Raw genomic sequence first — 57,671 nt, 5'->3', positions numbered from 1 at the left:
GTTCTCCACGATCTGGTAATCCTCGAGGGTTACCAACCTGCCCACGTCGCAGAATTCGGTCCATTCAGAGGGATGGGAGGACAGGTACCCCTCCGGCGTGTACTGCCAGTATTTTGTAATGCGCCAGGAATGAACGAGTTCCACTCAGTGCTCCATTGTCACCGGCCGCAACCAGGACTGCGGACTCCAGCCGAGCAGTACCTGCGCCGGCTGCCCGCCCTGGGACGCCACCACCAGGCCGTCCATCGCGGGCGCGAAACGCCGCTGGAAACCGGAGGGTTGTGCGGCGAACAGTGACCTCAGCGTCGCCATGGATTGCGCCAGGCCAGCGTCATCGAGGCGCGAGAGGAAGAACACCATCTGCCGCCACGCATAGGCACCACGCTTGCGGGCCGTCAGCCATGCATGCCAATGCGGAGCAACCTGCTGCAGGTCGGTACAGACCGCAGAAAAACCACGCTGGATCATGTCCGGCAGTTCCTCGGCCAGCACCGCGTCGAGCTGGAAACGGTCGAATAGGACCGCCAGGTTGTGGGTGGTCAGGATCTGCACCTGTTCGATCACTGCACCATTCGCAGCGGGCCCTGCCTGGCCCGGCGCAAGGTCTGCCCGAGCCAGGCACAGGCCCGCCAGATCGTCTACCCGATGCTGCGACCGTCGGCCCGTTCGGGGCCTCGGTTCGCCAAGCCGCTCGAGCATCATGCTGTCGATACCGTAGTAACGGGCGTACAGACTGCCTGCGGTGAACCGTCCGGCATGCCGTGCCGCTGTCGCGAACCCGGGGGCGAACGCGCCCATGAAGATATCTGCGGCCAGCTCTTCCACCAGGGGCAGATCAGCACCAGCACTGTCCGCCAGGCTCCGCAGCTGCCGCAGCAGGGGGTTTGGCAAGGGGGTTTCCGGGTAGTGGCGCAAGGCAAGCGCCACGACGTCGCCCAGCATCCGCTGGGCGGCAGGCGTCCCGCGCTGCCGTTCGCTTTCCAGTCCAGCAGCCCATGGCAACTCCGCCATGCGCACCTGCGACTGCAGGTTCAACAGCAACAGTGAACGACGTGCATCGAAAGCGGTCCGGCAGGCGGCATAGAGACGACCATGCGCCGGATCGGTGAAGCCGCGCTCGGCAACCCGCGCACCCAGCTGCGGAAGCAGCAGCGCGAGCGACTCGAGCGAAGGAACCAGGCCGGCTTCGATAAGCTGTTCAACGGTGCCCTGCTGGCACCGGGCCACATGCTGTCGCAGCGTGCGGGGCAGAACGCTACCCGCCGCAACCAGGGAAGTCGCTTCATCCGGCTGCACGTCCCGCTGCAGGGAAGCAACATCCACGACACCGGCATCGGCAGGGAACAGGCGCAGACGATTGGCGGCGATGCGTGCGAGCGCAGCATGCGGAGGTGCAGCAACACTCTCCTGCTCGAAGCGCATGCGTGCCGCGTAGGTGTCCGAGTCAGGCACACCATGCTTGCCTGCGTGATCGTTCACGATCTGGCCCACGCGTGACCTCTGGTGTGGCGTCAGCACCACACCATCTACGCACAACGCCAGGTACTCCAGCAGTTCAACATCACGATGCCGGCTCGCCTTGCGCGCGGGTGATTGCCTGCGCAACGTGCGGAACGTGGCCACGGCCTGCTTCGCATCCGGCAACCAGTCCTGCGGGAACTGCATGCAGGGCTGGCCATCGCGCCAGGTCTGCAGGAGCAACCCGACAGCGGTCGCGTACAACGGGCGCCATTGCATCAGCACGTGATGCTGCGTCTTCACCCGTGCCGAACTCGTACGCCGCTGCAACTGCGCAACGACGGCGCCGGCGGTCTCCACGAAGAGGGTGAAGTCTCCCCCGGCCGGCAGCTTTTCAGTCCCGGCCGCCAACGGTACCGGCTCCGGATAGAAGCGAAGGCTCGGGAACCAGCCGACGATGGCGGCCAGAATAGCTTCCACCTGCGCATGCGCCCCCTGCTGCAGGAGCCAGGCCACGGTGAGCAGCGCCGACTCTTCCGGTACGCCGACGCGATAGTCGCCCTGCTGCAACCGCGCGTGCAGCCAGGCCATGCCCTCATCGCCCAGGCACCATGCGTTCAGGCGCTGCCGCTCATTGCCGGTGCCCGTGTCCAGCACCTGGGCCGCAAGGTGCCTTTCCCAATCCAGCAGGGGCCCACCGGCCAACAGCGCACCGGTGGCGAAGCCGCCGGTAACCACTTCCGGCGTTGCCCATGCGGGCGCCCCCTCGATGGGCGTTCGTGAGCCGTGCTGCAGCAGGTCAAGCGCCTTGCCGTCGAGCAGCCGGCTCCAGCGATCGACACGTGCCTGTGCGGACTGGCGCTGCTCTCGATTGGCAGCCTCCTGCAACGCGCGCAAAGCCCGCGTCATCTGGGCGCCAATGTAGCCGCTCCCTATCGTAGGCGGAGCATCGCGTTCGTCGTCCTTGGCCATCGCTGCTGGAATCCGTGTGGTCCGGGGGCTGGAATCGAACCAGCGCCCACCCGGTTAAGAGCCAGGTGTTCTACCACTGAACTACCCCGGAGTAGAGCCCGCATGCTGCCCAATCGTAGACCGCAGGGCAAGCGATGAAGGGCAGACGGGGATTCCTCTCCCCAGGAAAGTGGATCACCCCGTGTTCTGCACACCCTGCGAAACACCGTTCACGCACGCCACCAGCGCGCGCAGCAGGTCGTCATCCTCACGCCCGCTGGCCCGCCAGCGCTGCAGCAGGTCCACCTGCAGCACGCTGATCGGATCGACGTAGGGATTGCGCAGGCGGATCGACAGCGCCAACCGCGCATCGTGGTCGAGCAACGTCCGCTGGTCCATCAACGCCAGCAGCCAGTGCCGGGTGAGTTCCAGTTCGCGTTGCACCTGCGGGAAGAAACGGCCGTGCAGCTCACCGGACAGCTTCGAGAACTGCTCGGCGATGGTGATATCGCCCTTGGACAGCACCATCGCGATGTCATCCAGGAAGGTGCGGAAGAACGGCCAGTCGCGAGCCATCGCGCGCAGGGTCTGCTCGTGGCCGGCATCGACCGCGGCCTGCAGGCCGCTACCCACGCCGTACCAGCCAGGAATGACCGCACGCGCCTGGCTCCAGGCGAACACCCACGGAATCGCACGCAGGTTGCCCAGCGCGGCGTCCTGGCCCAACCGGCGCGATGGCCGCGAGCCCAGCGTCATGCGCTCGATCACATCGATCGGCGTGGCGGTGCGGAAGTAGTCCATGAAGCCGGATTGGCCGACGAAGGCGCGATACACCCCGCTGCTGGCTGCAGATACCGCGTCCATCACCGGCCGCCAGTCGTCCTCGCGCGGCTCAGGTGCGCGTGGCCGCAGGCTGGCACGCAATACCGCGCCGGTGGCCTGTTCCAGCGAACGCAGGGCCAGCGCACGGATGCCGTACTTGCGGTGGATCACCTCGCCCTGCTCGGTCACCCGCAGGCGACCATCGATGCTGCCACGCGGCGAGGCATCCACCGCGTGCGTGGTTTTGCCGCCACCGCGGCTGATCGAGCCACCACGCCCATGGAAGAAGGTCAGGCGGATGCCGGCCTCGGACGCCACCTCCAGCAGTTCCACCTGCGCACGTTGCAGGCCCCAGCGCGAGGCGGCGATGCCACCGTCCTTGCTGCTGTCCGAATAGCCCAGCATCACCATCTGCACGTCGTCGCGTGCTTGCAGGTGTGCGCGATAGATCGGGTCGGCCAGCAGGTCGCGCAGGGTCGCGGTGCCGCGCTTGAGGTCATCCACGGTCTCGAACAGGGGGGCGATGTCCAGCGGCACCGAACCGCCCTCTTCCACCAGGCCGCCACGGCGTGCCAATGCGAGCACCGCCAGTACGTCACTGCGGTCATGCGCCATCGAGATGATGTAGCTGCCCAGCGCATCGCCGCCATGGCGCGCGCGTGCATCGGCCAGTGCGGCGAATACCGCATCCAGGCGCTGGTTGCCCTCGTCGTCACTCTTCGGCAGCGCGGCTTCACCACTGGCATGCGGCGCCAGCAGGCGCGCGCGGCCCACTGCGTCCAGGCCGTCCCAAGCAGTTTCCCCGCCCAGCACCGCCGCCAGCGCGCGCGCATGCACGCTCGACTCCTGGCGCACGTCCAGCCGTGCCAGATGGAAGCCGAAGGTCTTGACCCGCCACAGCAGGCGCTGCACGGCAAAGCCACCGGCATGCTCGCCGCGGTTGGCGCGCAGGCTGTCGAGGATCAGCTGCAGGTCGTCGATCAGTTCGTCGGGGCCGGCATAGGCGCCCTCGCCGTCGTCCAGCGTTGCCTGCAGGCGCGCGCGCATGCGGTCGTTGAGCAGGCGGTACGGCATGTCGGCATGGCGCGGCCGTGACTGTACCTGCGGCAGCAGCTGCTGGTAGTGCGCCACGCGTGCATGCAATGCATCGCTGACCCCCACCCGCTCGGTGGACTGGCTGAGCAGGCTGGCCAGCTGCAACAGTTCCTTCTGGTAGCGCCCCAGTACCGCCTGGCGCTGCGCATCCAGCGTGTTGCGGATGGTGCTGGCATCCACGTTCGGATTGCCATCCATGTCGCCGCCCACCCAGGTGCCGAAGCGCAGCAGGCGCGGCAGCGGCAGTTCTTCGCCGTAGGTATCACGCAGCGCCTGCTGCAGCGATTCGTACAGCACCGGGATGACCCGGTACAGCACCTGCACCAGGTAGAAGCCGACGTGCTCGCGCTCGTCATCGACAGTGGGCCGCACCGGCGAGGAATCGGTGGTCTGCCACGACGCGGTCAGCGCCATGCGGAAGCGCGCGGCATCGGCCGCCGCTTCGCCCGGCGTGCGCTGGCCGTCGAGATTGTCGACCAGGCTGGCCACCATCAGCTGCTCTTTCTCCAGCAGCGCGCGGCGCACGGCTTCGGTCGGGTGTGCGGTGAACACCGGTTCGATATCGATGCGTGGCAGCCACTGCGCCAGCTCGTCCAGGCCCACCCCCTGTGCCTTCAGATGCTGCAGGGCATCCTGCAGGCCATCGGGCTGCGGCGCGGCAGTACCCGCGCGCTGGTAATCGCGGCGACGGCGGATGCGATGCACGCGCTCGGCGATGTTGACCACCTGGAAGTAGGTGCTGAAGGCCCGCACCATGGTCTCGGCCTGCTGCGGCGTGCGCCCGGCCAGGCCATCGGCCAGCTCCGACAGCGGCGCCTGGTTCTCGCGGCGGGCAATGGCGCGGGTGCGCACGTCTTCCACATCGTCGAGGAAAGCGGCGGACACCTGTTCCACCAGCAGGTCGCCGACCAGCGCACCCAGCCGGCGCACGTCATCGCGAAGCGGAAGATCGGGAGAAGCGAACTCGATGCTGCTGCGGTACTCGTTCATCGGCGACGCACAGGCCTCGGTCAACGGATCCAGACCCCAAGCCTAAACCAGAACGGGCATCGTGCTGCGATGCAAAAATGGTTTCATCTGCATGCATCGCCTGATGTGACCGGAGGGGAAACACCGGCTGGAACCACCGTGCGGGAAACACCGACTGGGTAGAGTCGACTGTTAGTCGACTGCTCTCCTGTCAGGTCTTCGAAAGCCCGCGCTGCGCGCGATAGTCGACTAACAGTCGACTCTACCCAGTCGGCTCTACCCCGTCGCGTCACAGCGGCCCCCGTTGCGGGGGCCGCCGTCATGCGCGTCAGCGCTTCTTCTTCGCCTTGCCCTGCTCGGCCGGGCCGATGGTCTGCTCCAGCCAGCGCTCGCTTTCAGCCAGCATGGTCATGATCGATTCGCGTGCGCGGTAGGCATGCGATTCGTTCGGCAGCATCACCAGCCGCGCGCTGCCACCCAGGCCCTTCACCGCGGCGAACATGCGCTCGCTCTGGATCGGGAACGTGCCGGAGTTGTTGTCGTCCACGCCGTGGATGAAGAGGATCGGATCCTTGATCCTGTCGGCGTAGTTGAACGGCGCCATCTTCTGGTACACGTCCTGCGCCTGCCAGTAGTTGCGCTCCTCGGCCTGGAAGCCGAACGGCGTCAGCGTGCGGTTGTAGGCACCGCTGCGCGCGATGCCGGCCTTGAACAGGCGGGTGTGCGCCAGCAGGTTGGCGGTCATGAACGCGCCGTAGGAATGGCCACCGATGGCGATGTGATCGCGGTCGGTCACGCCACGCCGCACCACTTCATCCACCGCGGCCTGCGCATTGGCCACCAGCTGTTCGATGTAGGTGTCGTTGGGTTCCTTGTCGCCCTCGCCGATGATCGGCATCGACGGGCTGGCCAGCACCACGTAGCCCTTGGCCAGGAACGCCTGCGGGCCCCAGTAGCTGATCGCGTTGAAACGGTACGGCGAATCGGTCACCTGGCTGGCCGCGGCCGCGCTCTTGAACTCACCCGGGTAGGCCCACATCAGCAGCGGGCGCGGGCCGTCACGCTTCGGGTCGTAGCCCGGCGGCAGCAGCAGGGTCGCGGTCAGATCCACGCCGTCCTTGCGCTTGTAGCGGATCTGCTCCTTCTGCACGCCCTTCAGCTGCGGCAGCGGGTGGGCAAAGTGGGTCAGTGCGCGCGGCACGGCGCTGGCATCGGCCAGCGACTGCACGTAGAAGTTGGCCGGCTCGTCCGGGCTTTCACGGCTCAGCAGCAGCGAACTGCCCTGTTCGTCCAGCAGCGCAACCGGCAACGAATAGCTCGGTGCCTGCGAGTGGAACAGGCGCGTCGCCTTGCCCGTGGCGATGTCGAAGCGATCAACGAACGGGCGGTCGCCTTCCGGCGAGGCACCGGCACCGGCCAGGTACAGGCTGCTGCCATCGGTGCTGGTCTGCAGCAGCGAGCGGCCGCGGTCGTCGCTGGACATCAGCGGCCGGCCCGGATCGGCGTAGCGGTCCTGCGCGTCGCGATCCCACAGCAGGCGCGGCTCGGCACCGGCGTTGTCCGGGGCGATCAGCCAGGTCTTGGTTTTGCGGGTCTTCCACCACGATTCGGTCAGCAGGGCCAGGTCGCCACGGCCCCAGCTGATGCCGGCCAGGCGGCTGCCGAGCTGGGCCAGGGTCACCGGCGGTTTGTCGAACGGTGCGGCCTGCATCAGCACCGCATCGCGCACCTTGGCCTCCCTGTTCGGGTCGCCGCCGTCCTGCGCCTCCGCCCACACCAGGGTGGCATCGGCATCACCGCGCCAGCGGATGTCACGCACGCCGGTCACCTCTGCATCGTTGCCGGTCGGCAGGCCTTCCACCAGCGGGCGCACCGCCACGGTGTGCACCAGCTTGCCGCTGGCACGGTCGATCACTTCGATGCGGCGCGGGAAGCTGTCCACCGGCACCACGTACGAGTACGGGCGCTGCACCGGCTGGCGCAGCACGTAGCGGCCATCCGGCGAAACCGAGAAGCCCATGAAGATGCCGGCCGCGCCGATCGGGCGGGTGTTGCCGTCGAGGCTGACTTCCACCGGCTGGGTGGTGGCGTAGTAGTCGAACTGGCGCGCGTCGGCTTCGTTCTTCAGCAGGTCCTGGTAGGTACGGATCGAGACGACGCCGCCGCCCTGGCTGGTCTGCTGCACGGCCGGGCCGGTCGGGATGCCGTCGGCGGCGGGGGCGGCGCCCAGGTTGGCCGGGCGGGTGAACACCACCAGCCCACGGCTGTCCGGCAGCCACTGGTAGCCACTGCCCATCACCGTGTTCAGGCCGGCGACCAGGCGGCGGGCGCTGCCGCCGGCCACATCCACCAGCCACAGTTCATTGGCGCCGCTGGCGGCGTCCACCTGGTTGAAAGCCAGCCACTTCTGGTCCGGCGACCACATCAGACTGGCGATCGACAGCGTGCCCGGCAGGCCGCTGATCGGCCGTTCCTTGCCGTCGGCCACGTTCATCAGCCACAGTTTCTGGCCAAAGCTGAAGCGGCTGTCGGAGAACGTGCGCGGGTTGATACGCTGGCCGGCCAGCTTCAGTTCCGGCTGCGCCACCACCTGGATCGAGGGCAGCGAAGGCATCTGCATCAGTGCGGCCACGTCGCGGCGCGGCGACAGGAACAGCGAGGGCGCGCGCGGCGCGTCGACCACCGCCTGCAGCGCGGCCGAGGGCAGTTCGTACGCCGTGACGCCCTGCGCCTGCGCCTGCGCCGCAGCCGGCTGCGGGGTGGCCGAGAAGGCCAGCGGGGCCACTGCCAGCAGTCCCATCGACAGGACCAGGCCGGTCCAGCGCCGTGCGCGGCGCGTGTGCATGCTCATCGTTCCACCTGTGTGATGCGTGAAAACACCGACCTTAACAGGCCGTGCATGCCTGCCCATCTGCCGATGGTTGGGTCATCCCTGTGTCATGACGGGGCCGCGATATAATGGGGGTTCTCCCCTGCCGAGGGGCGCTGCGACCGGATCCCACGAGGCCCGGCCAGGCTCGGTAAGGTGGCTATGCAACAACGGCGCCCGGCCAGATGCGAGCACCCGCTCGCCCACAACCGGAGCACACGAATGAACGCTGTTGCCAAGACCTTCTCCACCGAAGGTGATTACAAGATCCGCGACATCACGCTGGCCGACTGGGGCCGCAAGGAACTGGACATCGCCGAGCACGAGATGCCGGGCCTGATGTCGATCCGCCGCAAGTACCAGGCCGAGCTGCCGCTGAAGGGCGTGCGCGTGACCGGCTCGCTGCACATGACCATCCAGACCGCGGTGCTGATCGAGACCCTGAAGGACATCGGCGCCGACGTGCGCTGGGCCTCGTGCAACATCTTCTCGACCCAGGACCACGCCGCTGCCGCCATCGCCGCCACCGGCACCCCGGTGTTCGCCTGGAAGGGCGAAACCCTGGAAGAGTACTGGGACTGCACCCTGGACGCGCTGACCTTCACCCTGGCCGACGGCACCCTGACCGGCCCGGAGCTGGTGGTCGACGACGGCGGTGACGTGACCCTGCTGATCCACAAGGGCTACGAGCTGGAAAACGGCAGCGACTGGGTCAACACCGCGTCCTCCTCGCACGAAGAACAGGTCATCAAGAACCTGCTCAAGCGCGTGGCCAAGGAGCGCCCGGGTTACTGGGGTCGCGTGGTCAAGGACTGGAAGGGCGTCTCCGAAGAGACCACCACCGGCGTGCATCGCCTGTACCAGCTGGCCCAGGCCGGCACCCTGCTGATCCCGGCGATCAACGTCAACGACTCGGTCACCAAGAGCAAGTTCGACAACCTGTACGGCTGCCGCGAGTCGCTGGCCGATGGCCTGAAGCGCGCGATGGATGTGATGCTGGCCGGCAAGGTCGCCGTGGTCTGCGGCTACGGCGACGTCGGCAAGGGCTGCGCCGCGTCGCTGCGTGCCTATGGCGCGCGCGTGATCGTCACCGAGATCGACCCGATCTGCGCCCTGCAGGCGGCGATGGAAGGCTATGAAGTCAACACCATCGAATCGACCCTGGGCCGTGCCGACCTGTACGTCACCACCACCGGCAACAAGGACATCATCCGCATCGAGCACCTGAGCGCGATGAAGGACCAGGCCATCGTCTGCAACATCGGCCACTTCGACAACGAGATCCAGGTCGATGCGCTGGTGTCGTTCGCCGGCATCAAGCACGTCAACATCAAGCCGCAGGTGGACAAGTACATCTTCCCGAACGGCAACGCGATCTTCCTGCTGGCCGAAGGCCGCCTGGTGAACCTGGGTTGCGCCACCGGCCACCCGAGCTTCGTGATGTCCAACAGCTTCGCCAACCAGACCCTGGCACAGATCGACCTGTGGGCGAACAAGGACAGCTACGAGAAGAAGGTCTACCTGCTGCCGAAGAAGCTGGACGAGGAAGTGGCGCGCCTGCACCTGGAAAAGATCGGCGTGAAGCTGACCACCCTGAGCCAGGAACAGGCCGACTACATCGGCGTGCCGGTGGAAGGCCCGTTCAAGCCGGACCACTACCGCTACTGATGCCTGTGGTGTGCCGGCCCACGGCCGGCGCACCCGGTGCATGCAACACACGGAACGGGCGCCTTCGGGCGCCCGTTCTGCGTTTGCCCCTCAGAAGTCGAAGTTGACCGGAATCCTGGCCAGGCTGATGTCGGGCGGGTCGCCTCGCTTGCTGGTAAACGTCCAGGCCGATGCCGCGTCGACGGCTGCCGCATCCAGCGTGGGATGGCCACTGGACTCGGCGATGATCCTGCCGGTGACCCGGCCTTCGCGGTTGATCACCACCAGCACCACGGTCGTGCCTTTCAGACCCTGCTTGTACGCCTCCTGCGGATACCTTGGGGCAGGCGATGACAGCGGCCACCATCCCACCGGCGGCGCATCCGGCGGGTCGGTATCGACCAGGCAGCGCTCGGGTATGCGGATGCCCATGCGGGTGTCCTGCTTCGGATCCACTTCCATGGCAATGCCGCGACAGTTGCCCGCCAGCGCGGCGAGGAACAGCGCCTGCCGCCACGTTGCGTGGATATCCGACCCGACCCCGGTGAAACGGCATTGGTCGCCCTTTCGATGCGATGCCATCGACACCATGCCCGCATCGATCAAGTCCCGCACGGCCTGCCCGCGTGTACAGCGGTCCTCACTGGCCAGGGCCGGACCAGCGACCACCATCATTCCGGCAAGCAGACCCGCCGCAATCATCCGCTGATAGGCCACTCCACTCCCCTGTGCTGCGTTCTGTTGACCCGAGTCTGCCACGCCATGCATGGATGCTCCACCCGCAATAGCCTCGGTCAAGGCAACGCCTCCGCCCCGCGCTACGATGCCTCCATGACCCCGGCCATCAACCTGCTCAAGCGCGAGAAGATCGCCCACACCGTGCGCAGCTATGTGCACGACGCCCACGCCGAATCGTATGGCGGCGAAGCCGTCGACAAGCTCGGCCTCGACCCGGCCCAGGTGTTCAAGACCCTGCTGGCCAGCACTGAAACCCACGAACTGCTGGTAGCAATCGTGCCCGTGGCCGGCCAGCTGGACCTGAAGGCGCTGGCCGAAGCGGCCGGCTGCAAGAGGTGCGAGATGGCCGCCGCCGATTCCGCACAGCGCGCGACCGGCTACCTGGTCGGTGGCATCAGCCCGCTCGGGCAGAAGAAGCGCCTGCGCACCTTCCTGGATGCCAGCGCCGAAGTGCTGCCCATGCTGCATGTCAGCGCCGGGCGGCGTGGCCTGGAAGTGGAACTGGCGCCCGGCGACCTGCTGCGCCTGACCGCCGGCCACTACGCGGCGATCGGCAAGGCACGCTGATGCGCTGGCCGTGGTCCGCCGCACCATCACCCCGGCTTGAAGATCCACAGGCCGATGTACTGCTGCAGGACCTGCTGTCACGCGACGGTGCACGCATCACCGACGCGGCACGCACGGTCGCACGGCTGTTCAGCGCGTCGTCGCTGGAGGCGCTGGCGGTGCACACGGACCTGATTGAAAAATGCTGCCAGGGCATCGCACTGGGCGGCATGCTGATCAGCAACCAGGCGCACCTGAAGGCGGCCCTGCAGCGGCTGCGCTACTGGCAGGCACGCCAGGGCTGCCTGTGCGCGCTCAATCCCGGCTACCCGTTCTTCGATCCGCGCCGCCTGCTTGAACAGGGGCAGATGCAGCTGCTCTCGGTGCAGGACGCCGAGGATGGATGGGGCGACTGCCACACCGTTGCCTGCGTGCAGTGCGGCCAGCACTGGCAGGCGATCCACCGCGAATACCATTACCCCTGGTGGGAGTGGAAAGCCATCTGACAGCGACGCAGCCCAGTAGATCCACGCCATGCGTGGATGGCGGTCACTCCACCAGCTCGTACCGCATCGGCACACGCGCGATGGTCAACTCCGGCACGGTGCTCTCCGCTTCGGCACGGACGAAAGGCCAGCCACGCAGGTCATCCACCGCTGCTTCATCCAGCAGCGCATGGCCACTGGATGTCTCCACGATCACGGCGACAACCGCCCCGTGCGCATCAATCAAGGCCTTCAGCAGGCTGCGCCCGGACAGCCCCTGCTGCATGGCTTCCGGCGGATAACGCGGCGACACACCACGCGCCGGCTTCCACGCAATCCCCTCGCCCGCGAACAGGTCCCGGCTGCTGCGCGCCGCACAATGCTTGGGCAGGCGCAACTGCAGGGATAGACGTGCGTCATCCACGCTCACTTCCGAAGGCGTCGCGCAGGCATGCCGCGCGAGCACCTCCAGCATCTGCTGCTGCCGACGCAGCGCCTTGCCGTTGGCGGCCGTCACCTCCACCACGCAACGCGCATCCTTGGGCTGCATCGACAACGCGGTCACCCCCGCATCGCGCAGCGCGGGAACGGCCGCCAACGGCGAGCACGCCGTCTCCGCCGCCGGTCCTTCCGCCAGAGCTGCTGTGGCGGGCAGCAGGCCCGCCAGCACCATTGGAATCATCCCTGCCCAGCTCCGCATGCCCCGCCCTCCGTGCGTTCGTCTGGCCCGATCATACCTGGCGCATGGCAGCGGGTGATCGGGTCAGCGCCCCGCGGTTCGAGGATCTGACCCGCGACGGCTACGGCCGCCAGTTGGCGTTGCTCTCCCAGAACGCCACCGAGCGCTGGTAGGCCTCCCGGTCCAGCGGCACGCCGGAACCGCCCTCCTCCACGCCCAGCGCATTGCGCATCATGGTGATCGGCGCCATCGGCACCTCTTCCGGCTCGGCGGTGTAGATGCAGCCGACGATGCCCCAGTCGGCCTCGATCGGCGAACCTTCCTTGGCCAGCTGCTCGGCGCTGTACAGGATCACTACCAGATAGTTCGCGCGCGGCGACTCCACGCCTTCGAACCAACGCACCAGCACCGGCAGCTCATCACGGTTGCGCGCTTCGTAGCCGCTGCGCAGCTGGTGGCGGTTGGCCTCGGTCACCGGCACCGTCAGGCAACGCGTGCTGGTCCAGTTCTCGTAGACAAACAGCTTGCAGAACGGCGCATAACCGTCGAGCACCTTCAGCGGTGCGTGCGCATTGAGGTGCGCCTCGAACTGCTCGGCGGTGCAATCCTGGATGGTGTTGCCGCGCGGCACACGCGGGAACAGGCGGGGACGGGCAAATTCGGTGAGGACGATGGACATGGCGCGATGTGATCAGGAGTTCTGCCGCACAGGGTAACCGCCCTGCAGGCGGCAGGGGCGGATGCCGATGCTCACTGGCATCCGATGCAGGTTTGCCGCACCCTGCGCAGGACCCACCGCAAGGATCGCAGGCTCATGGAAGCAGCACGCGTATTGCCCCGTTCCGCCCCCCGTCGTCGCTGGCTGAAGGTGCTGGCCGCATTCCTGCTGGCGCCGCCGTTGCTGTTCGCCGCCGCCCTGTTCTGGCCGCTGCCGGCACCGCCGCTGCCCGAGCCTGGCAACAGCCGCCTGATCGTCAATGCCCGTGTGGTAGACGTCGTGCGCGGCCAGGTCAGCGAACCGACCACGGTGACGCTGCACAACGGCACGATCACCGCCATCGGCGAAAGCGTTGCCGATGCAGCGTTGCCGGTCTTCGACGCCGGTGGCCGCTGGCTGCTGCCGGGCTTCTGGGACATGCACACCCATGCACTGCAGTTGTCGCCGCAACTACAGTTCCCGCTGATGCTGGCCAACGGCATCACCGGTACCCGCGACATGATGGACTGCCCGCAGGCCACCGATCCGCTGATCGCCTGCGTGGCCGACAAGCGCCACTGGACCACACAGGCCATCGCCGGGCAGCAGGTTGCGCCGCGTTTCGTGCAGGTCGCCAGCTTCTACTTCGAAGATCCGTTACTCGCGCCGGAAGCCGCCGCTGAGCGTGCCCGCACGTACAGCGCGCGTGGTGTCGACGCGTTGAAGGTCTACAACCGGCTGCGTGCCGATACCTACCAGCGGCTGGCCACCGAGGCGCAGCAGCTGCGTCGCCCGCTGGTCGGCCACCTGCCCAAGGCCGTGCTACTGGAAAGCGCATTGCAGGCCGGCCAGCGCAGCTTCGAGCACGCCCATCTGTTCGTACGCCACTGCTTCGACAACGCGGCGGCGTGGCGCGGTGGCACGCTCGACGGCGAAGACCCGACCGCGCTGGCCGAACGGATGGTCAGCGGCTACCAGCCGGCCCTCTGCAGCGAAGCGTTCGGATTGATGCAGGCCAGCGCTGCAGCATTCGTGCCGACCCACGTCACCCGCGAGGAAGACGCGCGCGCACGCGATCCGGCCTTCATCAACGATCCGCGCCTGGCCTATCTGGATCCACTCTCCCGCTGGGCGTGGCGCGACGATCTGCAGGCCACGGTGGAGCACTACCCAGGCCTGCGCGGCGAAGACGTGCTGAAAGCCTACTTCGCGCATGGACTGGCGCTGACCGGTGCCGCGCATCGTGCGGGCGTCACCGTGCTGGTCGGCACCGATACCGGGCTGGGCGGTTTCCGCTACCACGATGAACTGCAGTGGCTGCGACGGGCGGGACTGAGCCAGGCCGACGTACTGCGTGCCGCCACGCTGCAGGCCGCGCGTCATCTGGAGCTGCAGGCATCGCACGGCAGCATCGAGGTCGGCAAGGCCGCCGACCTGGTCCTGCTCGATGGCAACCCGCTGCACGACACCGCCAACACCCGCCGTGTGCACGCCGTGCTGCTGGCCGGCCACCTCTACGACCGCCCGCGACTGGATGCCCTGCTGGCCTACGCCCGTGCGCAGGCACGATCGCCCGCGGTGATGGCGCGCCTGCTGTGGGGCTTCGCCACCAGCCCGGTCAGTGCCGAACTGTAGCGGCGGCTACAACGCCATCCGCTCGCGCAGCTCGCGTGCCTGCCGCCGAGATACTTCCACTTCGCTGCCGTCGTCCAGCGCCAGGTCGTAGCCATCGCCGATGCTCGGCGTCACCGCGCGGATACGGCGCAGATTGACCAGCGTGTTGCGGTTGGCGCGGAAGAACAGCTCCTGCGGCAGGCGTGCTTCCAATGCGCTCAGGCTGCGGGTCAGCAGCGCGTTCTGGTCGCGGAACCACAGCCGCGTGTAGTTGCCGTCCACCACCAGCCGCCGGATCTCGGAGACCGCCACGAACCAGCAGCGCTCGCCCTCGCGCACGAACACCTGGTCATGCGCGCCCAGCGTGCCACGCAGCGCGGGCGCTTCAGTCGTCTCCACCTCGCGCTGGCGCGCCCGCTGCAGCGCTTCCAACAGCCGCGGCGCCTCCACCGGCTTGACCAGATAGTCCAGCGCATTGGCCTGGAAGGCACGTACCGCATAGCCGTCGAAGGCCGTGACGAACACCACCGCCGGCACGGATTCCAGCCCCTCCAGCACGTCGAAGCCACTGCCGGAGGGCATCTGCACATCCAACAGCACCAGGTCTGGTGCCAGCGTTGCAATCGCCTCGCGCGCAGCGGGCACATCGTCGGCCTCGCCCACGCACTGCACCCAGGGCAACGCCGACAACAGCGTGCGCAGCTCCTGCCGCGCCAGCCGTGCATCATCAACGATCAACACACGCAGCACGCCACTCATTGCGGAATCTCCAGCAGGGCCTGCATGCGCTCGCCGACCGGCTGCAGGGTGAAACGACCTTGCGTACCGAGCTGCGCACGCAGATAGGCCAGGCCGACACCATGCCCGTGAGTGGGTTCGATCGCGCTGCCCAATGGATTGTCCACCTGCAGGCGCAGCACATCGTTGTCCAACGTGGCACGGATCTGCACTTCGCCACCGCCGGGGCGGCTGGCGATGCCGTGCTTGATCGCGTTTTCCACCAGCAGCTGCAGCGCCATCGCCGGCAACTGTGCCTGCGTGGCATCGGCATCAATCTGCTGCCGCACCTGCAGGCGCTGTTCGAAGTGGATCGCCTCGATGGCCAGGTAGTCATCGACCACCGCCAGTTCCTCGGCCAGCGTGACCTGCTCGCTGCGGTTGTGTGCCAGCGCCTGGCGCAGGGTGCGCGACAGGCGGGTGACCATGTCGCGCGCGCGCTCGGGATCTTCCAGGATCAACGCACGCAGGTTGTTCAGCGCATTGAACATGAAATGCGGATTGAGCCGCGCGCGCAGTGCATCGCGCTCCAGCGCGCTGCGTTCGGCTTCCGCGCGCAGCCGGGCCAGCTCCGCACCCCGTATCCGGCGCAGGCTGTGCAGGCCTGCCCAGAGCGCGGTCCACAGCGCCAGCATCACCGCCGTGGTGTACCAGTAGAGCAGCAGTGCCTTGGGGCTGAAGTCGGCCACCTGGCGGCCGGCATCCACCCATCCCAGAGCCAGTGCCGTGTGCAAGGCCATGTTCACCAGTGCCTGCGCCAGCGCCGCGCCGAGCGCCACCGACACGGCCAGCCGCAACAACAGCCCGGCCGTACCGCGCGACCACCAGCCGGCGCGCAGGGCCAGCGCACGAATGCCACCGCTGCAGCCGAACAGGCTGACCGCCAGGCCGACCGTGATCAGCACGCCCGCGCTTCCGGCGTCGGCCAGATAGGCATGCCGCAGCCCGAGGCCGGCGACCGCGTAGAGTGCCCACACCAGCGCATTGAGCAGCCAGAAGCGTACCGACGAAGAGGAGTCCGGCATGTCCATTCCGAGGCGTGTTGAAACTCAGGGGTGACGGTCGAGGAAGGCCTGCACCTGCCCGCGCAGCCAGCTCGGATCATCCCACATCAGGAAGTGGAAACCCTGCGCGCTCATCGCGATCTGCACATCGTGCAGCGTCGCGTACTGGGCCTGGAACACCGCCCGGGTGCTCGCTTCGGTGCCTCCCATCGGCTGGTAGCCGGCCCAGCTGCCCAGCACCAGTGTCGGCGCGCTGATCGAGGCGATGCTGTCACGCAGGTCGGTGGTCATCACCGCGTGCATCGCATCGGCCGTGGTCTGGCGGTCACTGCTTTCGCCCCAGCGGCCCAGTTCGGCCTGCCGCTGCGGGTCACGGGTCATGCCCGGCAGGCCGGCCTTCAGCTGCGCCTGCCATTGCGCGGCGTCGGCGGCGAGCATGCCCTTGCGCAGCTGCTCGGCCATCGGCCGCACGCTGTCCGCGGTGGCATTCGGGTCGCGTGCCGCCGGCAGGAACGGCAGCGCGTCCACCACCACCAGCGCGCTGACCGCCTTCGGCTCGGCCTGCGCCATCTGCAGGCCCAGCAGGCCGCCGAGACTGTGGCCAACCACCACTACCGGCCCCAGATGCTGGTCATGCAGGTAGGCCAGCAGCTGCGCGCGCATCGCCGGCAGGAACCCGGCCGGGCGCGGATCGGCCGGTGCGGCGCCGGCAAATCCCGGCAGCTGCACCAGATGGCATTGCACATCCTTCAAGGCCAGGCAGGTCTCGCGCCAGACCTCGGCGCTGCTGTTCAGGCCGGGGATCATCAACAGCGGGCGGCCCTTGCCGACCACCTCGACCTGCACCTTGCCGGGGGCCGGGCCGCGGGTTGGGGCCGCATGCGCCGATCCGGAACCCAGCACGGCCATCGCCATGCCGATCATCGCCAGCCGTGCCAGCGCCTTCATCGCGTACCAGAGTGCCAGGAAGATCTTCATCGTCTGCTCCTTCATCGGGTGGGTGTTGCCGGGTTGGGCTCAGCGTGCCGCCAGCCACAGCGCCCCTGTTGCGAATCCGGAGCAACGGCCGGACACCCGGGCGAACGGTCGCCGGCGGGGGACGGTGCCCATCACATCGCACGTACACATCCATCTTGATGAAGCGATATACTTACCCGCACCTGCCGCCGCCGCCCGCGCCATGACCGCCATCAGCTTCGAGTTCTATCCACCCAAGACCGACGAACAGCGCAGCCAGCTCGACCGCGCCGCGGACAAGCTGAAGGACTACGGGCCCGAATACGTGTCATGCACCTTCGGCGCCGGTGGATCGACCCTGAGCTACACCTCCGAAACCGTGCGCCACCTCAACCAGCACCATGGCTTCGAAGCAGCCCCCCACCTGTCCTGCGTTGGCGGCACCTGCCAGGAAATCCGCGAACTGCTCAAGCTGTACCGCGCCATCGGCTGCGACCGCCTGGTCGCGTTGCGCGGCGACCTGCCCTCCGGCATGGGTTTCCCCGGCGACATGCGCTATGCCGCCGAACTGATCGCCTTCATCCGCGCCGAGCACGGCGACGCCTTCCGCATCGAGGTCGGCGCCTACCCGGAAACCCATCCGCAGGCCTCCGATGCATTGACCGACCTGAAGCACTTCAAGGCCAAGATCGATGCCGGTGCCGATGCGGCGATCACCCAGTATTTCTACAATCCGGATGCGTACTTCCATTTCGTCGACGCGGTGCAGCGGCTCGGCGTGCAGGTACCGATCACCCCCGGCATCATGCCGATCGCCAACTTCAGCCAGCTGCGCCGCTTTTCCGAGCAGTGCGGCGCGGAGATCCCACGCTGGATCAGCCGCAGGATGCAGGCCTATGGCGATGACGTGGATTCGGTGCGTGCATTCGGCACCGAAGTGGTGGCCAAGCTGTGCCAGCGCCTGATCGAGGGCGGCGCACCCGGCCTGCACTTCTACACCTTGAACCTGGCCAAGCCGACCACGTCGGTGCTGAAACTGCTGCAGCTGTGAAAGCACGCCGCGCGTAGCGGAACGGCGTTACCCTGCGCGGATGATCCGGCTCTCCTTCCTGCTGTTGCTGCTGCCGCTGTGGTCTGCCACCAGCGTCGCCCACGCGCAATCCACGCGCCTGAACCGCTGCACCGATGCACAGGGCCAGAGCGTGTATACCGACCGCCCCTGCGACAGCCTGGGTGCACAGTCACGGCTGCCGCCGCCTGCGCCCACCGGCAGCACCCTGCAGCGCGACACCCTGGGTGCACGCTGCCCACGGCGGCTGAGCGAGCTGGTGGAAGCGCTGCGTACCGGCATCCTCAGCAACGACGTGAACCGGCTGTCCTCGCTGTACCTGTGGGGCGCGGTCTCCGACGCCGGCGCGCAGCGCATCCTCGGCCAGCTGGAATCATTGGCGCGGCGGCCGCTGGTGGACGTTGTGCCGGTGTATCCGCGGCAGGAACAGGACACCTCGCAGGCGCTGGAGCAGGGTGATCCGGTGCCAGGCTCCGAGCCCGAACCGGCTGCCGCGCGGCATCCGGTCGGCCTGCGCCTGGAGCAGACGTTCCCGGGCAGCGTTGCACGTGCCTCCACCGTGCTGGGATTGCGGCGGCAGTACGGGTGTTTCTGGATCACGTTGTGATCGCAGGGGGTCATCCACGCATGGCGTGGATCTACTGCATCCGGTGAGGGGTCAGCGCCGCACGTTGCGGGAAACCGACCCTGCTCGCATCACGCCGGCCACAGCCCGCGGATGGCGGCAATGCCCTGCCCGCCATGGCGGCGCGCTTCGGTGATGTGGCCGCTGCCCATGCCCCCCAGCGCATAGATCGGCAGTGACACCTGCGCACGCAGCTCGGCGAAAGCATCCCAACCCAGCGGTGCGGCGTCGGGGTGGCTGGCAGTGGCCTGCACCGGGCCCAGCACCGCGAAGTCGCAGCCCAGCTGTTGTGCCGCCTGCAACTGCTGCAGGTCGTGGCAGGACGCCGCCACCAGCTGCCCCTCGGGCAACGGGCGCTGCGACAGCTGCTGCAGCTGTTCGCTGCCCAGATGCACGCCCACGCTCAACGCGCGTGCCAGCTCGATATCGCGGTTGAGCAGCCACTGCACACCGCTGCGACGATGTGCACGCACCACTTGCTCGACCATTGCCTGCCGCTGCGGGTGCGCCGGTGGCAGGCGCAGCTGGATGCGCTGCTGGCCCGCCGCCACCGCGCGCTGCAGCTGCTCATGCCACTGCTGCACGCTGTCGGCATCGTCGGCCGGGGCCGGGGTGATCAGGTAGCTGTCGGGCTGGCGCAGGGCCGCCACCACCGGCAGGTCGGCCGGCGGCATCGAATAGCGGCCCAGCTTGTCCGGCGCCACCCAGGTGATCGCCTGGCCTTCGCGCCCGCGTGGCGTGCCCTTCCAGCTGCGCACATGGCGCACTTCCAGGGTCAGGTGCTTGTCCGGATAGCGCTGCGGAACATCCATCAGCCACTCACCGACATCGGCCTCGATGCCCAGTTCCTCGCGCAGCTCGCGTACCAGCGCCTGTTCGGAGGTCTCGCCGGATTCGCGCTTGCCGCCGGGGAATTCCCACAGGCCGGCCATGTCGCGGTTCTCGGTACGACGGTTGAGCAGCACGCGGCCACGGGCGTCGGTGATGACGGCGGCCACGACGTGGATCGATCGGGTGGGAGGAGCCATGCGCAGAGCATGCCCAGAACAGGGGGACCGGCGCAATCGCGGATCCACCCTGGATCACCTGCCGGAAATGAAAAGCCCCGCTTTCGCGGGGCTCTCCGGAGGTCAGCTCAGCTGGCCGTGGCAGTGCTTGTACTTCTTGCCACTGCCGCAGGGGCACGGGTCGTTGCGGCCGATCTTCGGTTCATCGCGCTGCAGCTGCGCGACGCCCTGGCGTTCGGCCTCCACCTGCGCCGCTTCCTCGTCGGCGCTGTAGCCGCCCGCGTCCTGGTGCTGGAACTGCGACTGGCTCAGGCGTGCCTGGGCCTGCTGGCGTTCTGCCGCTTCCAGCGCCTGCACTTCCTCGTCGCTGCGGATGCGCACGCGCGACAGCAGGGTCACCACTTCGCGCTTCACGTTTTCCAGCATGTCGGAGAACAGTTCGAAGGCTTCCTTCTTGTACTCCTGCTTCGGCTGCTTCTGCGCATAACCACGCAGGTAGATGCCCTGGCGCAGGTAATCCATGCGTGCCAGGTGCTCCTTCCAGCTCTGGTCCAGCACGGTCAGCATCACGTGCTTCTCCAGCGCGCGCATGGTCTCTTCGCCCACGCCGGCTTCCTTCTCGGCGAAGTGCTGGTTGACGCGCTCCTGCACCTTGGCGGCGATGGCCTCGGCGTCCAGTTCCTCGTGGTCCTTGACCAGGTCGGTCAGCGACATCTGCAGGCCGAAGTCCGACTCCAGGGTCGCTTCCAGGCCACGCAGGTCCCACTGCTCGTCGATCGAGTTCGGCGGCACGAAGCGGGCCACCACGTCGAAGATCACGTCGTCGCGGATGCCGTCGACGTTGGCCTTCACCGACTCGGCGTCCAGCAGCTCGTCGCGCTGGGCGTAGATCACCTTGCGCTGGTCGTTGTTGACGTCGTCGAAGTCCAGCAGGTTCTTGCGGATGTCGAAGTTGTGGGCCTCGACCTTGCGCTGCGCCTTCTCGATCTGGCGGCTGACCAGGCGGTCCTCGATGACGTCGTCTTCCTTCATGCCCATCATGCGCATGGCCTTCTGCACCCAGTCGGAGGCGAAGATGCGCATCAGGTTGTCTTCCAGCGACAGGTAGAAGCGGGATGAACCCGGGTCACCCTGTCGGCCCGAACGGCCACGCAGCTGGTTGTCGATACGGCGCGACTCATGGCGCTCGGTGCCGACGATGTGCAGGCCGCCGGCCGCCTTGACCGCCTCGTGGCGCTTCTGCCATTCGGCCTTGACCGCGGCCTTCTGTGCGTCGGTCGCGTCCTCGCCCAGCTCGTGGATTTCCGCTTCCAGCGAACCGCCCAGCACGATGTCGGTACCACGGCCGGCCATGTTGGTGGCGATGGTCACCGCCGCCGGACGACCGGCGTTGGCGACGATGGTCGCTTCGCGGTCATGCTGCTTGGCATTGAGCACTTCGTGCTGCACGCCGGCCTTGCGCAGGTGCTCGGACAGCATTTCCGAGGTTTCGATCGAGGTGGTACCCACCAGCACCGGCTGGCCGCGCTTGGCGCACTCTTCGATGTCGGCCAGCACCGCGTTGAACTTGCCCTTGCGGTTGAGGAACACCTGGTCCGGGCTGTCCTTGCGGATGGTCGGGCGGTTGGTCGGGATCACCACCACTTCCAGGCCATAGATGCTCTGGAACTCGAACGCCTCGGTATCGGCCGTACCGGTCATGCCGGACAGCTTCTTGTACATGCGGAACAGGTTCTGGAAGGTGATGCTGGCCAGCGTCTGGTTCTCGCGCTGGACCGGCACGCCTTCCTTCGCTTCCACCGCCTGGTGCAGGCCATCGGACCAGCGACGGCCGGACAGGGTACGCCCGGTGAATTCGTCGACGATGACCACTTCGCCATCGCGCACGATGTAGTCCACGTCACGCTGGTAGATCGCGTGCGCGCGCAGCGCGGCGTTGAGGTGGTGGACCACGGTCAGGTTCTGCGGGGCGTACAGGCCTTCGGTCTCGGCATTGAGGATGCCGGCGTCGACCAGCAGCTGCTCGGCGTGCTCCATGCCCGCTTCGGACAGGTGCACCTGCTTGCCCTTCTCGTCGACCCAGAAGTCGCCTTCGCCGTCTTCCACTTCCTGCTTGACCAGGTTCGGCACGACGCGGTTGACGCGGATGTACAGCTCCGGGGAATCGTCGGCCGGGCCGGAGATGATCAGCGGGGTACGTGCTTCGTCGATCAGGATCGAGTCGACTTCGTCGACGATGGCGTAGTGCAGGCCGCGCTGGTAGCGGTCGGCCTTGGACAGCGCCATGTTGTCGCGCAGGTAGTCGAAACCGAATTCGTTGTTGGTGCCGTAGGTGATGTCCGAGGCATAGGCTTCGCGCTTGTCGCTGTGCGGCATGCCCGGGTACACCACGCCCACGCTCAGGCCCAGCCAGTTGTACAGCTTGCCCATCTGCGCGGCATCGCGGCGGGCCAGGTAGTCGTTCACGGTGACCACGTGCACGCCCTTGCCTTCCAGCGCGTTGAGGTACACCGGCAGGGTCGCCACCAGGGTCTTGCCTTCACCGGTGCGCATTTCTGCGATCTTGCCCAGGTGAAGCACCATGCCGCCGATCAGCTGCACGTCGTAGTGGCGCATGCCCAGCACGCGGCGGCCCGCTTCGCGGCAGACCGCGAACGCTTCCGGCAGCACCTTGTCCAGGGCTTCGCCGCCAGCGATGCGCTGCTTGAACTCCGGCGTCTTGGCCTGAAGCTGCTCGTCGGAAAGCTTCTCGATCTCCGGCTCCAGCGCATTGATCTTGGCGACGATGCGGTTGAGCTGGCGCAGCTGTCGTTCGTTACGACTGCCAAATACGCGGGTAAGCAGGCTGTTGATCATTGAAGGAACCGGGTTGGATGGACACGACGCCCGGCCTCCCCCTTGGGATCCGTCCGCCGCAAACGAAACAGGGCGCCTGGCGCCCTGTCGATGGCAACACCCATTGTAGCTTGGGACGGCCGCAAGGGGTTTCAACCCCGTGGGTAGTGGCGGCCGCTGGCCGGGTACCTCGTTCGGGCCCCTCAAGGAATTGCCGGCCAGCGGCCGGCACTACCAGATCAACCGCATCGGGTCAGAGCCCTTCCGCGGCGCGGAAGGGATCCGACCCGGGATCAGCCGCGGCTGATGCGGCCGACCGGCGTGTTGCCGCCGTCGCCGAGGAACTTGCGCGGGTTGACCACGTTGCCGTTCTCCCACACTTCGAAGTGCACGTGGGCACCGGTCGAACGGCCGGTGGAACCGGCCTTGGCCACTTCCTGGCCGGCACGGACCAGGTCACCGGCCTTCACCACCAGGCGCGAATTGTGCGCGTAGCGGGTGACATAACCGTTGCCGTGATCGACGTCGACCACGTTGCCGTAGCCGCCCTTCACGCCGGCAAAGCTGACCACGCCTTCGGCCACGGCCATCACCGGGTCGCCGACCCTGGCGTGGAAATCCATGCCCTTGTGGGTGGCGGCACCGCGGCCGAACGGGTCGGCGCGGGTGCCGAAGCCGGAGGTCACGTAGCTGTTGCGGATCGGCATGCGCGAGGGCACGGCGTTCTGCTGCAGCTGGTGATCGAACATCAGCGATTCCATCACCGACAACTGGCGGCCTGAAGCAGCGAAGCGCTGCTCCAGCACCTGTAAGTCGGCGTTGACGTCCTTGACCGGGATGTCGCTGGTCGGGCCGCCGGCATCGCCGTCACCGAGACCCGGGGTCTCGTTGAAGTCGAACTCGCCATCTTCCAGCTTGCCCATCTGGGTCAGCCGTTCGCCAAGGGCGTTGAGGCGGGTGGCCTGGGCCTGCAGCTCGCCCAGGCGGGCCGCCAGCGCGTTGACCTGGGTCTGCGCATCGCGCTTGACCTTGGCCAGCTCCGCATCCTGGCGCTCGACCTTGGCCTGCAGCCGGGAATCATTCAGCGCGCTGGCGCCAATGCCGCCGGCAAGGCCGATAATGCAGCCTACCCCGAGCACGCTGCCCAGCAGGGCGCGGGGGCGGTCCTCGAAATAGAACCGCAAACGCGTGATCGGCGACGCCTTGGCCTGTCCTTCACGCGTTTTGATTACGATCTTTTTGAATGCCATCAGTGAGTTTTCATGTCTGAGCCGAAATCCAGCGTTCGCCCCGCGTCAGTGCCGAAACCGGCGCTGGATGCGGTGATGGCGGACAAAAGCGGGAACCCGCTGCGGCGTGCCTTGTGGCTCGACGCGCTGGACCGTCAGTTGCGCCCCCAGTTGCCGCCACCTCTGCGCAGCCGTTGCCGGCTGGCCAATGTGGACGGGGAACACCTCGTTTTTCTCGTCGAGTCCCCGGTCTGGCATGCCAAGGTGCGGCTTGCCGAAGCCCAGTTGCTCGACGCGGCCCGTTCCATCGGGCTGAAGGCCACCAGGGTGACCATCAAGACTGCGTCTCCCACTCCCACGCGCTCCCCAGCGCTCGACAACCGGAATGGACCCCACGCAGTTTCAGCCGCCACGCACAAAGGGCTACGCGACGCCTTGGCGTGCCTGCAGGACGTTCCCTCGAAGCCGAAGAAGCGGTCCTGACGACAACGGAGCATCCAGCTCCGCTCCCCGTCGCACGTGTCACCACGGCGTGAAACATTTCGGGGGCCGGGTCGCATCCTAGCTGCCATCCGGAGGCCTGTCGTTAGATTGGAGTTAAAACTTCGTTAAATTCAGGCTTTCGATCCAACAGGTTCACAAATCCGTGACCTCGAACCGCGCTTGACGCACCTCAAGCACGCTGAATGCGCCGCAGCCGCCACGAACGACAACGCCGCCCTCTCAGGCGGCGTTTTTGTCTTCCAATTCAACAACCTGCGGCAATCAGGCGTAGGCCGGAGTGGCGTATTCCACCGGATCCGGGGTCGCCGGCGAGTCGAAGCTGACCCATTCCCAGGCCGTGGCATCGGCCATCAGCGCGCGCACCAGCTTGTTGTTGAGCGCGTGGCCGGACTTGAAGCCCTCGTAGGCCCCCAGCACCTGGCCGCCGGCCAGATAGAGGTCGCCGATCGCATCGAGGATCTTGTGGCGCACGAACTCGTCGGCGTAGCGCAGGCCGTCTTCGTTGAGCACGCGGAACTCGTCCAGCACGATGGCGTTGTCCATCGAACCGCCCAGGCCCAGGTTGCGCTCGCGCATGTACTCCAGGTCGCGCATGAAGCCGAAAGTGCGCGCGCGGGAGATTTCCTTGGTGTAGGCCAGCGTCGAGAACTCGATTTCCTGGCGCGACTGCTTGGCCGGGATCATCGGGTGGTCGAACTGGATGGTGAAGCCCAGCTTGTACCCCTCGTACGGGGTGAAGCGGGCCACCTTGTCGCCCTCGGTCACTTCCACGGTCTTCAGCACGCGGATGAAGCGCTTGGGCGCATCCTGTTCCACGATGCCCGCCGACTGCAGCAGGAACACGAACGGGCCGGCCGAACCGTCCATGATCGGCAGCTCGGCCGAGGACAGTTCGACGATGATGTTGTCCACACCCAGGCCGGCCAATGCCGACATCAGGTGTTCGACGGTCTGGATCTTGGCGTCGTTGCAGGTCAGGCCGGTGCACAGGGTCACTTCGGTGACCAGTTCGGCCTTGGCCGGCACTTCCACCACCGGGTCCAGGTCCACGCGGCGGAACACGATGCCATGGTTGACCGGTGCCGGGCGCAGGGTCATGTAGACCTTGTCACCGCTGTGCAGGCCAACGCCGGTGGCGCGGATCGTGTTCTTGAGGGTGCGTTGCTGGATCATGGGGGATGGACCGGAAGTGACACATTAGATTAACACGCACGCTCCCCTACCCTGGCTGAAAGGCCGGCAAGACACACCGGCACGCCAGTAGGACGGGCGTGAAGCAGGGCGGCCGGGCCCATCCTGGCCCGGCGCCCGCGTTTTCAGGACATGGTGGCGCAACCCGGGGAGGACAAGCCCCGGGCTACCCCGCTCAGTCCGCCTGGCGGCGCAGGAAGGCCGGGATGTCCAGGTAGTCGTTCGGCAGTTCCGCCGCTGCCGGGGCCGAAGCGGCCGGCGCCGACGGGGTGGAGGCCGCCGCGGTATCGCTGCTGGCACGACGCAGGCCCAGGCCCATGCCGCCGACGGCCTTGGACACGGCGTCGCCGCCGTTGTCGAAGTCGCCGAACTCCGGCTGGCCGGTGGTCGCATTGCGCACCAGCTTGATCGGTGCACGCTCGCCCGGGCGCTGGGTCTTGCTGGCCGAGACGCGGTTCAGGCCGGTGGCCACCACGGTCACGCGCACTTCGTCCTGCATGTCCGGATCGAGCACGGTGCCGACCACCACGGTGGCGTCTTCGGAAGCGAAGCCATCGATGGTGCGGCCGATCTCGTCGAACTCGGCCATGGTGAAGTCGGCGCCGGCGGTGATGTTGACCAGGATGCCGTTGGCACCGGCCAGGTTCACGTCGTCCAGCAGCGGGTTCTGGATCGCCGATTCGGCGGCGGCCTGCGCGCGGTCATCGCCGCGGGCGGTGCCGGTACCCATCATCGCCAGGCCCATTTCGGACATGACGGTGCGCACGTCGGCGAAGTCGACATTGATCAGGCCCGGACGCACGATCAGGTCGGCGATGCCCTGCACGGCGCCCTGCAGCACGTCGTTGGCGGCACGGAAGGCCTGGATCATGGTCGCGTTGCGGCCCAGCACGGTGATCAGCTTTTCGTTGGGGATGGTGATCAGCGAGTCGCAGTGCTGGCTCAGTTCCTCGATGCCCTTCAGCGCCACCTGCATGCGGCGACGGCCTTCGAACGGGAACGGCTTGGTGACCACGGCCACGGTCAGGATGCCCATTTCCTTGGCCAGCTGGGCCACCACCGGCGCAGCGCCGGTGCCGGTGCCGCCGCCCATGCCGGCGGTGATGAACACCATGTCCGCACCCTGCAGCGCGTCCATGATGCGCTCACGATCTTCCAGCGCGGCCTGGCGGCCGACTTCCGGGTTCGCGCCTGCGCCCAGGCCCTTGGTCACGTTGGTACCCAGCTGCAGCTGCAGCTTGGCACCGCAATTCTTGATGGCCTGCGAGTCGGTGTTGGCGGTGATGAATTCCACGCCATCCACTGCCGAGTTGACCATGTGCGCCACGGCATTGCCGCCGCCGCCGCCCACGCCAACCACCTTGATCACCGCATTGGGTGCCATCTTTTCGATCAGTTCAAAATGCGCCATGTCCGTGTCCTCGTTGTATCCGCTTTGGCTGGCATGGGCATTCGGGCGTCCTGCCCTCCTGCTGCATGCCGGCGTTGCGGCTGTGTGGGTTGTGTGTTGCCGGTGTTGCGTTGTGATGCGGGTACTGCGGGTGTTGCGCCCGGGCGAGGCCCGGTCTTGCGGATTCCGCGTCAGAACTCGCCGCGGAACCAGGTCTTGAGTTTCTTGAACATGCTTCCGGCGCGGCCGGTCGGCAGCGACGGACGCCGCGGATGCTCGATCTGGCTGCCCATCAGCAGCAGGCCTACGCCGGTGGCATGCACCGGGTTGCCGACCACTTCGCCAAGCCCGGTGACGTGCTGCGGAATGCCCACGCGTACCGGCATCTGCAGCATTTCCTCGGCCAGCTCGACCACGCCTTCCATCTTCGAAGCACCACCGGTCAGCACCATGCCGGCGCGCACCAGTTCCTCGAAGCCGGAGCGGCGCAGTTCGGCCTGCACCATCTCGAAGATTTCCTCGTAGCGGCCCTGCACCGCCTGCGCCAGCGAATGGCGCGGCATGCGGCGCGGCGGGCGGTCGCCCACCGACGGCACCTGGATGCTTTCCTCGGCGGTGGCCAGCTGGGCCAGCGCGCAGGCGTAGCGCACCTTGATCTGCTCGGCTTCCGGGGTCGGCGTGCGCAGCATGTGCGCGATGTCGTTGGTCACGTGGTCGCCGGCGATCGGCAGCGAGGCGGTGTGGCAGATCGCGCCCTGCACGAACACCGCGATGTCGGTGGTACCGGCGCCCATGTCGACCAGCACCACGCCCAGCTCGCGCTCATCGGCAGTCAGCACCGCCACGCTGGAGGCCAGCGAGGACAGCACCAGGTCGTCCACCTGCAGGCCGCAGCGCTGCACGCACTTGCTGATGTTGGCCGCGGCCGACTGCGCGCACACCACCAGGTGGGCGTGCACTTCCAGGCGTACGCCGGTCATGCCGACCGGGTTGCGGATGCCTTCCTGCGAATCGTCCAGCACGTACTCGCGCGGAATCGCATGCAGGATCTTCTGGTCGGCCGGGATCGCCACCGCCTTGGCCGCGTCCAGCACGCGATCCAGGTCGCCCCAGGTCACTTCGCCGTCGCGGATCGGCACGATGCCGGGCGAGTTCTTGCACTGCACGTGGTTGCCGGAGATCGAGGCGTACACCGAGCGGATCTCGCAGCCGGCCATCAGCTCGGCTTCTTCCACCGCGCGCTGGATCGACTGCACGGTCGATTCGATATCCACCACCACGCCGCGCTTGAGCCCGCGTGACTCGTGCGAGCCGATGCCGATCACTTCGATCGGGTTGCCCGGCGAATACTCGCCTACCAGCGCCACCACCTTGGAGGTGCCGATGTCCAGGCCAACGATCAGCGATTTGTCACCCTTGCGATTCATGTCCTTTCCTGCGTCCTGCTGGCCGGGGTCGCCGGCGTTTTCGCCGGCGTGGCCGGGGTACCCCAGCTCAGCGTGAAACCATTGGTGTAACGGAGGTCGGCGCGCTCGATCGGCGCGTCCTGGCGGTTGAGCTGCGGCAGCACCTTGACGAAGCGCTGCATGCGCGAGCGCGCGTCGTCACGGCCGACCACCACTTCGGTGCCGTTGCTCAGCACCAGCGACCAGCTGCCACGCGCATCCATCGTCACCCGGCGCACATCGACGCCGGCCGGTGCGAACAATGCACGCGAGTCGCTGTACAGCTTCATCACTTCTTCGGTCTGGCTGTCCGGGCCGTCCAGTTCGGGCAGCGCCAGGTCGGCCAGCTTCTTCGGCGTGGGGAACAACTTGCCCTGCTCGGAGACCAGGCGGTCGTTGCCCCAGCGCGCGAACGGCTTGTGCTCGACCAGGGTCACTTCCAGCACATCCGGCCACTGCTTGCGCACCTGCGCGCTTTCCACCCACGGCAGTTTTTCCAGGGCGTCCTGCGCGTCCTGCAGCTTGACCGCGAAGAAACCGGCATGCGCATACGGCAGCAGCACCTGCTGCAGCTGTTCGGCCGGCACCCGCTTGAACTCACCGTGCACGCGCAGCTTCGCCAGCGGCCAGCGCTCGGCGCCGACCCAGCCATTGACCACGGCCACCACCGGCAGTGCAACCACCGACAGCGCCAACAGCCAGACGAAGATGCGCAGCACCGCGTTCATGCGTGCGGGGCCTCCAGGGTCTGCTCCAGCACGCGCCACACCAGTTCCTCGAAACCGATGCCGGCCTGTGCGGCCGCCTTCGGCACCAGCGAGTGGCTGGTCATGCCCGGTGCGGTGTTCACTTCCAGCAGGAAGAAGCGGCCGCTGGCGCGGTCGCGCATCACGTCCACGCGGCCCCAGCCGCGGCAGCCGGCGGCACGGAACGCGGCCAGCGCGATGCGGCGGATCTCGTCTTCGTCAGCACCGTCCAAGCCCGGGCACAGGTACTGGGTGTCCTCGGCGATGTACTTGGCGTTGTAGTCGTACCACTGGCCCTTGGGCACGATGCGGATCGACGGCAGCGCCACGTCGCCGAGGATGGCCACGGTCAGCTCGTCGCCGACCACCATCTGTTCCATCAGCAGCTGGCCGTCGTAGCGCGCGGCCAGGGCCACCGCCTCGTCCAGGCCGGCCTCGTCGGTGACCCGGCTGATGCCCACGCTGGAGCCTTCATTGGCAGGCTTCACCACCACCGGCAGACCCAGTTCGGCGGCCAGCGCGTGCACCGTGGAGGAATCCACCTTCCTGTACTGCGGGGTCGGCAGGCCCAGCGACAGCCACACCTGCTTGGTGCGGATCTTGTCCATGCTCAGCGCCGAACCCAGCACGTTCGAGCCGGTGTACGGCACGCCGAAGGCGTCCATGAGGCCCTGCACGATGCCATCCTCACCGCCACCGTTGTGGCCGTGCAGGATGTTGAACACGCGGTCGACACCGCCGGCGGCCAGCACCTTGGCCAGCGCCGGGATGCCGTCCACGGCGAACGCATCGATGCCGCGCGCCTGCAGCGCTTCAAGCACGTTGCGGCCGGAGTCCAGCGACACCTCGCGTTCGCTGGAACTGCCACCGAGCAGCACGGCGACGCGGCCGAACACGGCCGGGTCGGTCACGCGCAGCGGCGGGAAGGTCAGCGTGCTCACGCCTCGCCCTCCGCCTTGAACCCTTCCACGGCGATGTGGCTGGCCACGGCGCCGATGTCGCCGGCCCCCATCATCAGCAGCAGGTCACCGTCCTGCAGTACGTCCGGCAGCACGCTGGCCAGTTCGGCCGCCTTGCCCACCACCACCGGCTCGCTGCGGCCGCGCGCACGGATGGCGCGCGCCAGCGCATGCGAATCGGCGCCGGCAATCGGCTCTTCGCCGGCCGGGTAGACCTCGCTCAGCACCAGCGCATCGACGCTGGACAGCACCGCGGCGAACTTGTCGAACTGGTCGCGGGTACGGCTGTAACGGTGCGGCTGGAAGGCCACCACCAGGCGCTTGTCGGCCCAGCCACCGCGGGCGGCGGCGAACACCGCTTCCAGCTCGCTCGGATGATGGCCGTAGTCGTCGATGATGCGCACCTTCGCACCGCTGGCGGTGGTCACTTCGCCCAGATCGTTGAAGCGACGGCCGACACCGGCGAAGCCTTCCAGCGCGCGCGCGATCGCATCCGGGGCCACGCCCAGCTGCCAGCCCACTGCCGCGGCGGCCAGTGCGTTCAGCACGTTGTGCCTGCCCGGCAGCGCCAGCACCACTTCCTGGCTGGTGCCCTGCGGCAGGCGCAGGGTGAAGCGCATGCGCGACCCTTCCTGCACCACGTTCTCGGCGCGCACGTCGGCCTGCGGGCTCATGCCGTAGCTCATCACGTGGCGCGGGGTCTTGGCGGCCAGTGCGGCCACTTCCGGGTCATCGATGCACAGCACCGCCAGGCCGTAGAACGGCAGGCGCTGCAGGAACTCGGCGAACGCTGCCTGCACGCGGGCGAAATCGTTGCCGTAGTTCTCCAGATGATCGGCATCAATGTTGGTGATGATCGACATCAGCGGATTCAGGCGCAGGAAGCTGCCATCGCTTTCGTCGGCCTCGGCCACCAGCCACTGGCCACCGCCCAGCTTGGCGTTGGCACCGGCGGCCAGCAGCTGGCCACCGATCACGAAGGTCGGGTCCAGGCCGCCTTCGCTCAGCACCGCAGCGGTCAGGCTGGTGGTGGTGGTCTTGCCGTGGGTACCGGCCACGGCGATGCCGCGGCGGAAGCGCATCAGCTCGGCCAGCATCGCCGCGCGCGGCATGATCGGAATGCGCTGGCTGCGCGCTTCCATCAGTTCCGGGTTGTCCTCGCGGATGGCGCTGGACACCACCACGCAGTCGGTGCCCAGCACATTGGCCGCCGAGTGGCCGCGCATGATGCGCGCACCCAGGCCGGCCAGGCGGCGGGTCGCGCCGTTGTCGGCATTGTCCGAGCCGGAGACTTCGTAGCCCAGCGTCAGCATCACTTCGGCGATACCGCTCATGCCGGTGCCGCCGATGCCGACGAAATGCACGCGCGGGAAGGCGCGCACCAGGTCGTTGGTGTCGTGCAGGCGACGGATCATGCGCGGCCTCGCGCAGGGCAGGCGCGGTGGCATGCCTTCTTCATACAGCTTCCTCAAGAATGATATCGGCGATGCGCTCGGCGGCATCGACCTTGGCCAGGGCACGCGCGGCTTGCGCCATCTGCATGCGGCGGGCGGGATTTTCGGACAGATCACGCAGCAGTGCGGCAATGCCGTCGGCCAGCGTTCCGTCCTGCTTCAGCAAAACCGCCGCGCCGCGCTCGACCAGGTACTCCGCATTGCGGGTCTGGTGATCGTCGACGGCGGCGGGGAATGGCACCAGCACGCTGCCGACACCGACCGCGCACAGCTCGGCCAGGGTCGACGCGCCGGCGCGGCACACGACCAGATCGGCCCAGGCGAACGCGTCGGCCATGTCGGCGATGAACGGGGTGATTTCAGCCTGCACGCCGGCCTTGGCATACGCCTCGATTGCTTCGGCATGCATCTTCTCGCCACTCTGGTGGCGTACCTGCACCGGCAGGTCCGCGCCCAGCGCGGCAATCGCCTGCGGTACACCGGTGTTGAGGGCACGTGCGCCCTGGCTGCCGCCGACCACCAGCACGCGCAGCGGACCGTGGCGGTCGGCGAAGCGCTGTTCCGGCGGTGCGATGGCGGCGATTTCCGCACGCACCGGGTTGCCGACGAATTCCTCGCGCTTGGCGAAGGTGCCGGGGAAGCCGGTCAGCAGGCGGCGCGCATAGCGCGACAGGATGCGGTTGGTCAGGCCCGGTGCGCGGTTCTGCTCATGCACGATCAGCGGCAGGCCGTGCAGGCGCGTGGCCATGCCGCCGGGGCCGGAGGCGAAGCCACCGAAGGCCACCACCGCACGCGGCTGGCGCTTGCGGATGATCATGCCGGCCGCGCGCAGCGCGCGCATCAGCCGCCATGGCGCCGCCAGCAGGGCCAGCTTGCCCTTGCCACGCAGGCCGGTGATCGCCAGCGTGTCGATGGCGATGTCGTGCTGCGGCACCAGGCGGGTTTCCATCGCACCGTCGGCACCCATCCAGGTGACCGGCACGCCACGCTCGCGCAGCACGCGGGCCACGGCCAGGCCGGGGAAGATGTGGCCACCGGTACCGCCGGCCAGGATCATCACCGGGCGTGCAGTGTCGTGGGCTGCGCTCATGACAGCCTCCCGAAGGTCGGTTCGACGCGCGACTGCAGGCGGCTGGTGCCACGCGCAGCGTTCGCCGTCGCTGCAGCCACCGGCTCTGCGCTCATCGGCACATGGGCTGCTGCCGGCGCGACCGGCTCATCCTGCGGCTCGGCAGCCGCGTCGTCGCCGCCACCGATACGCACGGCCTGGCGGCGCTCGGCGCGCTTGAGTTCATAGGACACGCGCAGCAGCAGGCCCATCGCCACGCAGGTCATCAGCACCGACGAACCGCCGGAGGAGATCAGCGGCAGGGTCAGGCCCTTGGTCGGCAGGATGCCCAGGTTCACGCCGATCGAGACGAAGGTCTGCATGCTGATCCACAGGCCGATGCCGAAGGCGATGTAGCCGGAGAAGTGGCGCTTCATTTCCACGCAGCGCATGCCCAGCCAGAAGGTGCGGCCGACCAGCAGCGCATACAGGGCCACGATCACGCAGGTGCCCAGGAAGCCGAATTCCTCGGCGGTGACCGAGAAGATGAAGTCGGTGTGCGCTTCGGGCAGGTAGTACAGCTTCTGCACCGAATTGCCCAGGCCGACGCCGGTCCACTCGCCACGGCCGACCGCCATCAGCGCGTTGGACAGCTGATAGCCGTCACCCTGCTGGTCGGCCCACGGGTCCAGGAAGGAGGTGATGCGGCGCATGCGGTACGGCTCGATGATCGCCAGCGCGCTCATGCCGACCAGGCCGATGATCACCGGCATCGACATGCGCGGCATGTTGACCCCGCCCAGCACCAGCATGCCGGCGGTGATCGCCAGCAGCAGGGTCGAGGAACCGAAGTCCGGCTGCAGCAGCAGCAGCACCACCAGCGCACCGGCCACGCCCAGCGGCTTGAGCATCGCCGGCCAGGTCGCGTTGACCTCGTCGCGGAAGCGCACCAGGTAGCTGGACAGCCAGACGATGTACAGCACCTTCACCGCCTCGACCGTCTGGAACTTGGAGATGCCCAGGTTGATCCAGCGGCGCGCGCCGTTGACCGTGCTGCCCAGGCCCGGCGTGAACACCGCCAGCAGCAGCACGAAGCAACCCAGCAGCAGCATCTGGTTGTACTGCTCGATCGACTTCAGCTCGGTGCGCGCGGCAATCACCGCCAGCACGATGCCGACCGCCAGGAAGATCAGGTGGCGGTTTAGGTAGTAGAACGGGCTGCTCATCAAGGCGATCGAGCTGGACGCCACCATCACCACGCCCACACCGGTGAGCGCGATGATCGCGCCCAGCAGCCACTTGTCGTAGCTGCCTTCGATGGCTTCAAGGCGTGTTGCCTGGCGGGACAGGTCGTTCATCTCAGCGCACCTTCAACGTGGCCAGGCCGATCAGCACGAGCACGACGGAGATGATCCAGAAGCGCACGATCACGCGCGGCTCCGGCCAGCCCTTCAGTTCGAAATGGTGGTGGATCGGCGCCATGCGGAACACGCGCTTGCCGGTCAGCTTGAACGAGGCAACCTGGATCATCACCGACAGCGTTTCGATGACGAACACGCCGCCCATGATCACCAGCACCAGCTCCTGGCGGGTGATCACTGCGATCGTGCCCAGCACCGCACCCAGCGCCAGCGCGCCGATGTCGCCCATGAACACCATGGCCGGATAGGTGTTGAACCACAGGAAGCCCAGGCCCGCGCCAGCGATGGCCGCGCAGATGATGACCAGCTCGCCGGCACCCGGAATCTGCGGGATCTGCAGGTAGTTGGCGAACACCACGTTGCCCGAGGCATAGGCGAACACGCCCAGTGCGCAGGCCACCAGCACGGTCGGCATGATCGCCAGGCCGTCCAGGCCGTCGGTCAGGTTCACCGCATTGGAGAATCCGACGATCCAGAAGTAGGCGATGGTCACGAAGCCGATGCCGGCCAGCGGCAGCGCCACCGACTTGAACATCGGGATGTAGAAGGTCAGCGCGGCCGGCACGTCGGCCGTATAGAACAGGAACACGCCCGCGGCCAGGCCGAAGATCGACTGCAGCAGGTACTTCCAGCGCGACTTCAGGCCGTTCGGGTCACGACGGACGATCTTGATCCAGTCGTCATACCAGCCGATGGCGCCGAAGCACAGCATCACTGCCAGCACCAGCCACACGTAGCGGTTGCGCAGGTCGGCCCACATCAGCACCGACAGGGTGATGGTGAGCAGGATCAGCGAACCGCCCATGGTCGGCGTGCCGGCCTTGGAGAAATGGGTCTGCGGACCGTCCTTGCGGATCGGCTGGCCGCCCTTGAACTGGGCAAGCTTGCGGATCATCGCCGGGCCGAGCCACAGCGACAGGAACAGGGCCGTCAGCGCGGCAAGGATGGCGCGGAACGTCTGGTAGTTGAACAGCCCGAACAGGCTCTCCAACTGCTGCAACCATCGAGCCAGTTCATACAACATGCGGGGATTCCTCTCCTTGCGCCAGCAGCGCTTTGACAATCGTGTCCATGGCGCTGCCACGGGAACCCTTGACCAGGCAGCGCACGCCGGGGTGCAGCTCGTCCTTCAGCGCCTGCGACAGCGCATCATGGGTAGTGAAATGACGGCCACCGTCGCCGAAGGCGGCGGCAGCAGCGGCGCTGAGCGGACCCAGCGCGTACAGGCGCTTGAGGCCGGAGGCACGTGCGCGCAGGCCGGCCTGCGCATGCAGCGCCTCGGCATCCGGGCCCAGCTCGCGCATGTCGCCCAGCACCAGCCAGCCCTCTTCCGGGGCAGCGGCCAGGGCATCGATGGCGGCGGCCAGTGAACCCGGGTTGGCGTTGTAGCTGTCATCCACCAGCACCGCGCCGTTGCGCAGCTGGTGGGCGATCTGGCGGCCCGGCACCGGCTGCGCCTCGGCCAGTCCAGCCGCGATCAGCGCCAGATCGACACCGGCAGCCAGCGCCAGGCTGGCCGCGGCCAGCGCATTGCTGACGTTGTGCCGGCCCGGCAGACCCAGCACCACGCGGGCTTCGCCCATCGGCGAAACCAGGGTGAACTGGCTGCCCTGGGCACCGGCGCGGATGTCGCGCGCGGTGATGTCCGCGGTGTGCTCCAGGCCGTAGCGCAGCACACGGCAGCGCGCCGGCGTGCCGACGAAATGCTGTTCGAACCAGCGGCCGTAGGCATCGTCGACGTTGATCACCGCCACGCCATCGGCCGGCAGCGCCGCGTAGATCGCGCCCTTGGTGACGGCTACGCCGAGCAGGCTGCCCATCCGTTCCAGATGGGCCGGTGCGATGTTGTTGACCAGCGCGTAGCGCGGGCGGGCGATATCGGTCAGGTAGGCGATGTCGCCCGGCTTGCCGGCGCCCATTTCGTAGACGGCGTAGTCGGCATCTTCCGGCGCGTCGATCACCGCCAGCGGCAGGCCGATCTCGTTGTTGCGGTTGCCCGGGTTGGCGTAGACCACTTTATGCGCGTGCTGCGCCACCTGCTGCAGGATCGACAGCAGCAGGCTCTTCACGCTGGTCTTGCCATTGCTGCCGGTAATCGCGAACACCTCGGTCTCGCGGTCGCGCTGCATGCCGGTGGCGATCTTCGCCAGCGCCAGCTCGCTGTCGGCCACCAGCACCTGCGGCAGCTCGGTCGGCAGCAGCCGCTCGACCAGCAGGGCACTGGCGCCGCGCGCCAGCGCGTCGGTGGCGAAGTCATGACCGTCGAAACGCTCGCCGCGCAGCGCCACGTACAGGCTGCCCGGGCCGAGGCTGCGGGTGTCGTTGCTGACCGCATCGATGGCCACGTCGTCGCCATGGATCTCGCCGCCGGCCCAGTGTGCGATCAGCGAAAGCAGGGTGCGCTTCATGCGATGCCCTCCCCGGCCTGAGCGGCCAACACTCCGGCCTTGGCAGCCAACGCAGCGGCAGCCACTTCGGTGTCGTCGAAGTCATGACGAACGCCATTGACCTCCTGGTACGGCTCGTGGCCCTTGCCGGCGATCAGGATGATGTCGCCGGCACCGGCACGCTTCACCGCCAGGCCGATCGCGCGCGCGCGGCTGCGCTGCACGGTCACGGCATCGGCATTCTGGAAGCCGGCCAGGATGTCGGCCACGATCACGTCGCCGTCCTCGCCACGCGGGTTGTCGTCGGTGACGATGACCTGGTTGGCAAGACGCTCGGCAATGGCAGCCATCTGCGGCCGCTTGCCGGTATCGCGCTCGCCACCGCAGCCGAACACGCAGAACAGCGCGCCATGCAGGTGGCCGTGCAGGCTGTCCAGCGCCTGTTCCAGCGCGTCCGGGGTATGCGCGTAATCGACCACCACGGTCGGCAGGCCGTCTTCGCCGCCGAGGCGGTTCATGCGGCCACGGATCGGCTGCAGCGCCGACAGCACCTCGGCGATGCGCGGCAGCGGCTGGCCCTGCGCATGCAGGGTGCCGGCCACGGCCAGCAGGTTGTCCACGTTGAAGCGGCCCAGCAGCGGCGACTGCACCGCGGCACGCTGGCCGTCGATGACCAGTTCGAAGGCGATGCCACGGCCGTCCAGCTGCAGCGCTTCGGCGCGCACGCTGGCATCGGTGGCACCGCGCGAGCTCAGGCCGATCGGCTGCACGCCCGCCGGCAGGCCAGCGAACAGCTGGCGACCGAACGCATCATCCAGGTTGACCACTGCCGCCTTCAGGCCCGGGCGATGGAACAGCCGCGCCTTGGCCGCGCCGTAGCTGGCCATGTCGCCGTGGTAGTCCAGATGGTCGCGGGTGAGGTTGGTGAACACCGCCACGTCATAGTGCACGGCATCCACGCGGCCCTGGTCCAGCGCATGCGAGCTGACTTCCATCGCCACCGCACGTGCACCGGCATCGCGCAGCTGCGCCAGCAGCGCGTGCATCTGCAGCACCAGCGGCGTGGTGAACCCGGTCGGTTCAACCGCGCCATAAAGTCCGGCGCCCAACGTGCCGATACTGCCACTGGGCGTTCCGAGCAGGTGCCAGGCCTGGGCCAGCAGCTGCACGGTGGAGGTCTTGCCGTTGGTGCCGGTCACGCCGACCATCGCCATCGCCCGCGACGGCGCGCCATGGAACTGGTCGGCCATCGCACCCATGCGCGCGCGCAGGCCCGGCACGGCGATCGCATCGGCCGGTGCCGGAAGCTCGGCAGGCGCCGGCGGCTCGAACAGGATGGCGCTGGCACCGGCCGCGCGGGCCTGCTCGACAAAGCCCAGGCCATGCGCGCCGAACCCGGCGATGGCAACGAAGGCATTACCGGGGCGCACGGCGCGGCTGTCCAGCACCAGGCCGGTCAGAACGGGGTCATGGCCCGCCAGGGCCACGTCCGGAAGCAACTGCGAAAGCAACATCGAAGGACTCATTGCGTGCCTCCCGTAGCGGGCGGCGTCTGGGCATGCGCGCTCGGCAGCGCAGCATCGAATTCAGCGGCGGCATCCACCGGCAGTGCGGCTTCGGCCGGCGGCGCAGGCAGGATCGAGGCCGAATGGCCGACCTTGCCGGACTGCTGGGCGGCCAGCCACGACTGCAGGTCGTCCAGCGGCACGTCCATCAGGCGCAGGGTGCCTTCCATCACGTTGTGATAGACCGGCGCCGACACCAGGCCGCCGTAGAACTTGCCGGCCTGCGGGTCGTTGATGACGATGACGGTGGCGAAACGCGGGTTGGTGGCCGGCACCACGCCGGCGAACAGCGCGTTGTAGTGGCCGCGCTCGTAACCGCCGGGGCCGGCCTTGCGCGCGGTACCGGTCTTGCCGGCCACGCGGTAGCCCAGCACCGCCGCCTGCTTGGCGCCGCCCTGGGTCACCACCGTTTCCATCATCGCCACCACCTGCTTGGCGACGTTCTCGTCGATGATCTGCTGGCCTTCGTTGCGCTGGCCCTTGACGAAGGTCGGCGCGATCAGGCGACCGCCGTTGGCCAGCGCCGAGTAGGCGGTGGCGATCTGCAGTGGGGTGACGTTCAGGCCGTAGCCGTAGGACATGGTGGTCTTGGTGGTGCCCGACCAGCGCGCCGGGCGCAGCACCACGCCACCGGATTCACCCGGGAAACCGCTGTGCGGCACCGAGCCATAACCGAAGCGGCGCACGCCGTCGTAGAACACCTGGTCCGGCATCTTCGCCGCGACCTTGGCCGCACCCACGTTCGAACTGCGGGTGATCACACCGGTCACGTTCAGCACGCCGTTGTTGCGCGGCACGTCGCGGATGGTGAAGCGGCCCAGGGTCATGTAACCCGGGTTGGTATCGATGATGGTGTCCTTGGTCACCGCACCGGCCTGCAGCGCGGTGGCGATGGTCAGCGGCTTCATCGTCGAACCCGGCTCGACCAGATCGGTCACCGCACGGTTGCGGCGCGCATCGGGCAGCGCGCCGGTCAGCGAATTCGGGTTGTAGGTCGGCAGGTTGACCATGGCCAGGATCTCGCCGGTGGTCACGTCCATGATCACCATCGAACCGCCGGCCGCCTTGTTGGCCACCAGCGCGTTGCGCAGCTCCTTGAAGGCCAGGTACTGGATGCGGCGGTCGATGCTGAGGGTCAGGTCCTTGCCCGGTTCGGCGGCGCGCAGCAGATCGCTCTCGACGGTCTCGCCCTTGCGGTTGCGGATCACCCGCTTGGCGCCGGCCTTGCCGCGCAGCCATTCGTCGAACGCCAGCTCCAGGCCTTCCTGGCCGCGGTCGTCGATGTTGGTGAAGCCCAGCACGTGCGCCATCGCCTCACCCTGCGGGTAGAAGCGGCGGAACTCGCGCTGCGCGGCCACGCCCGGAATCTTCAGCGCGACCACCTTCTCTGCCTCGTCCGGATTGATCCGGCGGCGCAGGTACATGAATTCCTTGTCCGACTTCTGCGACAGGCGGCTGCTCAACTCATCCACCGACATGCCGACCGCCTGGGCCAGCTCTGGGATGCGCTCGGGCGAACGCAGCAGGTCCTGCGGGTTGACCCAGATCGAGGCAACCGGCGTGGACACCGCCAGCGGCTCGCCGTTGCGGTCGGTGATCATGCCGCGCGAGGTCTTGATCGGCAGCTCGCGCAGGTAACGGGCCTCGCCCTGGCGCTGGTAGAAGTCGCTGTTGATGATCTGCACGTAGGCGGCACGACCGACCAGCGACACCGAACACAGGCCCAAGGCCAGCGCGACCCAGCGCAGGCGCTGGCGCAGGTTGAAGGCGTTGCGCGGGCGGTTGCGGCCGGTCTTGCTCATGGCCGCACCACCACGATGTCGGCGGCCTCGGGGAACTTCATGCCCAGCTTCTCGCGGGCGATGCGATCGACACGATTGGCTTCGGCCAGGGTGGCCTGTTCCAGCTGCAGGCGGCCGAACTCCAGGTTGATGTCATCGCGCTTGCGCTCGGCGCGCGACAGCTCGATGAACGTCTGCCGATGACGGTGACGCACGAACACGACGCCGATCGCCGAGGCCACGGTCGAGGCCAACAGGATGATCAGCAGCAGCCGGCTCATGCATCGGCCTCCCGCTTCTGGGCCACGCGCAGCACGGCGCTGCGGGCACGCGGGTTGGCCGCCAGCTCTTCGTCGGTGGCCTTGATGGCGCCGCCGATCAGATCCAGGGTGGGCACGAACACCTCCGCCTCGGGCAGGCGGCGGTTGGCCGGCGGCGCCTTGGCCAGTCGGTTCATGTACTGCTTGACGATGCGGTCTTCCAGCGAATGGAAGCTGATGATCGCCAGGCGGCCGCCGGGCTTGAGCCGTTCCACCGCCGCATCGAGGCCGGCTTCCAGATCGGCCAGCTCGCGATTGATGTGGATGCGGATGGCCTGGAAGCTGCGCGTGGCCGGGTGGATCTTGTCCTTTCCACGTGGCATCACCGAGGCGATCAGCTCGGCCAGTTCGGCGGTGCGGGTGAACGGCTGCTTCTCGCGGCGGGCCACGATGGCACGCGCGATGCGGCGGCTCTGGCGCTCTTCGCCGTAGGTCCACAGCACATCGGCGATCTCGCGGTCTTCGACGCGGTTGATCCACTGCGCGGCGCTTTCGCCGCTGTCCGGGTCCATGCGCATGTCCAGCGGGCCGTCCTTGCCGAAGCTGAAACCACGCTCGGCCACGTCCAGCTGCGGCGACGACACGCCCAGGTCGAACAGCACGCCGTCCAGGCCGTCGGCCGTCGCATCCCACTGCAGCAGCTGGGCGAAGCTGCCACGGAAGATGGACACGCGCGGGTCCGGCGCGAAATCGCGCTCGGCAACGGCGATGGCTTCCGGATCCTTGTCCATGACCAGCAGGCGCCCCTCGGGACCCAACTGGGTAAGCACGCCACGTGCATGACCGCCACGACCGAACGTGCCATCCAGATAACGTCCGTTTTCGATCACCCTCAGGCCTTCAAGGACCTGGGTGTACAGGACCGGCAGGTGCACCGCCGGCGACTGCGACACCGGAAGGTGACCGGTCTGCGCTTCTGGGCGCATCCGGGCACCCCGGCTCACAACTTCAGGTCGAGCAACCCATCACCCAGATCCTCGTCAGACAACGTCTGCTGGATCAGGGCCCGATGCGCCTGCTCGCTCCACAATTCGAACTTGTCGCCCATACCGAGCAATACCGCCTTCTTCTCAATGCCCACCGCACCGCGGTGGCTGGCGGGGATGCTGATGCGACCGTTGCCGTCCAGCTCCAGATGGGCGGCCGAGCCGACCAGCTTCTGCTGCAACAGGCGCACGACGCGCTGGGTGTTGGGCTTGGACATCACATCGTCGCGGACCCGCTCCCATTCCGACTCTGCGTACAGCCACAGGCAGCCGGCTTCGAACGGGTTGTAGGTCAGTACGAGACGGTTGTTGCTGGCGCGCGCGACGAGGTCGCGGTAAGCGGTGGGAACCGCCATGCGCCCTTTATCGTCAACTGTGATGGCCGTCTCGCCCTGGAACACGACGCGTGCACCTATCCTTCGCCCGGTGAAACATTGAACCACGAAAACCCACAAAACACCCGGATTTCCCTCTGATGCCCACCTTAGCAGCGGGCCGAGGGTTGTCAACAACTTTTCAGCAGGGAAATCGCCAGCCGCATCAATGGCTTGCAACAACCTTTAGAGAATTGTTCAAGGCTTATCCACAAGTTGCTGATCCGTCTCAATTTTTGAGATTGAACGGAAGTTCAGGGGTGTGGACAGGGCGTGAAACATCGGCCGCGCATTCATCCAGAGTGGGCCAAAAACGGCGCCGGACTGCGCAAACCGTGCACAATGACGCCATGTGCCTGCTCGCTCTTGGCTGGATGCACCACCCGCGCTGGCGGCTGGTGATGACCGGCAACCGTGATGAGTTCCACGCCCGCCCGACGGCGGCGCTGGCCCCCTGGCAAGATGAGACCTCCGTCATCGGCGGACGCGACCTGCGCTCCGGTGGCGGCTGGGCCGGGGTGGGTGCCGCGGGCCGGATGGCGGTGGTCACCAATGTCCGCGATCCCCTGGCCGCCCAGACCGGCCCGTCGCGCGGCGCGCTGGTGGCCGACTTCCTGCGCGGCCGCGACCCGGCCGCCGTGCACATCGACCGATTAGCGACCATTGCCGGGGCCTATGCCCCGTTCAACCTGTTGCTAGCCGATGGCGACAGCCTGGAGTACCTGGGCAACCACCCGGCCGAGCGGCAGACCCTCGGCCCCGGCGTACACGGCATGTCCAACGGCGCGCTGGATGCCCCCTGGCCCAAGACGCGGCGGCTGATGGCGGCCCTGTCGGCCTGGCTGCAGTCCGGCGATGGCGAACTGGCCCCGCTGTGGACCGCGCTGGCCGACGAACACCGCCCCACCGACGACGAGCTGCCCGATACCGGCATCGGCCTGGAACGCGAACGCTGGCTGAGCCCGGCCTTCATCCGCGGCGACGACTACGGCACCCGCGCCAGCACCGTGCTGTTGATCGATGCCGACGGCCACGGCGAGATCCACGAGCGCCGTTTCGGCCCGCAGGGCGTCGCACTCGGCCAGAGTCGCGCCGACTTCTGACCCTGTACCTGTTTTCTGTGTCTATAAATGTCTGCCTGCACGCCACACGATGACTGGGCGCGGTCCTGCCGCACACCCGACCGATCCACAGGGAGTCTTCGATGCGTCGTGTTCTTGTTCTTGCTGCCACCCACCTGCTCACCCTCGGCCTCGGCTTTGGCCTGGGCGTCTACCTGCTGCCGATCCTGATCGCCCCCGATGATCCGCCTGCCGCGCTGGTGCAGGACGCCATGGGCAAGGCCGCCTACCACACCACCTTCCGGCGCGACCTCAAGGGCAGCGATGCGGTGCACTGGGCCGAAGGCAAGGTCAGCGTCAGCGCCACCCAGGTAGCCTTCGACGGAAAGATGGGGCCGGGGCCGGACTACAAGGTCTACCTGGTACACGGATTCGTCGACAACAAGGCCGACTTCCTGAAGGTCAAGGCACAGTCCCGGCGCATCGGCGAGGTGAAGACCTTCAACCGTTTCCTGGTCGATGTACCTGATGACGTCAACGTGGACGACTACACCACGGTCGTGGTGTGGTGCGAGCGCTTCTCGCAGTTCATTTCCGCCGGGCAGTACCGCACGCCGGGCTGAGGCCGGACATCATCCCGGTAGTGCCGGCCGCTGGCCGGCAACAGCACGATGCGTCTGCTGGTGAGGAGGTTGCCGGCCAGCGGCCGGCACTACCGATGCGCGGTTCATGCATATAGAAGAAGGAGGCGGAGCCGGCCGATAAGCCGGGTTCTGTCGTGGACAGTCATTCCTCTAGGCGTTACGTCACCGCAACGCTCAAGCAACCTACCCGGATCCAACGCGGGCCGCGCCAAAGGATCCCTATTTGGTCTTGCTCCAGGTGGGGTTTGCCGTGCCGGTCTGTTGCCAGACTCGCGGTGCGCTCTTACCGCACCATTTCACCCTTACCGGCCTTCCGAAGAAGACGTAGGCGGTATCTTTCTGTTGCACTTTCCGTCGGCTTTCGCCGCCCAGGCGTTACCTGGCACCTTGCCCTATGGAGCCCGGACTTTCCTCGGCACCCCCGAAGGGATGACGCGACTGTCTGGCCGGCTCCGCCAGCGCGCATTCTAGCGCAAATGCCAACACCACCGCTGGCCACCCTTCCGATTCAGCTGCCTGGGCGCTTCGGTCCGCACGATCCACCCGCAACAGACGGTGATGTTCCATTTTGTCGGTCGATATTCAAACCGACCGACATTATGGAACAATACCTGCATGACGGACGTCGAGGCCAAGGCCCGAAAACTGCTGCGGCGTGCAGGCAGCCTGCGCGCCCGCGAACTGGTCGCCGCAGGCATCGCCCGCGTCCAACTGTCCCGTCTGGTCGAGGCCGGCGCGCTGATCCGGTTGTCGCGCGGCGTCTACGCGCTGCCGGGCAGCAACAACGGCGAGGCCGATGAAGGGCTGCGGATCATTGCAGAGCGCATGCCGAAGGTCCGCCTCTGCCTGTTGAGCGCCCTGCGTCTGCATGGCCTGACCACCCAGGCACCGTTTGAACTGTGGGTGGCCATCGGCAACAGCGACCGCCCGCCCCGGATCGACTGGCCGCCACTACGCGTGGTGCGCATGTCGGCAACGACCCTCCAGGCGGGGCTGGAAGAGCGCCGCGTAGGCGCACGCCGCGTATACGTCAGCAACGTTGCGAAAACCGTCGCCGACTGCTTCAAATTCCGCAATCTCGTGGGTCTCGATGTCGCAATCGAGGCCCTGCGTGACGCACTTGGCAACCGCGCCACCACCCCGGATGCGTTGATGAAATATGCACGGCTCTCCCGCGTTGCCAGACTGATGAGACCGTATATCGATGCCCTGGCGTGACCCCCTCTTCCCTGCTTCCTCTTCCCCACCGCGTGGCCTCGATCCGGCAGCGACTGCTCGATCACGCGCGCGCCCGCGGCGACGACTTCCAGTTCGTGCTGGACAGGTTCGCCGTTGAACGCCTGCTCTACCGGCTCTCCACCTCCACGTTCCGCGACCAGTTCCTGCTGAAAGGCGCCATGCTGTTCGCGGCGTGGTTCGATGCGCCGCACCGGCCCACACGGGATGCCGATTTCCTGGGATTCGGAAGCGCTGAGCCACGCCACCTGCTGCACATCACGCGCTCGCTCTGCGCAATGCCGGGTAACGACGGGCTCCGCTTCGATCCAGAGAGCATCACCCTCGACGCCACGCGAGAAGAGGCGGCATACGAGGGCCTGCGCATGCGTCTGGTGGCCTATCTGGGCCGTGCACGCTGCCATGTGCAATGGGACGTAGGGTTCGGCGACGCGGTGATCCCTCCGCCGCCGGAGATCATCTATCCGGTCATGCTGGATGAACTTCCCGCCCCCTGCCTGCGCGTCTATCCGCGCGAAACGGTGTTCGCCGAGAAGCTGGAGGCCATTGCCGCGCTGGGTATTGCCAACAGCAGGATGAAGGACTTCTTCGACCTGCTGGCACTGGTACGTGAGGACGCCATGGATCGCGCCAGCCTCGGAGCCGCCATAGAGGCGACGTTTGATCGACGCGGCACCCCTGCGCCGCCACCTCCACCCTATGGGCTGAGCCAGGCATTCGCCGCAGATACCCAGAAGCAGGCTCAGTGGCGCGCGTTCCTGCGCAGGAACCGCCTGCCCGCACCAGACCTTTCCACGGTACTGACCGAGATTGCCGACTATCTGGACACCCTCGACACAGCCGTAAAGCCCTGACGGCGCATGGCCGGGCGCTATCGGTTCCGCTTGGGTGGGTGCAGACCTGGGCGCGGCCCGTCCATCCGCGCATGGCGTGGATCTACCGATGCCGCTGCCCGGGTGGGTGCGGATTCTGCTCTAGTGGGTGCGGACCTTGGTCCGCACGATCCCTCAACTGCCGTACAACGCCTTGCGCGGAGCGCCGGTCAATTCGGCGGCCAGCTTGGCGGCCGTCGACGGCGGCAGGTGCTCGCTCAGCGTGGCGTAGACGCGGCGGCCATGCGCCAGCTGCGCCTCCTCATCATCGCCAGCACCCTGCACCATCACCACGAACTCACCCTTGCGCTGGTTCTCGTCGCCTTCCACCTTCGCCAGCAGACCCGCCAGGTCGCCATCCAGCACGGTCTCGAACAGCTTGGTCAGCTCGCGCGCCAGCACCGCCGGGCGCTCGCCGCCGAAGATCGCGGCCATGTCGGCCAGCGACTCGGCGATGCGGTGCGAGGATTCGTAGAACACCATCGTGCGCACTTCACCGGCCAGCAGCTGCAGGCGGTCGCGGCGGCCGCTGGCCTTGGCCGGCAGGAAGCCCTCGAAGCTGAAGCGGTCGCTGGGCAACCCGGCCACGCTCAGCGCGGCGATGGCGGCGCAGGCGCCCGGAATCGGGCTGACCTTGATGCCGGCCGCGCGCGCCGCACGCACCAGGCGGAAACCGGGGTCGCTGACCAGCGGCGTACCAGCATCGCTGACCAGCGCCAGCGATTCGCCGGCCTGCAGGCGCGACACCAGGCGCTGCGACAGCGCTTCCTCGTTGTGCTCGTGCAGGGCCACCAGCGGCTGCTGGATGCCGAAATGGGACAGCAGCTGGCCGCTGCGGCGGGTGTCCTCGGCACAGATGGCGGCCACCGAACGCAGCACCTCCTGCGCGCGCGGGCTCAGATCGGCCAGGTTGCCGATCGGCGTGGCGACGACGTACAGGGTTGGGACACTCATTTCAGCGGTACTCACGGGGCAAGGGTAGAATCGTAGCGTGTACCCGGCCACGGCCGCTGCCCTCATCGCATGGACCTGATCATGAACAAGCCCGCCGCACGGATCTCCGCCCTGTCGTTGTCGCTGATGCTGCTGGCCGGCTGTGCCACCACCAGCCTGACCAGCACGCCCGATTCGCCGGCCCAGAGCCAGGCGCTGGCGCTGATCGAACAGGGCAAGCCGCGCGACGCCGCATTGCAGCTGGAAGGCCTGGCCGCCACCCTGCGCGGGGGCGCGCGCAGCAACGCGCTGGCCGATGCGGCCTGGGCCTGGCACCTGGCCGGTGACAGCACCCGCGCGCGCAGCCTGCTGGGCCAGCTGACCGCCCGCCAGCTGTCCGGCGCCAGCCTGCAGCGCTACCAGCTGACCGGCGCCGAGCTGGCCCTGGCCGACAAGCAACCGGCGCAGGCGCTGGCACTGCTGAAGGATCATGCCGACAGCGTTGCGGTCGGCCTGCGCACCCGCTGGCTGCTGGCACGCGCCCAGGCACTGCAGGGCACCGGTGATGCCTTCGGTGCCGCCGCCGAACGTGCCCGCGCCCATGCCAGCCTGACCGGCAGCGCCCGCAACGACAACCAGGCGGCCATCGCCGGCCTGCTCGGCACCCTCGACGACGCCACCCTGCGCAGCCGTGCCGCCGCGTTGCCGGCCAACGACCCGCTGTACAACTTCGCCGGCCGTGCGCTGATCGCGCGCGGCCTGCCGCTGCCGCGCCCGTTCGATCGCGATGGCGCGGCCCAGTTCGATACCAGCAAGCGCCCGCCGGCGCTGAGCGATGGCTACCGCCCGCCGGTCAAGCTGGCCGTGCTGCTGCCGCTCAGCGGCCGTCTGGCCACCGCCGCGCAGCCGGTGCGTGATGGCCTGCTGGCCGCCTATTACGGCGAGACCCGCCGCCGCCCGGACATCAACTTCATCGACACCGCCGGCACCCCGGCCGGCGCACTGGCCGCGTATGACAAGGCCGTCGCCTCCGGTGCCGACTTCGTGGTCGGCCCGCTGGGCCGCGACGAAGTGGACGCGGTGTACGGCCGCCAGCAGCTGCAGGTGCCGGTGCTGGCGCTGAACCGCGGCAAGGATGCACCGCCGGCCGGCAGCGCCGGCTTCTCGCTGGCCCCGGAAGACGACGGCATCGTCGCCGCCGAATACCTGCGTGGCCGCGAGCGTGGCAAGGCACTGGTGATCAACAGCGCCGACGACACCGGCCGCCGTGCCGCCGCCGCCTTCGCGCAGCGCTTCGCCCAGCGTGGCGGCCAGGTGGTGGCCACGGTCGGCGTGACCGATGCGGTGGGTGATGTGGGCGCACAGGTGCGCAATGCCGGCCAGGTCGATGCCGTGTTCCTCGCCGTACGCGCACCGCAGGCGCGCCTGCTGGCGCCGCAGCTGGCACTGGCCGGTGCCGGTGGCGCCACCCGCGTCGGCACTTCGCAGCTGACTGTCGGCAGCGGCAAGGTGGAAGAAGACGTGGCGCTGGACGGCATCGTCTACCCGAACGAAGCCTGGAACGTGCGCAGCGTGTCCGGCCTGCCATCGGCCAGCCAGGTGGCCAGCACCCTGCCCAGCGCACGCGGTGCGGCCGGCCGCCTGTTCGCCTTCGGTGCCGACGCCTGGAAGATCACCGCCTACCTGGACAAGCTGTCCAACGAAGGCGGCCTGGACGGCGCCACTGGCACCCTGTTCCTGGACAGCAACGGCAACATCCTGCGCCAGCCGGCGTGGTCCACCTTCAATGGTGGCCGGCCGATGCCGATCGTCGGTGGTCGCTGAGCGCAGCCAACGTGGCTCGGCGGTGGAAGCCGCCGCCGAGCAGCATCTGCAACAGGCTGGCCTGCAGCCCCGTGCGCGCAACGTGCGCTATCGCGGCGGCGAACTGGACCTGGTGATGGACGACGCCGGCACCGTGGTGTTCGTGGAAGTGCGGTACCGCGCGCGTTCGGACTTCGGTGGCGGCGCCGCGTCGGTGGATGCGCGCAAGTGCCGGCGACTGGCGCATGCCGCGCAGCTGTTCCTGCAGGACCACCCCGCGCTGGCCAATGCGCCTTGTCGCTTCGATGTGGTCGAAGCCAGTGGCGAACCGCCACAGCTGCACTGGCTGCGTGATGCGTTCCGGTTGGACGACTGCTGATGGCAACCCTTCGTTTTGGTAGTGGCCGACCTTGGTCGGCGCTTCTGTGCCAACCAAGGTTGGCACCTACCAAGAGCGCGCAGCCCGGCGGAGGCCGACCCTGGTCGGCGCCCACATGCTCTGGTAGTGGCCGACCTTGGTCGGCGCTTCTGTGCCAACCAAGGTTGGCACCTACCAAGAGCGCGCAGCCCGGCGGAGGCCGACCTTGGTCGGCGCCCACATGCTCTGGTAGTGGCCGACCTTGGTCGGCGCTTCTGTGCCAACCAAGGTTGGCACCTACCAAAAGCGCGCAGCCCGGTGGCAGCCGACCTTGGTCGGCGCCCACCCGCTCTGGTAGTGGCCGACCTTGGTCGGCGCTTCCGTGCCAACCAAGGTTGGCACCTACCCAAGCGCGCATCCCCGTTGATACCCCCGCTTCCCCACGAGATCCGTCATGAGTACCGCACTGCCCGCCGCACTGGTTGCCGAACTGTCTGCCCTGCTGGGCGCGGAGGGTTGGCGCATGGACGACAGCGCGCTGGAAGCGAACGCGCAGGACAACTCATGGCGCCACCAGCGCCCGGCGGCGGTGGCGCTGCCGGCCAACATCGAACAGGTACAGGCACTGGTGCGTGCCTGCCGCGCGCATGGCATCGCGTTGGTCGCACGCGGCGCAGGCACCGGCACTACCGGTGCGGCGGTACCGTTGCCGGGCAGCATCGTGCTGTCGTTCACCCGCATGGACCGCATTCTTGAAATCCGCGCGGGCGACCGCTGCGCTGTGGTGCAGCCGGGCGTGTTGAACGGCACGCTGCAGCAGGCGTTGGCACCGCACGGCCTGTTCTGGGCGCCGGACCCGTCCAGCGCGGAGATCTGCAGCGTGGGCGGCAACCTGGCCTGCAACGCCGGTGGCCCGCGCGCGGTGAAGTACGGCACCAGCCGCGACAACGTGCTGGGCCTGGTGGCGGTCACCGGCACCGGCGAGGTGATCCGCTGCGGCGGCGCCTACACCAAGGATTCCACCGGCTACGACCTCACCCATCTGCTGGTGGGCAGCGAAGGCACGCTGGCCTTGATTGTGGAAGCCACCTTGAAGCTGACCCCGCTTCCGGTCAGCCAGGCCGGCCTGCGCGTGCTGTACCGCGATGCCGATGCCGCCGCTGCCGCCGTATCACGGTTGATGTCGCAGCCGGTCGTGCCAACCCGCCTGGAATTCATGGATGCACGCAGCCTTGAACTGCTGCGCCTCAACGGCGCCGAAGTACCCGAGGCCGGCGCGATGCTGCTGGTCGAAGCCGATGGCGACCACGACACCCTGCCCTACCTGCTGCAGGCACTGGCCAGCGCCGCTGAAGGCGACGGCATGATCGCGCTGGACGTGGCGATGGAAGGCCGCGCGCGCGATCAGCTGTGGGCCGCACGTAAAGCACTTTCGCCCGCACTGCGCAGCGTCGCCCCGGGCAAGATCAACGAAGACGTGGTAGTGCCGGTGTCGCGCATTCCCGATCTGGTAGCGGGCGTGCAGGCACTGGCACGCGACTACACGCTCACCATTGTCACCTTCGGCCATGCCGGCAACGGCAACCTGCACGTCAACATCCTGTACCACCCGGAAGACGCCGACGAGAATGCACGCGCACACGCCGCACTGCCGAAGATCTTCGAGTTGACGTTGGCACTGGGCGGCACGCTGTCCGGTGAGCATGGCATCGGCCTGGCCAAGCGCGATTTCATGGCCAAGGCCTTCAGCGCGGAAACGCTGGCGGCAATGCGCGCGATCAAGGCTGCGCTGGACCCGGATGGCATCCTCAACCCCGGCAAGGTGCTGCCGCCGGCGTGAGGACGTGCAACGCTTTTGTAGAGTCGAGCTTGCTCGACTGCCTTTGCGCCAGGCGTAGAGTCGAGCTTGCTCGACTGTTGTCGGCCGCAGTCGAGCAAGCTCGACTCTACGAAGCGCAGCCGAGCGCGCGTGGTGGGGCCAGAGCCCATTGCATCCGCAACGGGATCTGACCCCAACCCGCTCACTTACCAGGCCAGGCGCACACCCACCTGCCCGCCCACATCGCGGTAGCCGTGGTCACCACGCTGCATGCTCAGGCCACCCCATGCCCCCAGGCGCTGGCTGATCTTCAACTCGGCACCGGCCTGCACCTCATAGCGGTTGCGCGGCAGGTCGGCCCGCAGCGTTTCACCGCGGAAGTCGATGGCATTGCGGCCACTGCTGCGCAGCCAGTTCACGCCCAGGTACGGCTGCACCAGCGTGCCCATGCCTGCGTGCTGGCCGAACGCGCGCACACCCACGCGTCCGGCCAGCCCGCCTGCCTCTGCGCCATCAACCACCGTGCCGTTGCTTTCCACGTATCGGTCGGCGCTGTAGTCGGTATAAGTCAGCTGCATCTGCGGCTGCACATACACATTGCTGGACGCGCCCTGCCAAACGTTGAGGGTGTAACCCGCCTCCAGCGAGCCGCTGCGCATGCGCGAATCGTAACTTTCCTGGTCCAGCGCAACGCCCTGCACGCGGTTGCTGAAACGCCCGTACTGCAGCTGTGCATCCACGTACGCGCCTTCGCTGCCATCGGCCTGCTGAAGCCAGGTGCCGTACACGCCCACCGCCGTGCCGCGCACGCGGCCCTTGGCGCTGTAACCAGTCAGGTCAGAAACCACCGTATTGTCCGCACGGCCACTGCCCAGCATCACACCCAGTGCGGCATTGCCGCGCCGCCACACATCCGTGCCGATCTGCATCACGGACGTATTTCCATCCACCGACAGCTGCCCGCCCACCGCAGTGAAATCGGAATTGCTGCGGGCCACGCGCGCCCAGGCAGCACGTTCCTCGCTCATTGCCACTGCGCCCATGCGGTCGCTCAGACGGTGCGCGAACATGTTCACTGCCGCCGACTGGTTGGCCAGATAGGCACCCGCTTCCGGGCGCAGCACCGGCGGCGGAGTGACCGGATCGACCGGATCGACCGGGTCTACCGGATCGATCGGGTCGATCGGATCCACCGGGTCCGGGTCGGGATCCGGGCCGGGGTCCACCACGCAGCCCGGCGCATTCGGATCCTCTTCGCAGATATCGAACCACTGCGAACGCAGGTACCAGTTGCCATCGTTCGGGTCTAGCAGGCCGCCCTTGAACAGGAAGTACTCGTACGCACCGCCCACGGCGCGGCCGGCCAGCGAATAGTCCGCCAGTGACGCACCGTCGATGCGGATCAACGAAATGCCGTCGAAGGTGGCTGCACCCACGCCGCCGATATTGTTCACCACGATGGACGCATTGCCACTGGCATCGCCGCGCACGTGCAGGCGATCGATGTCCGAAGTGTCACCGGCCAGCGCGCCATTGAACAGGAAGGTGGAGCCTTCGCTGTGCAGATCGCCGTCCACCGTCAACACGTTGAAGCGACCGCTGCCATCCGACAGGGCCAGCGTGCTGTCGCGCAGTGCAAGTTCCTGCACGGTGGCATTGCCATTGAGTACCCACTGGCTGCCGCCATCCAGCGCCATGCCCTGCACGAGATGGGATGCACCATACCAGCCCGCGTTGTTGGTCAACTGCACATGCACTTCAGACTGCGGTACCAGGCCGGCGTCTTCGTCCTCGGGGGTGATCACGATGTCGCCGATCATCACCGCACCACCGTCCAGCTTCACATCGAAGCGCCCGGCCACGGCCGCATCCAGCGCCAGTGCAATGCCATTGCCGCCGGAAACCACTGCGCCATTGGCCAGGGTCAGGCCGGGGTCGCGGCTGCTGCGCATCCAGATGCCACCGTGCTGGGCGCTGACCAGCGAGCCGCCATCGATGGAGAGCCTGCCGTTGTCATTCACCACCGCCGCCCACGCACCCTCGCCTTCGCTGCGCACGTGGGTGTTGGTCAGGCTCATCTCGCCGTTGCCGCCGGTCAGAACGCCATGCGACTCACGACCCGTGGTGCGTATCTCACTGTCGGCCAAACTCACCACCGCGCCCGAACGTGCGATCACGCCCAGGGCCATCTCGCCTTCAGTAAGCACGCGGGTGTTCTCGACTGCAACAACAGGCGTGCGCCCGATGCTGGCCTCGGCGAAGATGCCGTGGCCGCTCTCGCCCAGCGTATGTAGCGCACTGGAGGCGATGTGGGCCTTGCCCCCCAATACTGAAACCGCCTGCCCGTGCAGCCCGTCAGAGGTGACCTGCGACCCGGTCAACTCCAGCTCGCCGTTATCCAGCATTCGAATGCCAACGCCACCACGCGTAGTGATCGATGAATCGCTTACGGTTGCAGTGCCGTCGCGTTGATTGATGTCGATGCCGATGGACTGACTCTGCAGATGGCTGTTGCGAAGCGTCAGCTCAGAGCCTTCGGTCAGGTTGATGCCGAAGTGACCGGACAGGTCTACCCCATCCAGCGTCGCCTTGCCACCGCCACTGGTGGCAAAACTCAGCGCACTGGCATTGGCACCTCCGGCATGCACGCTGCCGCCACGCATTTCCAACTCGCCCCCCACCAGCAGGCCGGTGCCGGACCTGTCGTGCGTCAGCGCGATATCCACATCCTCAAGCACCGCCTTGCTGCCCAACGCCACCAACGCACCCGATGCGCCCGAGCCCGTGCCGTTGATCTGTACCGAGCGCAGCGTCGCCGTGCTGCTACCTGCTGCCCACAGTCCGGTGCCGCTTCCAGCAATATCGATGCGCACCCTTTCAGCAAGCAGCGCGCCCCCATTGATATCCAATCCATTGGCTTGGCTGCCGGCAATTTCAATGACGCTGTCAAAGATCTGCGCGTCGCCGCCAGCGACAGACAAGCCGTGGGACAGTGCGCCACGGGTCACGATGTGGGCGCGCTCCAAGGCAAGTAGGCCGTCCAGCGCTTCGGCGCCAGTCGCCGCTACGCCGGATGTCTCGATGCTGATGTCGCTTGCCTGCACATAGCCACCGTTGGCCGAGGAAAGCCCAGCAGCCCCATCACCCAGCGTGGCGGCCGTAGCGTCCTTCAGCAGAATGAAGCTGCCGGTCCCCTCGGCACGGGCTGCGGCTGCGCGCAGGCCTTCGGTACGAAGATTCACTGCCCCCGCAGGCTGGATTTGACCACCATTGATGGCGAGGAATGCGTAGCCGGCAGGGTTGCCCGGCTCTACCGGCTCAGTCGTCGTGTAATCGCCCGCAGCGGGCGTCTGCTGATCGCCGTCGGCGACGACCTGCTGGGCATGGGTCGGAAGCGCAGTAACCAAGGCCATCGCGAGCGCTGCAGCCAACGCCGTACGAGGGGGAAGCAAAGTGTGCATTGCATGTCTCCGTCTGAAGGCAGACATGCTGGTGATGCGCCGGCCGTGCGCCCATCGAAAGACTTGCAAAGGCGCCTGCGACTGGTTGTCGCAGTGCTGTCCGCTGCCTGAACCTCTCGGCTTGCCACGCTGGCTTTACAACTAATTGCATGGGGCGGAATCGAGGGCAGAGCGAAAATTCGGGCCATACAAGACACCTGCATTCGCAAAAGCATCTGGACTTCACACCTTTTTCACGTGATGACAACCTATACATCACGGCGCAGTTCCAGTGGGTCGAAAGCGCAGGCGAATCAGCACTTCTCATCCGATAAGGAAACGATCATGCGAAAGCTTACGTCCCCCCGTGCGTACCCGCGCCTTCCCCTGGCTCAGGCCGTACTGCTGGCCATCACCACGTTTGCGGTGGGCTCTGCATGGGCCGGCGACCTGGACAATCAGAACGCAACCGTCGCCGCCGGCGATCCGGTCGAAGCGTGGACGCTGGTCAATGGCTCGACCTTGACCGGGCAGAACGCGCAGATGAATCAGATCACGGCCGGGGACACCTCGCTGGTGACGCTGGATGGCGGCACCGTAACCCGAGCGGGCACCGGCGCTTCGCAGCAGAACTCAGTGAGTCTGTCTGGCGATGCGGTCCTGCGATCCACTGGCACGACGTTCCGCGGCGGCGCAGTCAACCTGCTGAGCGGAAGCGCTCAGGCGTACCTGACCAGTGGGCAGATCATCGTCACTGCGGCAGACATGTTGCCCACTGCAGGCGGGTCATTTGGCGTGGATCTCAGTGCCAGTGGTGGAAACCCGTACGCAAGGCTGGATTCAATGCGTATCCATGTCGAGGACGCGCCCAGCGCCTCCAGTGACATCAACAGCGGCCTGGGTGTACGGGCACAGTCGGGCAAGATTGATATCGTCAACGGCTCTGAGGTATATGGCGCCAATGTCGGTGCCATGCTGTGGGGCTTCAACAGCGCCGGCGGCAGGGTTGGCCTGACCGTGGATAACTCCATCCTGCAGTCAGGCCGTGGGGCTGCCATCCAGGTCATGCCGCTCACCGCTACCGACTACGACATTGCGGTGCGTAACAATTCCAGGCTGGTGAGTGGTGACGGCAATCTTCTGCTGGTGGGTTATAGAAGCCCGGCCAATCCCCGCACCGACGTCCACTTCACCGTGGACGATTCGCGCCTGGCCGGCAACGTAACCTTCGACCCCACCACCGTCACCAACGGCTCGCTCGATGTAGTCCTGCGCAACAAGGCGCAGATCGACGGCCGCTTCAACAACGTCACCACGGCCGACATCGGCAGCGAAAGCACCTGGCTGATGACCGGCGACAGCACGGTCGGCGCGCTCACCCTGGGTGCCACCGGCACCGTCGCACTCGGCAACGGCAGCACGTTCAACACCCTCAACGTCGATAGCTTCACCGGCAGCGGCGGCACCCTGCTGTTCAACACCCAGCTGGGCGATGACACCTCGGCCACCGACAAGCTGATCGTGGCCGGCGATACCAGCGGCCAGGCCAATGTGCGCGTGGTCAATGCCGGCGGTGCCGGTGCGAAGACCGACAAGGGCATCGAACTGATCCGCGTGGGCGGCGCGTCCAACGGCCAGTTCGATCTGCAGGGCCGCGCGGTGGGCGGAAAGTACGAGTACTTCCTGTTCAAGGATGCCACCAACGGCGGCTGGTACCTGCGCTCGGAACTGGCCACCGTGCCGGACCCGTGCGTGGTGGACCCGACCCTGCCGCAGTGCAAGCCGATTGTGGATCCGGTGGACCCGGTTGATCCGGTCGACCCGACCCCGGTGCTGCGCCCGGAAACCGGCGCCTACCTGGCCAACCAGTTCGCGGTGGACCAGCTGCTGCGCCATGGCTGGCGTGACCGCCAGGGCGGCAGCTTCAGCGACGACGGCGTGCGTGGCTGGGCGCGCGTGGATGCCAACCAGAGCAAGCTGGGCGCGGTGAATGACCAGCTGGACCTGCGCGTGGACCGCTCGCGCGTGCAGCTGGGTGCGGACATGGGCGTGTTCGACAACGGCCGCGGCCGCGTGGGCGTGATGGGTACGCTGGCGCAGTCCAGCGCGACCTCGCGTTCCGAGCTGACCGGCTACAGCGCCAAGGGCAAGGTGGAAGGCGGCGCACTGGGCGTGTACGGCAGCTGGAACAACGATGCCTTGTATGTGGACGCCAGCGTGCAGCGCGGCCAGTTCCGCAACCGCGTGCAGGGCGAAGGCCTGGCCGAAGAGCGCTACGATTCGGATATCTGGCAGAGCGCGCTGGAAGCCGGCTACCGCATCGGCATCGGGCAGATCGGCAGCACCGCCGTGAGCCTGCAGCCGGAACTGCAGTTGATCTACACCGACACCAGTACCGACCGCCACGAAGAAACCAACGGCACCTTGGTGCGTGCGCTGGACAACAACGGCCTGTCCGGCCGCCTGGGCCTGCGCCTGCAGGGCGAGGGCCACAGCACCGCCGGTGCATCGGTCAGCCCTTATGTGGTGGCCAATTGGTACCGCGATGGCGCCAACAATGGCATTGCCTTCGATGATGAAGTACTGAAGGCCGGCATTCCGCGCAACCGCTATGAACTGAGTGCCGGTGCGCGCGTGCAGTTCCGCAGCGGACTGAGTGCCTGGGGTGGCTTCGGTGTGATGCGCGGTGACCACGGCTACCGCGAGACCACTGCCAACCTGAGTGTGGCCTACAAGTGGTGAGATAGATAAGGAAACGGCGCCGGAGAGATCCGGCGCCGTTCTGCTTTGCTCTTGTAGAGCCGAGCCCACGCTCGGCTGCATCTGCCTTCTGTAGAGCCGAGCCCACGCTCGGCTGCATCTGCCTTCTGTAGAGCCGAGCCCACGCTCGGCTGCATCTGCCTTCTGTAGAGTCGAGCCATGCTCGACTGCTTTTTGCGCGCGGTGAGTCGAGCATGGCTCGACTCTACAGAGGGCCATCAATGCCAGCGTGGTCGCGGCTGCCACGCGCATTCGACAGCGATGACGCGTAACAGGTCTCCTCAGCGAACGACCTCATATGTCGTGCGAACCAGCCCATCGCCTACGACCACTCATCAAACCCGGCGACAGTCTCGTAGGTGGCCCGCCCCATGACGATGGCGTCGATCTTCTCAATGAACGTGTTCCAGATCAGCGCTGGATGCTCGATCACCGCGTTGACGCTATGGCGACGTGCTGGCAGGTCGGTCAGCCAATCAAGCGTACCGTCGTCGCAGGCGATCTTGCCGTCGACACTTGTTCCGATGAACACCCGTCCGCGCCAGGTTCGAGCCATAGTCATTTCCATCTCCATCAATCGGTCGGGGGTGAGAGGGTACAGCCTTCAGCGGAATCGACCGCAGACACACTCGGCTGCATTGCTTTCTGTAGAGCCGAGCCCACGCTCGGCTGCACGTGATAAGCCGAGCGTGGGCTCGGCTCTACAAGATATGTCGCGATCTGCACGTGCTGACGGCTTTCGCCACGTCGCTGCAAACATTCGTACTTTCTCTACTTTCCAACTTTTCTCATTGGCAGCACGGGCGCTGCATGCAAATCATGTGTGGCCACCGACAACGGGTGGCACGGGCTTGCAATCCCGTTTGGTAACACCAGTTACGCTTGTCTGCCGGCGTCGCCCATCCCCTGTGGGTGGCGTCGGCAGGCATTCTGCCCGCCCATCTATGGCGGGCGGTGCGTGGGGGCCTCGTGCCCGCCGGCGTTTTGACTGGAGTTACCACCGGTATTGCAACCACGCATCGTCCGCCGCCCTTGCTGTTAAGCAGGGCGGCTCCTTCGCGTAACGCATGAGGAAGCCACCATGAGCGCCAATCGCTACCC

The 57,671-nt window shown here is 67.2% G+C and carries 46 protein-coding genes, 1 tRNA gene, 1 other RNA gene, 1 pseudogene and 1 riboswitch (2 of these 50 only partly in view); of the genes and pseudogenes, 16 read left to right on the top strand and 33 right to left on the bottom strand.

The genetic code is table 11. The features are described from left to right. The 5 genes from K5L94_RS03330 to K5L94_RS03310 form a co-directional block, all read right to left on the bottom strand. Positions 1–144, bottom strand: partial view of a hypothetical protein gene (locus K5L94_RS03330; RefSeq protein WP_274512007.1) — the beginning only. It extends 324 nt beyond the left edge of the window; only the first 144 of its 468 coding nucleotides appear in the window; the start codon lies at positions 142–144; the stop codon falls past the left edge of the window. Continuing rightward, positions 145–2,430 (bottom strand): hypothetical protein, encoded by a 2,286-nt coding sequence (locus tag K5L94_RS03325; protein WP_274512006.1) that lies wholly within the window; start codon positions 2,428–2,430, stop codon positions 145–147. It lies immediately after the preceding gene. 19 nt (positions 2,431–2,449) lie between these two features. After that, positions 2,450–2,521 (bottom strand) — tRNA-Lys (locus K5L94_RS03320). 83 nt (positions 2,522–2,604) lie between these two features. Beyond that, a complete protein-coding gene (gene ppc, locus K5L94_RS03315) occupies positions 2,605–5,316 on the bottom strand; it encodes a phosphoenolpyruvate carboxylase (RefSeq protein WP_274512005.1) in 2,712 nt (903 codons plus the stop codon). A 307-nt stretch (positions 5,317–5,623) separates the two neighbouring features. Then, positions 5,624–8,146 carry a S9 family peptidase gene (locus K5L94_RS03310; RefSeq protein ID WP_274512004.1) on the bottom strand — a complete coding sequence of 841 codons (2,523 nt, stop codon included), beginning with the start codon at positions 8,144–8,146 and terminating at the stop codon, positions 5,624–5,626. A gap of 120 nt (positions 8,147–8,266) precedes the next feature. Continuing rightward, a riboswitch (S-adenosyl-L-homocysteine riboswitch) is annotated at positions 8,267–8,350 on the top strand. A gap of 36 nt (positions 8,351–8,386) precedes the next feature. Between K5L94_RS03310 and ahcY the strand changes: the two genes are divergently transcribed. Beyond that, entirely contained in the window at positions 8,387–9,832 is a 1,446-nt protein-coding gene (gene ahcY / locus K5L94_RS03305) for an adenosylhomocysteinase (protein WP_004154241.1), read from the top strand. A 90-nt stretch (positions 9,833–9,922) separates the two neighbouring features. Here ahcY and K5L94_RS03300 read toward each other — a convergent pair whose 3' ends face one another. After that, positions 9,923–10,579, bottom strand: a complete 657-nt coding sequence (locus K5L94_RS03300; protein WP_274512003.1) for an energy transducer TonB — start codon at positions 10,577–10,579, stop codon at positions 9,923–9,925. Between the two features lie 63 nt (positions 10,580–10,642). Here K5L94_RS03300 and ybaK point away from each other — a divergent pair, with 63 nt between their 5' ends. Beyond that, positions 10,643–11,116, top strand: coding sequence for a Cys-tRNA(Pro) deacylase (ybaK, locus tag K5L94_RS03295; protein ID WP_274512002.1), 474 nt, complete (start codon positions 10,643–10,645; stop codon positions 11,114–11,116). Further along, positions 11,116–11,601, top strand: coding sequence for a hypothetical protein (locus K5L94_RS03290; RefSeq protein WP_274512001.1), 486 nt, complete (start codon positions 11,116–11,118; stop codon positions 11,599–11,601). The genes ybaK and K5L94_RS03290 overlap by 1 nt, the downstream gene beginning before the upstream one ends. A 43-nt stretch (positions 11,602–11,644) precedes the next feature. On the opposite strand, the gene K5L94_RS03285 is transcribed toward K5L94_RS03290, so the two are convergent. Together K5L94_RS03285 and K5L94_RS03280 are read right to left on the bottom strand one after the other, a co-directional pair. Next, entirely contained in the window at positions 11,645–12,253 is a 609-nt protein-coding gene (locus tag K5L94_RS03285; protein ID WP_274512000.1) for an energy transducer TonB, read from the bottom strand. A gap of 127 nt (positions 12,254–12,380) precedes the next feature. After that, complete coding sequence (locus tag K5L94_RS03280; RefSeq protein WP_053448810.1) at positions 12,381–12,938, bottom strand: DUF3228 family protein; 558 nt, start codon at positions 12,936–12,938, stop codon at positions 12,381–12,383. 135 nt (positions 12,939–13,073) lie between these two features. Here K5L94_RS03280 and K5L94_RS03275 point away from each other — a divergent pair, with 135 nt between their 5' ends. Then, a complete protein-coding gene (locus K5L94_RS03275; protein WP_274511999.1) occupies positions 13,074–14,591 on the top strand; it encodes an amidohydrolase family protein in 1,518 nt (505 codons plus the stop codon). Positions 14,592–14,597: 6 nt separating this feature from the next. Here K5L94_RS03275 and K5L94_RS03270 read toward each other — a convergent pair whose 3' ends face one another. The 3 genes from K5L94_RS03270 to K5L94_RS03260 are packed head-to-tail and all read right to left on the bottom strand — an operon-like array spanning position 14,598 to position 17,329. Then, the gene (locus tag K5L94_RS03270; protein ID WP_053448808.1) at positions 14,598–15,329 is read right to left on the bottom strand and encodes a LytR/AlgR family response regulator transcription factor; all 732 of its coding nucleotides are present in this window, start codon (positions 15,327–15,329) and stop codon (positions 14,598–14,600) included. Continuing rightward, positions 15,326–16,372, bottom strand: a complete 1,047-nt coding sequence (locus K5L94_RS03265) for a sensor histidine kinase (RefSeq protein WP_053451242.1) — start codon at positions 16,370–16,372, stop codon at positions 15,326–15,328. Before K5L94_RS03265 ends, K5L94_RS03270 begins: the two co-directional genes overlap by 4 nt. A 24-nt stretch (positions 16,373–16,396) precedes the next feature. Next, positions 16,397–17,329 (bottom strand): alpha/beta fold hydrolase, encoded by a 933-nt coding sequence (locus tag K5L94_RS03260; protein WP_053448807.1) that lies wholly within the window; start codon positions 17,327–17,329, stop codon positions 16,397–16,399. A 202-nt stretch (positions 17,330–17,531) separates the two neighbouring features. Between K5L94_RS03260 and metF the strand changes: the two genes are divergently transcribed. Then, on the top strand, positions 17,532–18,359 hold the full coding sequence (gene metF, locus K5L94_RS03255) for a methylenetetrahydrofolate reductase [NAD(P)H] (RefSeq protein ID WP_274511998.1): 828 nt from the start codon (positions 17,532–17,534) through the stop codon (positions 18,357–18,359). Between the two features lie 40 nt (positions 18,360–18,399). Then, positions 18,400–18,984 carry a DUF4124 domain-containing protein gene (locus tag K5L94_RS03250; protein WP_274511997.1) on the top strand — a complete coding sequence of 195 codons (585 nt, stop codon included), beginning with the start codon at positions 18,400–18,402 and terminating at the stop codon, positions 18,982–18,984. Positions 18,985–19,073: 89 nt separating this feature from the next. Here the strand turns inward: K5L94_RS03250 and K5L94_RS03245 are convergent, their stop codons facing one another. The 3 genes from K5L94_RS03245 to K5L94_RS03235 all read right to left on the bottom strand — a co-directional run bounded on the left by K5L94_RS03245 (position 19,074) and on the right by K5L94_RS03235 (position 24,094). Then, complete coding sequence (locus K5L94_RS03245; protein WP_274511996.1) at positions 19,074–20,030, bottom strand: Nudix family hydrolase; 957 nt, start codon at positions 20,028–20,030, stop codon at positions 19,074–19,076. A gap of 102 nt (positions 20,031–20,132) precedes the next feature. Further along, positions 20,133–22,865: a preprotein translocase subunit SecA gene (gene secA, locus K5L94_RS03240; RefSeq protein WP_053448803.1), complete on the bottom strand. Its 2,733-nt coding sequence runs from the start codon at positions 22,863–22,865 to the stop codon at positions 20,133–20,135. Between the two features lie 272 nt (positions 22,866–23,137). Further along, the gene (locus K5L94_RS03235) at positions 23,138–24,094 is read right to left on the bottom strand and encodes a M23 family metallopeptidase (protein ID WP_004154230.1); all 957 of its coding nucleotides are present in this window, start codon (positions 24,092–24,094) and stop codon (positions 23,138–23,140) included. A 12-nt stretch (positions 24,095–24,106) separates the two neighbouring features. Between K5L94_RS03235 and K5L94_RS03230 the strand changes: the two genes are divergently transcribed. Then, positions 24,107–24,556 carry a DciA family protein gene (locus K5L94_RS03230; protein ID WP_004154229.1) on the top strand — a complete coding sequence of 150 codons (450 nt, stop codon included), beginning with the start codon at positions 24,107–24,109 and terminating at the stop codon, positions 24,554–24,556. 282 nt (positions 24,557–24,838) lie between these two features. On the opposite strand, the gene lpxC is transcribed toward K5L94_RS03230, so the two are convergent. The 15 genes and pseudogenes from lpxC to K5L94_RS03155 all read right to left on the bottom strand — a co-directional run bounded on the left by lpxC (position 24,839) and on the right by K5L94_RS03155 (position 41,626). Next, complete coding sequence (gene lpxC / locus K5L94_RS03225; protein WP_004143722.1) at positions 24,839–25,750, bottom strand: UDP-3-O-acyl-N-acetylglucosamine deacetylase; 912 nt, start codon at positions 25,748–25,750, stop codon at positions 24,839–24,841. A 193-nt stretch (positions 25,751–25,943) separates the two neighbouring features. After that, positions 25,944–27,179, bottom strand: a complete 1,236-nt coding sequence (gene ftsZ / locus K5L94_RS03220; protein WP_040008912.1) for a cell division protein FtsZ — start codon at positions 27,177–27,179, stop codon at positions 25,944–25,946. A gap of 170 nt (positions 27,180–27,349) precedes the next feature. Further along, positions 27,350–28,585, bottom strand: a complete 1,236-nt coding sequence (gene ftsA / locus K5L94_RS03215) for a cell division protein FtsA (protein ID WP_005408083.1) — start codon at positions 28,583–28,585, stop codon at positions 27,350–27,352. 68 nt (positions 28,586–28,653) lie between these two features. Next, a pseudogene (locus tag K5L94_RS03210) lies at positions 28,654–29,331 on the bottom strand (cell division protein FtsQ/DivIB); the annotation flags it as partial. After that, on the bottom strand, positions 29,328–30,290 hold the full coding sequence (locus K5L94_RS03205; protein ID WP_180879018.1) for a D-alanine--D-alanine ligase: 963 nt from the start codon (positions 30,288–30,290) through the stop codon (positions 29,328–29,330). The gene K5L94_RS03205 and the pseudogene K5L94_RS03210, both read right to left, overlap by 4 nt. Beyond that, positions 30,287–31,723 (bottom strand): UDP-N-acetylmuramate--L-alanine ligase, encoded by a 1,437-nt coding sequence (gene murC, locus K5L94_RS03200; RefSeq protein ID WP_053510455.1) that lies wholly within the window; start codon positions 31,721–31,723, stop codon positions 30,287–30,289. The genes K5L94_RS03205 and murC overlap by 4 nt, the downstream gene beginning before the upstream one ends. 40 nt (positions 31,724–31,763) lie before the next feature. Further along, the gene (murG, locus tag K5L94_RS03195; RefSeq protein WP_274511995.1) at positions 31,764–32,852 is read right to left on the bottom strand and encodes an undecaprenyldiphospho-muramoylpentapeptide beta-N-acetylglucosaminyltransferase; all 1,089 of its coding nucleotides are present in this window, start codon (positions 32,850–32,852) and stop codon (positions 31,764–31,766) included. Beyond that, entirely contained in the window at positions 32,849–34,168 is a 1,320-nt protein-coding gene (gene ftsW / locus K5L94_RS03190; RefSeq protein WP_053448799.1) for a putative lipid II flippase FtsW, read from the bottom strand. The genes murG and ftsW overlap by 4 nt, the downstream gene beginning before the upstream one ends. A gap of 1 nt (position 34,169) precedes the next feature. Beyond that, complete coding sequence (mraY, locus tag K5L94_RS03185) at positions 34,170–35,255, bottom strand: phospho-N-acetylmuramoyl-pentapeptide-transferase (RefSeq protein WP_274511994.1); 1,086 nt, start codon at positions 35,253–35,255, stop codon at positions 34,170–34,172. Next, positions 35,245–36,639 carry a UDP-N-acetylmuramoyl-tripeptide--D-alanyl-D-alanine ligase gene (locus tag K5L94_RS03180; protein ID WP_274511993.1) on the bottom strand — a complete coding sequence of 465 codons (1,395 nt, stop codon included), beginning with the start codon at positions 36,637–36,639 and terminating at the stop codon, positions 35,245–35,247. The genes mraY and K5L94_RS03180 overlap by 11 nt, the downstream gene beginning before the upstream one ends. After that, on the bottom strand, positions 36,636–38,144 hold the full coding sequence (locus K5L94_RS03175) for a UDP-N-acetylmuramoyl-L-alanyl-D-glutamate--2,6-diaminopimelate ligase (protein ID WP_053510459.1): 1,509 nt from the start codon (positions 38,142–38,144) through the stop codon (positions 36,636–36,638). Before K5L94_RS03175 ends, K5L94_RS03180 begins: the two co-directional genes overlap by 4 nt. Next, a complete protein-coding gene (locus K5L94_RS03170) occupies positions 38,141–39,985 on the bottom strand; it encodes a peptidoglycan D,D-transpeptidase FtsI family protein (protein ID WP_004154216.1) in 1,845 nt (614 codons plus the stop codon). The genes K5L94_RS03175 and K5L94_RS03170 overlap by 4 nt, the downstream gene beginning before the upstream one ends. After that, positions 39,982–40,245: a cell division protein FtsL gene (gene ftsL / locus K5L94_RS03165; RefSeq protein WP_005412242.1), complete on the bottom strand. Its 264-nt coding sequence runs from the start codon at positions 40,243–40,245 to the stop codon at positions 39,982–39,984. Before ftsL ends, K5L94_RS03170 begins: the two co-directional genes overlap by 4 nt. After that, positions 40,242–41,210 (bottom strand): 16S rRNA (cytosine(1402)-N(4))-methyltransferase RsmH, encoded by a 969-nt coding sequence (rsmH, locus tag K5L94_RS03160; protein ID WP_004154215.1) that lies wholly within the window; start codon positions 41,208–41,210, stop codon positions 40,242–40,244. The genes ftsL and rsmH overlap by 4 nt, the downstream gene beginning before the upstream one ends. Positions 41,211–41,224: 14 nt before the next feature. Beyond that, positions 41,225–41,626, bottom strand: a complete 402-nt coding sequence (locus K5L94_RS03155; protein WP_008266948.1) for a division/cell wall cluster transcriptional repressor MraZ — start codon at positions 41,624–41,626, stop codon at positions 41,225–41,227. 368 nt (positions 41,627–41,994) lie between these two features. Between K5L94_RS03155 and K5L94_RS03150 the strand changes: the two genes are divergently transcribed. Together K5L94_RS03150 and K5L94_RS03145 are read left to right on the top strand one after the other, a co-directional pair. After that, positions 41,995–42,747: an NRDE family protein gene (locus K5L94_RS03150; RefSeq protein ID WP_053448796.1), complete on the top strand. Its 753-nt coding sequence runs from the start codon at positions 41,995–41,997 to the stop codon at positions 42,745–42,747. A gap of 101 nt (positions 42,748–42,848) precedes the next feature. Continuing rightward, entirely contained in the window at positions 42,849–43,328 is a 480-nt protein-coding gene (locus K5L94_RS03145) for a DM13 domain-containing protein (RefSeq protein ID WP_053448795.1), read from the top strand. Positions 43,329–43,451: 123 nt separating this feature from the next. Here the strand turns inward: K5L94_RS03145 and rnpB are convergent. Beyond that, positions 43,452–43,803: RNase P RNA component class A (gene rnpB / locus K5L94_RS03140), an RNA gene on the bottom strand. A gap of 161 nt (positions 43,804–43,964) precedes the next feature. Between rnpB and K5L94_RS03135 the strand changes: the two genes are divergently transcribed. Then, on the top strand, positions 43,965–44,567 hold the full coding sequence (locus K5L94_RS03135; protein ID WP_274511992.1) for a type IV toxin-antitoxin system AbiEi family antitoxin domain-containing protein: 603 nt from the start codon (positions 43,965–43,967) through the stop codon (positions 44,565–44,567). After that, a complete protein-coding gene (locus tag K5L94_RS03130; RefSeq protein WP_274511991.1) occupies positions 44,564–45,439 on the top strand; it encodes a nucleotidyl transferase AbiEii/AbiGii toxin family protein in 876 nt (291 codons plus the stop codon). Before K5L94_RS03135 ends, K5L94_RS03130 begins: the two co-directional genes overlap by 4 nt. A gap of 153 nt (positions 45,440–45,592) precedes the next feature. On the opposite strand, the gene rsmI is transcribed toward K5L94_RS03130, so the two are convergent. Continuing rightward, complete coding sequence (gene rsmI, locus K5L94_RS03125; protein ID WP_049458141.1) at positions 45,593–46,411, bottom strand: 16S rRNA (cytidine(1402)-2'-O)-methyltransferase; 819 nt, start codon at positions 46,409–46,411, stop codon at positions 45,593–45,595. Between the two features lie 81 nt (positions 46,412–46,492). Here rsmI and K5L94_RS03120 point away from each other — a divergent pair, with 81 nt between their 5' ends. The 3 genes from K5L94_RS03120 to K5L94_RS03110 all read left to right on the top strand — a co-directional run bounded on the left by K5L94_RS03120 (position 46,493) and on the right by K5L94_RS03110 (position 50,391). Next, complete coding sequence (locus K5L94_RS03120; RefSeq protein ID WP_053451241.1) at positions 46,493–48,214, top strand: penicillin-binding protein activator; 1,722 nt, start codon at positions 46,493–46,495, stop codon at positions 48,212–48,214. Further along, entirely contained in the window at positions 48,204–48,572 is a 369-nt protein-coding gene (locus K5L94_RS03115; protein WP_187299796.1) for a YraN family protein, read from the top strand. Before K5L94_RS03120 ends, K5L94_RS03115 begins: the two co-directional genes overlap by 11 nt. A 433-nt stretch (positions 48,573–49,005) precedes the next feature. Next, positions 49,006–50,391: an FAD-binding oxidoreductase gene (locus tag K5L94_RS03110; RefSeq protein WP_274511990.1), complete on the top strand. Its 1,386-nt coding sequence runs from the start codon at positions 49,006–49,008 to the stop codon at positions 50,389–50,391. 185 nt (positions 50,392–50,576) lie between these two features. Here K5L94_RS03110 and K5L94_RS03105 read toward each other — a convergent pair whose 3' ends face one another. Continuing rightward, positions 50,577–53,783: an autotransporter family protein gene (locus tag K5L94_RS03105; RefSeq protein WP_274511989.1), complete on the bottom strand. Its 3,207-nt coding sequence runs from the start codon at positions 53,781–53,783 to the stop codon at positions 50,577–50,579. A 372-nt stretch (positions 53,784–54,155) separates the two neighbouring features. Between K5L94_RS03105 and K5L94_RS03100 the strand changes: the two genes are divergently transcribed. Continuing rightward, complete coding sequence (locus tag K5L94_RS03100; RefSeq protein ID WP_274511988.1) at positions 54,156–56,552, top strand: autotransporter family protein; 2,397 nt, start codon at positions 54,156–54,158, stop codon at positions 56,550–56,552. 340 nt (positions 56,553–56,892) lie between these two features. Here the strand turns inward: K5L94_RS03100 and K5L94_RS03095 are convergent, their stop codons facing one another. Beyond that, the gene (locus tag K5L94_RS03095; RefSeq protein ID WP_274511987.1) at positions 56,893–57,126 is read right to left on the bottom strand and encodes a dihydrofolate reductase family protein; all 234 of its coding nucleotides are present in this window, start codon (positions 57,124–57,126) and stop codon (positions 56,893–56,895) included. 525 nt (positions 57,127–57,651) lie between these two features. Between K5L94_RS03095 and K5L94_RS03090 the strand changes: the two genes are divergently transcribed. Further along, positions 57,652–57,671, top strand: partial view of a hypothetical protein gene (locus K5L94_RS03090; RefSeq protein ID WP_053448791.1) — the 5' portion only. Its footprint extends 382 nt past the window's final position; 20 of the gene's 402 nt are visible here — the first part of the coding sequence; its start codon is at positions 57,652–57,654; its stop codon lies beyond the right edge, outside the window.

Origin of the sequence: Stenotrophomonas forensis, from assembly GCF_028752115.1 — a bacterium.
GTDB classification, from domain to species: domain Bacteria; phylum Pseudomonadota; class Gammaproteobacteria; order Xanthomonadales; family Xanthomonadaceae; genus Stenotrophomonas; species Stenotrophomonas forensis.
The sequence above is the reverse complement of the archived record's forward strand: the minus strand, read 5'-3'. Positions and strand labels throughout refer to the sequence as shown.

Coding starts and splice junctions, on each gene's coding strand:
- K5L94_RS03325 (WP_274512006.1), bottom strand. CDS start 2,430: ATGGCCAAGGACGACGAACGCGATGCTCCGCCTACGATAGGGAGCGGC.
- ppc (WP_274512005.1), bottom strand. CDS start 5,316: ATGAACGAGTACCGCAGCAGCATCGAGTTCGCTTCTCCCGATCTTCCG.
- K5L94_RS03310 (WP_274512004.1), bottom strand. CDS start 8,146: ATGAGCATGCACACGCGCCGCGCACGGCGCTGGACCGGCCTGGTCCTG.
- ahcY (WP_004154241.1), top strand. CDS start 8,387: ATGAACGCTGTTGCCAAGACCTTCTCCACCGAAGGTGATTACAAGATC.
- K5L94_RS03300 (WP_274512003.1), bottom strand. CDS start 10,579: ATGCATGGCGTGGCAGACTCGGGTCAACAGAACGCAGCACAGGGGAGT.
- ybaK (WP_274512002.1), top strand. CDS start 10,643: ATGACCCCGGCCATCAACCTGCTCAAGCGCGAGAAGATCGCCCACACC.
- K5L94_RS03290 (WP_274512001.1), top strand. CDS start 11,116: ATGCGCTGGCCGTGGTCCGCCGCACCATCACCCCGGCTTGAAGATCCA.
- K5L94_RS03285 (WP_274512000.1), bottom strand. CDS start 12,253: ATGGTGCTGGCGGGCCTGCTGCCCGCCACAGCAGCTCTGGCGGAAGGA.
- K5L94_RS03280 (WP_053448810.1), bottom strand. CDS start 12,938: ATGTCCATCGTCCTCACCGAATTTGCCCGTCCCCGCCTGTTCCCGCGT.
- K5L94_RS03275 (WP_274511999.1), top strand. CDS start 13,074: ATGGAAGCAGCACGCGTATTGCCCCGTTCCGCCCCCCGTCGTCGCTGG.
- K5L94_RS03270 (WP_053448808.1), bottom strand. CDS start 15,329: ATGAGTGGCGTGCTGCGTGTGTTGATCGTTGATGATGCACGGCTGGCG.
- K5L94_RS03265 (WP_053451242.1), bottom strand. CDS start 16,372: ATGCCGGACTCCTCTTCGTCGGTACGCTTCTGGCTGCTCAATGCGCTG.
- K5L94_RS03260 (WP_053448807.1), bottom strand. CDS start 17,329: ATGAAGATCTTCCTGGCACTCTGGTACGCGATGAAGGCGCTGGCACGG.
- metF (WP_274511998.1), top strand. CDS start 17,532: ATGACCGCCATCAGCTTCGAGTTCTATCCACCCAAGACCGACGAACAG.
- K5L94_RS03250 (WP_274511997.1), top strand. CDS start 18,400: ATGATCCGGCTCTCCTTCCTGCTGTTGCTGCTGCCGCTGTGGTCTGCC.
- K5L94_RS03245 (WP_274511996.1), bottom strand. CDS start 20,030: ATGGCTCCTCCCACCCGATCGATCCACGTCGTGGCCGCCGTCATCACC.
- secA (WP_053448803.1), bottom strand. CDS start 22,865: ATGATCAACAGCCTGCTTACCCGCGTATTTGGCAGTCGTAACGAACGA.
- K5L94_RS03235 (WP_004154230.1), bottom strand. CDS start 24,094: ATGGCATTCAAAAAGATCGTAATCAAAACGCGTGAAGGACAGGCCAAG.
- K5L94_RS03230 (WP_004154229.1), top strand. CDS start 24,107: ATGTCTGAGCCGAAATCCAGCGTTCGCCCCGCGTCAGTGCCGAAACCG.
- lpxC (WP_004143722.1), bottom strand. CDS start 25,750: ATGATCCAGCAACGCACCCTCAAGAACACGATCCGCGCCACCGGCGTT.
- ftsZ (WP_040008912.1), bottom strand. CDS start 27,179: ATGGCGCATTTTGAACTGATCGAAAAGATGGCACCCAATGCGGTGATC.
- ftsA (WP_005408083.1), bottom strand. CDS start 28,585: ATGAATCGCAAGGGTGACAAATCGCTGATCGTTGGCCTGGACATCGGC.
- murC (WP_053510455.1), bottom strand. CDS start 31,723: ATGATCCGTCGCCTGCACGACACCAACGACCTGGTGCGCGCCTTCCCG.
- murG (WP_274511995.1), bottom strand. CDS start 32,852: ATGAGCGCAGCCCACGACACTGCACGCCCGGTGATGATCCTGGCCGGC.
- ftsW (WP_053448799.1), bottom strand. CDS start 34,168: ATGAACGACCTGTCCCGCCAGGCAACACGCCTTGAAGCCATCGAAGGC.
- mraY (WP_274511994.1), bottom strand. CDS start 35,255: ATGTTGTATGAACTGGCTCGATGGTTGCAGCAGTTGGAGAGCCTGTTC.
- K5L94_RS03180 (WP_274511993.1), bottom strand. CDS start 36,639: ATGAAGCGCACCCTGCTTTCGCTGATCGCACACTGGGCCGGCGGCGAG.
- K5L94_RS03175 (WP_053510459.1), bottom strand. CDS start 38,144: ATGAGTCCTTCGATGTTGCTTTCGCAGTTGCTTCCGGACGTGGCCCTG.
- K5L94_RS03170 (WP_004154216.1), bottom strand. CDS start 39,985: ATGAGCAAGACCGGCCGCAACCGCCCGCGCAACGCCTTCAACCTGCGC.
- ftsL (WP_005412242.1), bottom strand. CDS start 40,245: ATGAGCCGGCTGCTGCTGATCATCCTGTTGGCCTCGACCGTGGCCTCG.
- rsmH (WP_004154215.1), bottom strand. CDS start 41,210: ATGCGCCCAGAAGCGCAGACCGGTCACCTTCCGGTGTCGCAGTCGCCG.
- K5L94_RS03155 (WP_008266948.1), bottom strand. CDS start 41,626: ATGGCGGTTCCCACCGCTTACCGCGACCTCGTCGCGCGCGCCAGCAAC.
- K5L94_RS03150 (WP_053448796.1), top strand. CDS start 41,995: ATGTGCCTGCTCGCTCTTGGCTGGATGCACCACCCGCGCTGGCGGCTG.
- K5L94_RS03145 (WP_053448795.1), top strand. CDS start 42,849: ATGCGTCGTGTTCTTGTTCTTGCTGCCACCCACCTGCTCACCCTCGGC.
- K5L94_RS03135 (WP_274511992.1), top strand. CDS start 43,965: ATGACGGACGTCGAGGCCAAGGCCCGAAAACTGCTGCGGCGTGCAGGC.
- rsmI (WP_049458141.1), bottom strand. CDS start 46,411: ATGAGTGTCCCAACCCTGTACGTCGTCGCCACGCCGATCGGCAACCTG.
- K5L94_RS03120 (WP_053451241.1), top strand. CDS start 46,493: ATGAACAAGCCCGCCGCACGGATCTCCGCCCTGTCGTTGTCGCTGATG.
- K5L94_RS03110 (WP_274511990.1), top strand. CDS start 49,006: ATGAGTACCGCACTGCCCGCCGCACTGGTTGCCGAACTGTCTGCCCTG.
- K5L94_RS03105 (WP_274511989.1), bottom strand. CDS start 53,783: ATGGCCTTGGTTACTGCGCTTCCGACCCATGCCCAGCAGGTCGTCGCC.
- K5L94_RS03100 (WP_274511988.1), top strand. CDS start 54,156: ATGCGAAAGCTTACGTCCCCCCGTGCGTACCCGCGCCTTCCCCTGGCT.
- K5L94_RS03095 (WP_274511987.1), bottom strand. CDS start 57,126: ATGGCTCGAACCTGGCGCGGACGGGTGTTCATCGGAACAAGTGTCGAC.